General features: G+C 64.8%; 63 protein-coding genes (1 of these 63 cut by a window edge). 48 read left to right on the plus strand and 15 right to left on the minus strand.

Translation table 11 applies throughout. The annotated features are described in order from the left end of the window. From QTI66_RS25805 to QTI66_RS25875, 15 genes are all read left to right on the plus strand, one after another. Nucleotides 1-238 (plus strand): EF-Tu C-terminal domain-related protein (locus QTI66_RS25805; RefSeq protein ID WP_506555398.1); only part of this gene is annotated, 238 nt, incomplete at its 5' end. Between the two features lie 20 nt (nucleotides 239-258). Then, nucleotides 259-573, plus strand: coding sequence for a 30S ribosomal protein S10 (rpsJ, locus tag QTI66_RS25810; protein ID WP_028250951.1), 315 nt, complete (start codon nucleotides 259-261; stop codon nucleotides 571-573). Between the two features lie 261 nt (nucleotides 574-834). Then, complete coding sequence (locus tag QTI66_RS25815; RefSeq protein ID WP_286562960.1) at nucleotides 835-2,277, plus strand: hypothetical protein; 1,443 nt, start codon at nucleotides 835-837, stop codon at nucleotides 2,275-2,277. Nucleotides 2,278-2,288: 11 nt separating this feature from the next. After that, nucleotides 2,289-2,813 carry a hypothetical protein gene (locus tag QTI66_RS25820; protein ID WP_286562962.1) on the plus strand — a complete coding sequence of 175 codons (525 nt, stop codon included), beginning with the start codon at nucleotides 2,289-2,291 and terminating at the stop codon, nucleotides 2,811-2,813. Nucleotides 2,814-3,005: 192 nt separating this feature from the next. Beyond that, nucleotides 3,006-3,683 carry a 50S ribosomal protein L3 gene (gene rplC, locus QTI66_RS25825; RefSeq protein ID WP_286562964.1) on the plus strand — a complete coding sequence of 226 codons (678 nt, stop codon included), beginning with the start codon at nucleotides 3,006-3,008 and terminating at the stop codon, nucleotides 3,681-3,683. Further along, a complete protein-coding gene (gene rplD, locus QTI66_RS25830; protein ID WP_286562965.1) occupies nucleotides 3,683-4,303 on the plus strand; it encodes a 50S ribosomal protein L4 in 621 nt (206 codons plus the stop codon). The genes rplC and rplD overlap by 1 nt, the downstream gene beginning before the upstream one ends. Next, entirely contained in the window at nucleotides 4,300-4,635 is a 336-nt protein-coding gene (rplW, locus tag QTI66_RS25835; protein ID WP_286562966.1) for a 50S ribosomal protein L23, read from the plus strand. Before rplD ends, rplW begins: the two co-directional genes overlap by 4 nt. A gap of 2 nt (nucleotides 4,636-4,637) precedes the next feature. After that, nucleotides 4,638-5,462: a 50S ribosomal protein L2 gene (gene rplB, locus QTI66_RS25840; protein WP_286562967.1), complete on the plus strand. Its 825-nt coding sequence runs from the start codon at nucleotides 4,638-4,640 to the stop codon at nucleotides 5,460-5,462. Between the two features lie 11 nt (nucleotides 5,463-5,473). Continuing rightward, nucleotides 5,474-5,752 (plus strand): 30S ribosomal protein S19, encoded by a 279-nt coding sequence (gene rpsS / locus QTI66_RS25845; RefSeq protein WP_007838132.1) that lies wholly within the window; start codon nucleotides 5,474-5,476, stop codon nucleotides 5,750-5,752. A gap of 9 nt (nucleotides 5,753-5,761) precedes the next feature. Next, nucleotides 5,762-6,094, plus strand: a complete 333-nt coding sequence (rplV, locus tag QTI66_RS25850) for a 50S ribosomal protein L22 (RefSeq protein WP_019657678.1) — start codon at nucleotides 5,762-5,764, stop codon at nucleotides 6,092-6,094. 16 nt (nucleotides 6,095-6,110) lie between these two features. Further along, entirely contained in the window at nucleotides 6,111-7,010 is a 900-nt protein-coding gene (gene rpsC / locus QTI66_RS25855) for a 30S ribosomal protein S3 (RefSeq protein WP_286562968.1), read from the plus strand. Between the two features lie 28 nt (nucleotides 7,011-7,038). After that, a complete protein-coding gene (rplP, locus tag QTI66_RS25860; RefSeq protein WP_028250943.1) occupies nucleotides 7,039-7,455 on the plus strand; it encodes a 50S ribosomal protein L16 in 417 nt (138 codons plus the stop codon). 65 nt (nucleotides 7,456-7,520) lie between these two features. Continuing rightward, nucleotides 7,521-7,724 carry a 50S ribosomal protein L29 gene (gene rpmC, locus QTI66_RS25865; RefSeq protein WP_286563210.1) on the plus strand — a complete coding sequence of 68 codons (204 nt, stop codon included), beginning with the start codon at nucleotides 7,521-7,523 and terminating at the stop codon, nucleotides 7,722-7,724. 9 nt (nucleotides 7,725-7,733) lie between these two features. After that, on the plus strand, nucleotides 7,734-8,003 hold the full coding sequence (gene rpsQ, locus QTI66_RS25870; protein ID WP_286562969.1) for a 30S ribosomal protein S17: 270 nt from the start codon (nucleotides 7,734-7,736) through the stop codon (nucleotides 8,001-8,003). Between the two features lie 83 nt (nucleotides 8,004-8,086). After that, nucleotides 8,087-8,593, plus strand: coding sequence for a peroxiredoxin (locus QTI66_RS25875; RefSeq protein ID WP_286562970.1), 507 nt, complete (start codon nucleotides 8,087-8,089; stop codon nucleotides 8,591-8,593). A gap of 11 nt (nucleotides 8,594-8,604) precedes the next feature. Here QTI66_RS25875 and QTI66_RS25880 read toward each other — a convergent pair whose 3' ends face one another. Beyond that, nucleotides 8,605-9,195 (minus strand): GNAT family N-acetyltransferase, encoded by a 591-nt coding sequence (locus tag QTI66_RS25880; protein WP_286562971.1) that lies wholly within the window; start codon nucleotides 9,193-9,195, stop codon nucleotides 8,605-8,607. Further along, nucleotides 9,192-9,902, minus strand: a complete 711-nt coding sequence (locus tag QTI66_RS25885; protein WP_286562972.1) for a cytochrome b/b6 domain-containing protein — start codon at nucleotides 9,900-9,902, stop codon at nucleotides 9,192-9,194. The genes QTI66_RS25880 and QTI66_RS25885 overlap by 4 nt, the downstream gene beginning before the upstream one ends. A gap of 166 nt (nucleotides 9,903-10,068) precedes the next feature. Between QTI66_RS25885 and QTI66_RS25890 the strand changes: the two genes are divergently transcribed. After that, nucleotides 10,069-10,515, plus strand: a complete 447-nt coding sequence (locus QTI66_RS25890) for a c-type cytochrome (RefSeq protein WP_286562973.1) — start codon at nucleotides 10,069-10,071, stop codon at nucleotides 10,513-10,515. A gap of 66 nt (nucleotides 10,516-10,581) precedes the next feature. On the opposite strand, the gene QTI66_RS25895 is transcribed toward QTI66_RS25890, so the two are convergent. Beyond that, entirely contained in the window at nucleotides 10,582-11,079 is a 498-nt protein-coding gene (locus QTI66_RS25895) for a TlpA disulfide reductase family protein (RefSeq protein ID WP_286562974.1), read from the minus strand. 97 nt (nucleotides 11,080-11,176) lie between these two features. On the opposite strand from QTI66_RS25895, the gene QTI66_RS25900 reads away from it, so the two are divergent. The 9 genes from QTI66_RS25900 (at nucleotide 11,177) to QTI66_RS25940 (ending at nucleotide 18,560) form a co-directional block, all read left to right on the plus strand. Next, nucleotides 11,177-11,725 carry a hypothetical protein gene (locus QTI66_RS25900; protein WP_286562976.1) on the plus strand — a complete coding sequence of 183 codons (549 nt, stop codon included), beginning with the start codon at nucleotides 11,177-11,179 and terminating at the stop codon, nucleotides 11,723-11,725. A gap of 88 nt (nucleotides 11,726-11,813) precedes the next feature. Continuing rightward, a complete protein-coding gene (locus tag QTI66_RS25905) occupies nucleotides 11,814-12,272 on the plus strand; it encodes a PTS sugar transporter subunit IIA (RefSeq protein WP_286562977.1) in 459 nt (152 codons plus the stop codon). Next, complete coding sequence (locus QTI66_RS25910; protein ID WP_286562978.1) at nucleotides 12,241-12,510, plus strand: HPr family phosphocarrier protein; 270 nt, start codon at nucleotides 12,241-12,243, stop codon at nucleotides 12,508-12,510. Before QTI66_RS25905 ends, QTI66_RS25910 begins: the two co-directional genes overlap by 32 nt. A gap of 13 nt (nucleotides 12,511-12,523) precedes the next feature. Further along, nucleotides 12,524-14,320: a phosphoenolpyruvate--protein phosphotransferase gene (gene ptsP / locus QTI66_RS25915; protein WP_286562980.1), complete on the plus strand. Its 1,797-nt coding sequence runs from the start codon at nucleotides 12,524-12,526 to the stop codon at nucleotides 14,318-14,320. Nucleotides 14,321-14,489: 169 nt separating this feature from the next. Continuing rightward, entirely contained in the window at nucleotides 14,490-14,945 is a 456-nt protein-coding gene (locus tag QTI66_RS25920; RefSeq protein ID WP_286562981.1) for a Spy/CpxP family protein refolding chaperone, read from the plus strand. Then, entirely contained in the window at nucleotides 14,938-15,411 is a 474-nt protein-coding gene (locus QTI66_RS25925; protein ID WP_286562982.1) for a DUF4260 domain-containing protein, read from the plus strand. Before QTI66_RS25920 ends, QTI66_RS25925 begins: the two co-directional genes overlap by 8 nt. A 49-nt stretch (nucleotides 15,412-15,460) precedes the next feature. Further along, nucleotides 15,461-16,153 carry a response regulator transcription factor gene (locus QTI66_RS25930; protein ID WP_286562983.1) on the plus strand — a complete coding sequence of 231 codons (693 nt, stop codon included), beginning with the start codon at nucleotides 15,461-15,463 and terminating at the stop codon, nucleotides 16,151-16,153. Further along, the gene (locus QTI66_RS25935) at nucleotides 16,150-17,523 is read left to right on the plus strand and encodes a HAMP domain-containing sensor histidine kinase (protein ID WP_286562984.1); all 1,374 of its coding nucleotides are present in this window, start codon (nucleotides 16,150-16,152) and stop codon (nucleotides 17,521-17,523) included. Before QTI66_RS25930 ends, QTI66_RS25935 begins: the two co-directional genes overlap by 4 nt. Continuing rightward, complete coding sequence (locus tag QTI66_RS25940; protein ID WP_286562985.1) at nucleotides 17,520-18,560, plus strand: NADP-dependent oxidoreductase; 1,041 nt, start codon at nucleotides 17,520-17,522, stop codon at nucleotides 18,558-18,560. The genes QTI66_RS25935 and QTI66_RS25940 overlap by 4 nt, the downstream gene beginning before the upstream one ends. Before the next feature lie 9 nt (nucleotides 18,561-18,569). Here QTI66_RS25940 and QTI66_RS25945 read toward each other — a convergent pair whose 3' ends face one another. Genes QTI66_RS25945 through QTI66_RS25970 form a run of 6 tightly spaced genes read right to left on the minus strand, consistent with a single transcriptional unit; the run spans nucleotide 18,570 to nucleotide 24,178 of the window. After that, on the minus strand, nucleotides 18,570-19,430 hold the full coding sequence (locus tag QTI66_RS25945) for a DMT family transporter (RefSeq protein ID WP_286562986.1): 861 nt from the start codon (nucleotides 19,428-19,430) through the stop codon (nucleotides 18,570-18,572). A 49-nt stretch (nucleotides 19,431-19,479) separates the two neighbouring features. Further along, nucleotides 19,480-20,586, minus strand: a complete 1,107-nt coding sequence (locus QTI66_RS25950; protein ID WP_286562987.1) for an SLC13 family permease — start codon at nucleotides 20,584-20,586, stop codon at nucleotides 19,480-19,482. Between the two features lie 41 nt (nucleotides 20,587-20,627). After that, the gene (locus tag QTI66_RS25955; RefSeq protein WP_286562989.1) at nucleotides 20,628-22,181 is read right to left on the minus strand and encodes a class I adenylate-forming enzyme family protein; all 1,554 of its coding nucleotides are present in this window, start codon (nucleotides 22,179-22,181) and stop codon (nucleotides 20,628-20,630) included. A gap of 13 nt (nucleotides 22,182-22,194) precedes the next feature. After that, nucleotides 22,195-23,175, minus strand: a complete 981-nt coding sequence (lipA, locus tag QTI66_RS25960) for a lipoyl synthase (RefSeq protein ID WP_286562990.1) — start codon at nucleotides 23,173-23,175, stop codon at nucleotides 22,195-22,197. Nucleotides 23,176-23,183: 8 nt separating this feature from the next. Then, nucleotides 23,184-23,852, minus strand: coding sequence for a lipoyl(octanoyl) transferase LipB (lipB, locus tag QTI66_RS25965; protein WP_286562991.1), 669 nt, complete (start codon nucleotides 23,850-23,852; stop codon nucleotides 23,184-23,186). A gap of 17 nt (nucleotides 23,853-23,869) precedes the next feature. Beyond that, entirely contained in the window at nucleotides 23,870-24,178 is a 309-nt protein-coding gene (locus QTI66_RS25970; protein WP_286562992.1) for a YbeD family protein, read from the minus strand. Between the two features lie 196 nt (nucleotides 24,179-24,374). Between QTI66_RS25970 and QTI66_RS25975 the strand changes: the two genes are divergently transcribed. From QTI66_RS25975 to pdeM, 19 genes are all read left to right on the plus strand, one after another. Further along, nucleotides 24,375-24,839: an ATP synthase subunit I gene (locus QTI66_RS25975; RefSeq protein WP_286562993.1), complete on the plus strand. Its 465-nt coding sequence runs from the start codon at nucleotides 24,375-24,377 to the stop codon at nucleotides 24,837-24,839. Between the two features lie 19 nt (nucleotides 24,840-24,858). Beyond that, nucleotides 24,859-25,716: a F0F1 ATP synthase subunit A gene (gene atpB / locus QTI66_RS25980; RefSeq protein ID WP_286562994.1), complete on the plus strand. Its 858-nt coding sequence runs from the start codon at nucleotides 24,859-24,861 to the stop codon at nucleotides 25,714-25,716. Between the two features lie 63 nt (nucleotides 25,717-25,779). Beyond that, nucleotides 25,780-26,043, plus strand: a complete 264-nt coding sequence (atpE, locus tag QTI66_RS25985) for a F0F1 ATP synthase subunit C (RefSeq protein WP_165908898.1) — start codon at nucleotides 25,780-25,782, stop codon at nucleotides 26,041-26,043. Nucleotides 26,044-26,119: 76 nt separating this feature from the next. After that, nucleotides 26,120-26,590 carry a F0F1 ATP synthase subunit B gene (locus QTI66_RS25990; RefSeq protein WP_286562995.1) on the plus strand — a complete coding sequence of 157 codons (471 nt, stop codon included), beginning with the start codon at nucleotides 26,120-26,122 and terminating at the stop codon, nucleotides 26,588-26,590. Between the two features lie 23 nt (nucleotides 26,591-26,613). After that, the gene (locus tag QTI66_RS25995) at nucleotides 26,614-27,144 is read left to right on the plus strand and encodes a F0F1 ATP synthase subunit delta (protein ID WP_286562996.1); all 531 of its coding nucleotides are present in this window, start codon (nucleotides 26,614-26,616) and stop codon (nucleotides 27,142-27,144) included. Between the two features lie 37 nt (nucleotides 27,145-27,181). Further along, complete coding sequence (atpA, locus tag QTI66_RS26000) at nucleotides 27,182-28,735, plus strand: F0F1 ATP synthase subunit alpha (RefSeq protein WP_286562998.1); 1,554 nt, start codon at nucleotides 27,182-27,184, stop codon at nucleotides 28,733-28,735. 21 nt (nucleotides 28,736-28,756) lie between these two features. Further along, a complete protein-coding gene (atpG, locus tag QTI66_RS26005; RefSeq protein ID WP_286562999.1) occupies nucleotides 28,757-29,632 on the plus strand; it encodes a F0F1 ATP synthase subunit gamma in 876 nt (291 codons plus the stop codon). Nucleotides 29,633-29,679: 47 nt separating this feature from the next. Next, nucleotides 29,680-30,120, plus strand: a complete 441-nt coding sequence (locus tag QTI66_RS26010; protein ID WP_286563000.1) for a hypothetical protein — start codon at nucleotides 29,680-29,682, stop codon at nucleotides 30,118-30,120. Then, nucleotides 30,113-31,519: a F0F1 ATP synthase subunit beta gene (gene atpD, locus QTI66_RS26015; protein ID WP_286563001.1), complete on the plus strand. Its 1,407-nt coding sequence runs from the start codon at nucleotides 30,113-30,115 to the stop codon at nucleotides 31,517-31,519. Before QTI66_RS26010 ends, atpD begins: the two co-directional genes overlap by 8 nt. A 132-nt stretch (nucleotides 31,520-31,651) precedes the next feature. Next, entirely contained in the window at nucleotides 31,652-32,071 is a 420-nt protein-coding gene (locus QTI66_RS26020; protein ID WP_286563002.1) for a F0F1 ATP synthase subunit epsilon, read from the plus strand. A 352-nt stretch (nucleotides 32,072-32,423) separates the two neighbouring features. After that, a complete protein-coding gene (locus tag QTI66_RS26025) occupies nucleotides 32,424-33,593 on the plus strand; it encodes an ROK family protein (RefSeq protein ID WP_286563212.1) in 1,170 nt (389 codons plus the stop codon). Then, on the plus strand, nucleotides 33,590-35,083 hold the full coding sequence (locus tag QTI66_RS26030) for a sugar ABC transporter ATP-binding protein (protein ID WP_286563003.1): 1,494 nt from the start codon (nucleotides 33,590-33,592) through the stop codon (nucleotides 35,081-35,083). Before QTI66_RS26025 ends, QTI66_RS26030 begins: the two co-directional genes overlap by 4 nt. A 160-nt stretch (nucleotides 35,084-35,243) precedes the next feature. Beyond that, nucleotides 35,244-36,254 carry an ABC transporter permease gene (locus QTI66_RS26035; protein ID WP_286563004.1) on the plus strand — a complete coding sequence of 337 codons (1,011 nt, stop codon included), beginning with the start codon at nucleotides 35,244-35,246 and terminating at the stop codon, nucleotides 36,252-36,254. Between the two features lie 158 nt (nucleotides 36,255-36,412). Next, on the plus strand, nucleotides 36,413-37,375 hold the full coding sequence (locus tag QTI66_RS26040; protein ID WP_286563005.1) for a substrate-binding domain-containing protein: 963 nt from the start codon (nucleotides 36,413-36,415) through the stop codon (nucleotides 37,373-37,375). Nucleotides 37,376-37,522: 147 nt separating this feature from the next. Next, nucleotides 37,523-38,695, plus strand: coding sequence for a Gfo/Idh/MocA family protein (locus QTI66_RS26045; RefSeq protein WP_286563006.1), 1,173 nt, complete (start codon nucleotides 37,523-37,525; stop codon nucleotides 38,693-38,695). 218 nt (nucleotides 38,696-38,913) lie between these two features. Beyond that, nucleotides 38,914-39,978, plus strand: a complete 1,065-nt coding sequence (locus QTI66_RS26050; protein WP_286563007.1) for a ligase-associated DNA damage response exonuclease — start codon at nucleotides 38,914-38,916, stop codon at nucleotides 39,976-39,978. Then, nucleotides 39,978-41,663, plus strand: a complete 1,686-nt coding sequence (locus tag QTI66_RS26055) for an ATP-dependent DNA ligase (RefSeq protein ID WP_286563008.1) — start codon at nucleotides 39,978-39,980, stop codon at nucleotides 41,661-41,663. The genes QTI66_RS26050 and QTI66_RS26055 overlap by 1 nt, the downstream gene beginning before the upstream one ends. Next, entirely contained in the window at nucleotides 41,635-44,295 is a 2,661-nt protein-coding gene (locus tag QTI66_RS26060; protein WP_444815050.1) for a ligase-associated DNA damage response DEXH box helicase, read from the plus strand. Before QTI66_RS26055 ends, QTI66_RS26060 begins: the two co-directional genes overlap by 29 nt. Before the next feature lie 27 nt (nucleotides 44,296-44,322). Further along, nucleotides 44,323-45,012, plus strand: a complete 690-nt coding sequence (pdeM, locus tag QTI66_RS26065; protein WP_286563010.1) for a ligase-associated DNA damage response endonuclease PdeM — start codon at nucleotides 44,323-44,325, stop codon at nucleotides 45,010-45,012. Nucleotide 45,013: 1 nt separating this feature from the next. Here the strand turns inward: pdeM and QTI66_RS26070 are convergent, their stop codons facing one another. Genes QTI66_RS26070 through QTI66_RS26080 form a run of 3 tightly spaced genes read right to left on the minus strand, consistent with a single transcriptional unit; the run spans nucleotide 45,014 to nucleotide 47,131 of the window. Next, nucleotides 45,014-45,532: a TPM domain-containing protein gene (locus QTI66_RS26070; RefSeq protein WP_286563011.1), complete on the minus strand. Its 519-nt coding sequence runs from the start codon at nucleotides 45,530-45,532 to the stop codon at nucleotides 45,014-45,016. Nucleotides 45,533-45,540: 8 nt separating this feature from the next. Then, complete coding sequence (locus QTI66_RS26075; protein WP_286563013.1) at nucleotides 45,541-46,518, minus strand: TPM domain-containing protein; 978 nt, start codon at nucleotides 46,516-46,518, stop codon at nucleotides 45,541-45,543. A 16-nt stretch (nucleotides 46,519-46,534) separates the two neighbouring features. Continuing rightward, a complete protein-coding gene (locus QTI66_RS26080; RefSeq protein ID WP_286563016.1) occupies nucleotides 46,535-47,131 on the minus strand; it encodes a LemA family protein in 597 nt (198 codons plus the stop codon). Between the two features lie 49 nt (nucleotides 47,132-47,180). On the opposite strand from QTI66_RS26080, the gene QTI66_RS26085 reads away from it, so the two are divergent. The 4 genes from QTI66_RS26085 to QTI66_RS26100 are packed head-to-tail and all read left to right on the plus strand — an operon-like array spanning nucleotide 47,181 to nucleotide 49,980. Continuing rightward, entirely contained in the window at nucleotides 47,181-47,924 is a 744-nt protein-coding gene (locus QTI66_RS26085) for a hypothetical protein (protein ID WP_286563017.1), read from the plus strand. A 45-nt stretch (nucleotides 47,925-47,969) separates the two neighbouring features. Next, complete coding sequence (locus tag QTI66_RS26090; protein ID WP_286563018.1) at nucleotides 47,970-48,419, plus strand: YybH family protein; 450 nt, start codon at nucleotides 47,970-47,972, stop codon at nucleotides 48,417-48,419. A gap of 11 nt (nucleotides 48,420-48,430) precedes the next feature. Continuing rightward, nucleotides 48,431-49,411 carry a YheT family hydrolase gene (locus tag QTI66_RS26095; RefSeq protein WP_286563020.1) on the plus strand — a complete coding sequence of 327 codons (981 nt, stop codon included), beginning with the start codon at nucleotides 48,431-48,433 and terminating at the stop codon, nucleotides 49,409-49,411. Nucleotides 49,412-49,437: 26 nt separating this feature from the next. Continuing rightward, a complete protein-coding gene (locus QTI66_RS26100; protein ID WP_286563021.1) occupies nucleotides 49,438-49,980 on the plus strand; it encodes a DUF2946 family protein in 543 nt (180 codons plus the stop codon). A gap of 77 nt (nucleotides 49,981-50,057) precedes the next feature. Here the strand turns inward: QTI66_RS26100 and QTI66_RS26105 are convergent, their stop codons facing one another. The 3 genes from QTI66_RS26105 to QTI66_RS26115 form a co-directional block, all read right to left on the minus strand. Then, complete coding sequence (locus tag QTI66_RS26105) at nucleotides 50,058-50,702, minus strand: c-type cytochrome (RefSeq protein WP_286563022.1); 645 nt, start codon at nucleotides 50,700-50,702, stop codon at nucleotides 50,058-50,060. 112 nt (nucleotides 50,703-50,814) lie between these two features. Further along, nucleotides 50,815-52,233: an efflux transporter outer membrane subunit gene (locus tag QTI66_RS26110; RefSeq protein WP_286563024.1), complete on the minus strand. Its 1,419-nt coding sequence runs from the start codon at nucleotides 52,231-52,233 to the stop codon at nucleotides 50,815-50,817. A gap of 1 nt (nucleotide 52,234) precedes the next feature. Further along, nucleotides 52,235-54,847, minus strand: the 3' portion of a protein-coding gene (locus QTI66_RS26115; RefSeq protein WP_286563025.1) for an efflux RND transporter permease subunit. The gene runs 552 nt beyond the window's last position; only the last 2,613 of its 3,165 coding nucleotides appear in the window; the start codon falls outside the window, past its right edge; the stop codon is at nucleotides 52,235-52,237.

Here is a 54,847-nt window from a genome sequence, read left to right on the forward strand (position 1 = left end):
AGGCGGCCGTCACACGCCGTTCTTCAACAACTACCGTCCGCAGTTCTACTTCCGCACGACGGACGTGACCGGCGCGATCGAGTTGCCCAAGGACAAGGAAATGGTCATGCCTGGCGACAACGTCAGCATCACCGTGAAGCTGATCAACCCGATCGCCATGGAAGAAGGCCTGCGTTTCGCCATCCGCGAAGGCGGCCGTACCGTGGGTTCGGGCGTCGTGGCCAAGGTCCTCGAATAAGCAGACAGGAAACAAGAGTCATGGCTACCAAGCAAAAGATCCGCATCCGCCTGAAGGCATTTGACTACAAGCTCATCGACCAGTCGGCCGCTGAAATCGTGGACACCGCCAAGCGCACCGGCGCCATCGTCAAGGGTCCCGTGCCCCTGCCGACGCGCATGAAGCGTTTCGACATCCTGCGTTCGCCCCACGTCAACAAGACGAGCCGCGACCAGTTCGAAATCCGCACGCACCAACGCCTGATGGACATCGTCGACCCGACGGACAAGACGGTGGACGCACTGATGAAGCTCGACCTGCCGGCTGGCGTCGACGTTGAAATCAAGCTGCAGTAATAAGTTCTAACGTTTTGATTCAAGCTCGACCACAGAAATGTGGTCGAGCTTTTTTTATTGCTATACGAATGTGGCATCCTTCCGTGAGCACTTCGGTGAAAGACGCTATCAAACTAAAAAAGGGAAATTGAGTTGATGAGCATGCGACTCGTAGTTCGGGCCCTGGTCCTGTGCGCCTTTCTCGCGGGCCTGGCTGGATGCGGGGGAGGGGGGGGTGGTTCAAGCGGGCATGGGGCGCCGACAACTCCGCTCAGCGGGGTCGTGACTTTCGACTACGTGCCCAATACGGATGGCGCCCTGAACTACGCGGCCACTTCAAAGAGGCCGGTTCGTGGCGCGTCGATTGAAGTGGTGGACGATGCCACGCACGAGGTGCTGGTCAACACAACGTCCGATGAAGCCGGTCGCTATGCGGCGACGGTACCCTCCAATGCGGTTGTCAGCATCCGCGTCAAGGCGCAAATGCTGCGAAAGGACGCTGGGGCGACCTGGGATGTCACTGTTCGTGACAACACGCGGGGCAACGCCATTTATGCCATGGAATCAGCCGCCTTCCGGACGCAGGGCACCGCGACTGCTCGCGACGTGCACGCGCCTTCGGGCTGGGGCGGAAGTCACTACACATCGCAGCGTGTCGCAGCGCCATTTGCCATTCTTGACACCATCTACACCACGATGAACAAGGTGACATCGGTGGCATCGGGGCTCGACTTTCCCAAGCTTCGCGTGCTCTGGAGCGAGCGCAACGTCGCCGGCGACGGCTCGGTGGAACTGGGGCAGATCGGCACCACATCGTTTTCGGACGACCCGACCGGACCGGTGATCTATGTGCTGGGAAAAGAGGATGTCGATACGGATGAGTACGACGCCTCCGTCATCGCGCACGAGTGGGGCCATTACTACCAGAAAGCTTTCAGCCGTGACGATTCGCCGGGCGGATCGCATGGCGCCGACGATCGACTGGATCGCCGCGTGGCCTTCTCGGAGGGTTGGGGCAATGCCTGGTCCGGCATTGCGCTCGGACGCAGCACTTACGCCGATTCCGCGGGCATTGGCCAAAGTCAGGATCGTGGCACCGTGGTGGACCTGTCTGCAGGCCCGTCCTCTGCCCCCGGTTGGTTCAAGGAGGCGTCGAGCCAGTCCATTCTTTGGGCCCTGAACGCCCAATGGGGCTTTCAGGCGATTCACAACGCCATGGCGGGTCCGCTGCGCACAACGCCGGGCGTGACCTCCATCCACGCATTCGCGACTGCTTACGCGGCGGCATTTCCATCAGGCACGGGAACCCTGATGTCGGCCCTTGGTGGCCAGTCCATCAGTGCGATGGTCGGGGATCCCTGGGGAATGCAGGAAACGAACGACGGTGGCATTCCCGAGGTGCTGCCGCTTTATCGGCCCGCTGCAGTTGGCGTTCCAACGTCCGCATGCGTTACCCAAGCGGCCGGGACGGGAAACAGGCTGGGCAACTTCACCTACTTGCGCTTCACGGTGCCGGCCAGCGGCATCTATCAGGTCACCGCAACAGGGCCCGCGGGCTCCGATCCTGACTTCTCGATCTATGCAGGCAGCAGGATGGCCGCCAGCGAGGGGTCGGGCGCCAGCGAGAGCGCCCAGGTCAGCCTTCCACAAGGGGAGGCCGTTCTTGTATTGAATGATGCGGCGGGCACGTCGGCCAACACCTGCTTCACCGTGACCATCAATTGAGGAACCAGGATATGCGCGCGCACCGGATGTGCCTTGTTTCGATGGTCCTGACGGCAGGAGTCATCGCCCAGAATGCCTCGGCGCGACCGGACGGCGCTTCCCTTGGCGTCGCCGATCCCGGCCAGCAGGCCGCATTCAAGCGCGCGCCCCAAAAAAGCAACGGGTCAGGCATCGACGTTCGATACCGCGTGGAGGGCACTCCGTCGGTCGGCAAGCCGACCATGGTCGTGATCGTGCTTTCCGGCGTCACGGATCCGGGCGGCGGATCGGTCTGGTTCACCGCCGATGCGAGCCTTGGACTGGACAGCAGCGCGGCGGCGACCACCCTGGAGGCCGGCCGAAGCATCACGCTGAACGTCACGGTGACTCCAAAAACCGATGGCGTCGCCTATCTGAACGTCTTCACGCGGCAGCGCGGCGCCCTCAGCGCGACCTCCATTGCCGTTCAGGCCGGCAGCACGCCACTGTCGCGCGCCTCCGGCGCGGTGAAGGACGACGTCGACGGCGAGAAGATCCTGCCCATGCAGGTGAAGTAGGCCGTTTCGGCACGACCCTTGCGTAAACCCTGACAGGCGGGCTATAATCCTTGGCTCTGCCTTTTTTGCGCCCACACGGGCGGCTGGCCATTTTGGGAAATCTGGTCAGCGCAGGGATTTATCAACCTTCTTTCGCATACCAAACGCTGTCGCCAATTGAAGTGGCAGCGGCGGAAGTTTTGGAGAAAACCAATGAGTCTGAGCAACTCCCTCGGGTTGCTGGGCCGCAAGGTGGGGATGATGCGTCTCTTCACCGATGACGGGGACGCAGTTCCTGTCACGGTGGTGGATGTGTCCAACAACCGCGTGACCCAGATCAAAACCCAAGAGACCGATGGCTACGTCGCACTGCAAGTGACGTTCGGCTCGCGCAAAGCATCGCGCGTCTCTAAGCCGCAAGCTGGCCACCTCGCCAAGGCAGGTGTCGAAGCTGGCGAAATCACCCAGGAATTCCGCGTCACCGCCGATGCGGCTGCCCAGCACAAGGCTGGCGGCTCGATCGCCGTGACCAGCGTGTTCTCCGTGGGCCAGAAGGTCGACGTGCAAGGCACCTCGATCGGCAAGGGCTTCGCAGGCACCATCAAGCGTCACAACTTCAAGTCGCAACGCGCGTCGCACGGTAACAGCCGTTCGCACAACGTTCCCGGCTCGATCTCGATGGCGCAGGATCCCGGCCGCGTGTTCCCTGGCAAGAAGATGTCGGGCCACCTCGGCGACGTCACCTGCACGACCCAGAACCTGGACGTGATCCGCATCGATGAAGCACGCCAACTGCTGCTCATCAAGGGCGCGATCCCCGGCTCCAAGGGCGGCTTCGTGACGGTTCGTCCGGCCATCAAGGCCAAGCCCGCTGCAGAAGGAGCGAAGTGATGCAACTCGAACTCCTGAACGAACAGGGTCAAGCCGCGTCGAAGTTCGACGCACCCGAAACCGTATTCGGTCGTGATTACAACGAAGACCTGGTCCACCAGATCGTCGTTGCCTATCAAGCCAATGCCCGCCAAGGCACGCGCGCCCAGAAGGACCGCGAGCAGGTCAAGCATTCGACCAAGAAGCCTTTCAAGCAAAAGGGAACGGGCCGCGCCCGTGCCGGTATGACGTCCTCGCCGCTGTGGCGCGGAGGCGGTCGTACCTTCCCGAACAGCCCGGAAGAAAACTTCACGCAAAAGATCAACAAGAAGATGTACCGCGCCGGCATGGCGTCCATCTTCTCGCAGCTCGCCCGTGAAGGCCGTCTGGCCGTGGTCGATTCGATCAAGGTCGACTCGCCCAAGACCAAGCCCCTCGCCGCCAAGTTCAAGGCCATGAATCTCGAGTCCGTGCTCGTGATCGCCGAAGAAGTCGACGAGAACCTGTACCTGGCTTCGCGCAACCTCGTCAACGTGCTCGTCGTCGAGCCGCGTTACGCGGATCCGGTGTCGCTGGTGCACTTCAAGAAGGTGCTGGTCACCAAGGGTGCCGTCGACAAGCTCAAGGAGATGTTCGCATGAGCCGCGTGAACCCCACCCCCGCACAACGTACGTTCGACGAAGGCCGGCTGATGTCGGTGCTGGTCGCCCCGATCGTGTCTGAAAAGGCAACGATGGTCGGCGAGAAGTCGAATTCCGTCACTTTCAAGGTGTTGCAAGACGCCACGAAGCCCGAGATCAAGGCCGCCGTCGAACTGATGTTCAAGGTCGAAGTCAAGGGTGTGTCCGTGCTCAACACCAAGGGCAAGACCAAGCGCTTTGGCAAGTCCATCGGCCGCCGCGACAATGTTCGCAAGGCCTATGTCACGCTCAAGCAGGGTCAAGAGCTCAACCTCGTCGGAGAGGGCGCTTAATCATGGCCGTCATCAAGATGAAACCCACTTCGCCGGGCCAACGCGGCGCGGTGAAGATCTCGCGTGATCACCTGTTCAAGGGTGCTCCGCACGCAGCCCTGCTGGAACCGCAATTCCAGAAGGCTGGCCGCAACAACAACGGCCACATCACCACCCGTCACAAGGGCGGTGGTCACAAGCACCACTACCGCGTTGTCGACTTCGTTCGCAACAAGGACGGCATCCCGGCCAAGGTCGAACGCATCGAGTACGACCCGAACCGTACGGCGCACATCGCGCTGGTGTGCTACGCCGACGGCGAGCGCCGCTACATCATCGCCCCGCGCGGTCTTGAGGCTGGTGCAACGCTGCTGAGCGGTTCGGAAGCCCCGATCCGCGCCGGCAACACGCTGCCGATCCGCAACATCCCGGTGGGTTCGACCATTCACTGCATCGAGCTGCAGCCTGGCAAGGGTGCGCAAATCGCGCGTTCGGCCGGCACGTCCGCAACCCTGCTGGCACGCGAAGGCGTGTACGCACAGGTTCGCATGCGCTCGGGTGAAGTTCGCAAGATCCACATCGAATGCCGCGCAACCATTGGTGAAGTGGCCAACGAAGAACACAGCCTGCGCCAGCTCGGCAAGGCCGGTGTGAAGCGTCACATGGGTATCCGCCCGACCGTTCGCGGCGTGGTGATGAACCCGGTCGACCACCCGCACGGTGGTGGCGAAGGCAAGACTGGCGAAGGCCGCCACCCGGTGGATCCGTGGGGCAACCTCACCAAGGGCTATCGCACCCGCAACAACAAGCGCACGCAAGTCTTCATCGTGTCGCGTCGCAAGAAGTAAGGGGATAGCACATGACTCGCTCTCTCAAAAAGGGTCCTTTCGTCGATCATCACCTCGTGGCCAAGGCCGACAAGGCGGTGACCACCAAGGACAAGAAACCGATCAAGACCTGGTCGCGTCGTTCGATGGTCCTGCCCGAGTTCATCGGCCTGACCATTGCCGTCCACAACGGCAAGCAACACGTGCCTGTGTACATCACCGATCAAATGGTCGGCCACAAGCTCGGCGAATTTGCGCTCACGCGTACGTTCAAGGGGCACCCCGCGGACAAGAAAGTCCAGAAGAAGTAAGGAACGACCATGTCTGAAACACGTGCAGTCCTCCGCGGAGTCCGCCTTTCGGTCGACAAGGGCCGTCTGGTCGCTGACCTGATCCGCGGCAAGAAGGTCGATCAAGCGCTCAACATCCTGCAATTCACGCAGAAGAAGGCCGCTGTGATCGTCAAGAAGGTGCTCGAGTCGGCGATTGCCAACGCCGAGCACAACGACGGTGCCGATATCGACGAACTGAAGGTCAAGACCATCTACGTCGAACAAGGCGCCACGCTCAAGCGCTTCACGGCCCGTGCAAAGGGTCGCGGCAATCGCATCAGCAAGCCCACGTGCCATGTGTACGTGACGGTTGGCAACTAAGTAGGCCTGGAAGACTATGGGACAAAAAATCCACCCGACCGGCTTCCGCCTTGCGGTCAGCCGCAACTGGTCCAGCCGCTGGTACGCCAATGACCGCGATTTCGCGGGCATGCTGGCCGAAGACATCAAGGTGCGCGAGTACCTGAAGAAGAAGCTCAAGAACGCGTCGGTATCGCGCGTCCTGATCGAGCGTCCCGCCAAGAACGCACGCATCACGATCTACTCGGCACGTCCGGGCGTCGTGATCGGCAAGAAGGGCGAAGACATCGAAAACCTCAAGCGCGACCTGGGCAAGCAGCTCGGCGTGCCGGTTGCGGTCAACATCGAAGAAGTGCGCAAGCCCGAAATCGATGCGCAACTGATCGCCGACAGCATCACGCAACAGCTCGAGAAGCGGATCATGTTCCGCCGCGCGATGAAGCGTGCCATGCAAAACGCCATGCGTCTGGGTGCCCAAGGCATCAAGATCATGTCGTCGGGTCGTCTGAACGGCATTGAAATCGCTCGTTGCGAGTGGTACCGCGAAGGTCGCGTGCCGCTTCACACGCTGCGCGCCGACATCGACTACGGCACCTCGGAAGCCAAGACCACGTACGGCGTCATCGGCGTCAAGGTCTGGGTCTACAAGGGCGACACGCTGGGTCGCAACGACCTGCCCGCCGTCGAAACGCCGCGTCCTGAAGAAGAGCGTCGCCCGCGTGGCCCGCGCCGTGATGGCCGCCCGGGTGGCGACCGTCCCGGTTCGGACCGTCGTGGTCCGCGCCCCGGTGCCCGTGGCCCGATCGGTGGCAACACCGCTCCGGCCGATGGCAGCGACAAGCCCGCCGAAGCAGGTGGTGCAGACTCGAAACCCGCCGTTAAGCGCGTCCGCAAAGCCGCGCCAGCTGCAGCAGCTGACGGTGCCAAGAGCGAGTGATCGCTCTTAGAACTACGGAGTAAACAACATGCTGCAACCTGCACGCAGAAAGTTCCGCAAGGAACAAAAGGGCCGCAACACCGGCATCGCGACACGCGGCAACGCCGTGTCGTTCGGTGACTTCGGCCTGAAGTCGATCGACCGCGGCCGCCTGACGGCCCGCCAGATCGAAGCCGCTCGTCGCGCGATTTCGCGTCACGTCAAGCGCGGTGGCCGCATCTGGATTCGTGTGTTCCCCGACAAGCCGATCTCCCACAAGCCCGCAGAAGTGCGGATGGGTAACGGCAAGGGCAACCCCGAGTACTACGTGGCTGAAATCCAGCCCGGCAAGGTGATTTACGAGATCGTCGGCGTGCCCGAAGAACTCGCTCGCGAAGCGTTCCGCCTGGCTGCCGCCAAGCTGCCGCTGCGCACCACCTTCGTTGCTCGCCAGCTCGGCGCTTGATCCAGGAGAACATGAACATGGCAACCGGATCCCGCAAGAAGACCGCCAAGGCCGCTCCGGCCAAGGTGTCGAAAGCCGCCGCACTGCGCGAAAAAGACGTCGCTGGCCTGCAAACCGAAATCAAGGACCTGCAAAAGGCCCATTTCGGCCTGCGCATGCAAAAGGCGACGCAGCAACTGACGAACCTGTCGACGTTGCGCGTCACGCGCCGCGACATCGCTCGCGCCAAAACCATTCTTGCCCAAAAGCAAGACCAAGCCGCCAAGTAAGGAGTGAACATGACGGAACCTAAAAAATCCCTCAAGCGCACCTTGATCGGCAAGGTGGTCAGCGACAAGCGTGAAAAGACCGTGACCGTGCTGGTCGAGCGTCGTGTGAAGCACGAGCTCTACGGCAAGATCGTGGCCAAGACGAGCAAGTACCACGCCCATGACGAAAAGGGCGAGTTCCACCTCGGCGACATCATCGAAATCACGGAAAGCCGTCCGATCTCGAAGTCGAAGAACTGGGTGGTGACGCGTCTGGTCGAGAAGGCTGCAGTCGTCTGACCGCACCCTGATCTCGCGCCTTCAACGGCACAAGCAAAAACGGCCCACAATGTGGGCCGTTTTTCTTTTTTGGAGCACCACACATGATCAAGGTTGGCGACACCCTTCCCCAAGCCACATTGCAGGAATACTCGGAAGTCGAGGGCGAAGGCTGCAGCATCGGTCCGAACCCGGTCGACACGACCAAGGCGGCGGCCGGCAAGACGATTGCCCTGTTCGCGCTGCCCGGTGCCTTCACGCCAACATGCTCCGTCAAGCACGTGCCGGGCTACGTCGAGCAATACGACGACCTGAAGGCCGCCGGCGTTGATGAAATCTGGTGCGTGAGCGTCAACGACGCTTTCGTGATGGGCGCTTGGGCGCGCGAGCAGAAGACCGGCACCAAGGTCCGCATGCTGGCCGACGGAAGCGCTGACTTCGCCAAGGCGACCGGCCTGACGCTGGACCTCACCAGCCGCGGCATGGGCCTGCGCAGCAACCGCTACTCGATGCTCGTCAAGGACGGCAAGGTTGCGGCGCTCAATGTGGAAGGCCCCGGCAAGTTTGAAGTGAGCGACGCTGCGACGTTGCTGGCACAAGCCCGCGGCTAGTCCAGTTCGGGCTAAAGCTCGACCTTGAGGTAGTGCGACCCGGCAATCGGGTTGTGATAGTAGGGCGGCACTTCCTCGAAGCCCAGTTCCTCGTAGAGGGTCCGGGCGGCTTCCATGTCGTCGAGCGTGTCGAGCAGGACGCAGGCGTAGCCTGCGCTGCGCGCCGCGTCCAGGACTGCTTCGACAAGCTGGCGTCCGAGGCCCATGCTGCGGTAGGCGGGTCGCACGTACAGCCGCTTCATCTCCGCTGCGTTGGGATAATCTGCCGAATCCAGCGGCCTCAGCGCGCAGCAGCCCATGACATGCGAAGTCCGGCCGCCGCCGCGCTGGAGCAACACGCGCGGATCGTCGGGAATCCCGGCGGGCACCTGCGACGAATCCATCAAGGCGAGCACCAACGCGCCCCGGGGCTCCGCATAGTCGCCCGGAAGGCTGGCAAGCTCTTCTTCGAAATGCTGGAAGCACAGGTCCACGTTGAGCGAATGGGCATAGTCTTCGAAGATGGCGCGCGTCGCCCTCAACTCGTGCGCCTCATCGGGCGTGACGATGGCAACGTTGGGTGCTTCCGCCAGTGGCAGCGGACGGGAAACCGAGAAGCTCATACGCGAAGCGAAGCAATCCAGTAAGAGAAGCCTGCGCAAACGGCGAAGACCATCAGCGCAACCATGCGCGATGCCGTGTCATCCCGGCTGGGCATGGCGCGGTGTGACACGAGCTTGTCGCCCAAGACCATCGGCCGCACCAGGCGATGGCGCCGCACGAGCACGTAAAACAGGACGGCGGCCACATGCATGCACACAAGCGCCAGGATGATCCACTTGCCCACCTGACTGTGCCATCCACTCGCCAGGCTCACAGTGGCGTTGGAGACGAAACGGGTCAGCGGCCCGGACGACGCAATCTCGTCATCGGACACCAGGCCCGTTGCCACCTGCAGGATCAACAGGCCCAGCAGTGCAAAAACGGAGAGCGCCCCCAGCGGCGTATGCCCCACCAGATGATCCGGGTGCGACTGCCCCCGCAGGTAGGCCGACAGGGATGACGGTGCATAGATGAATGCGGCAAAACGAGACCAGCGTCCGCCGATGAAGCCCCAGATCACGCGAAACACCAGCAACGCCAGGACAAGATGGCCCACGCGGAAGTGCCACTCCATGATGCCGGCCGAGCCCGTGACGACCTGCGAAATCACGGCCGCCGCCAACGTCCAGTGAAACAGGCGCGTCGGCAGGTCCCAGACCCGTATCCGGAGCGTCGGCGCCGCTTCAAGGTCGGCAAAGCCCGTCGGTAGGGCGGAGGGGTCGGACATGTCGTCGAAAACGCGAGCGACGCGGCAGTGGACAGACACGCAGATTAGCAAAAGCACAGCCGCGCGGAGACCGGGATTGTTTCTATGCGCTTCTGCCGGGCGCCGCCTACACTTGATGCGCCCCGTGCACCGTGCGGGTGCGAACCAGAAAAAGGGGACAACCACGATGATCCGCTTCGCTTCGCTCCTGCTGGCTGGTGCCGGCGCGCTTCTGGCGATTCCGGCCTCGGCCCAGTTTGCCAAGACGGAAGACGCCATCCACTATCGCCAGTCCGCAATGACCATCCAGGGAACACACTTCGGGCGCATTGGCGCCATGGTGAACGGTCGCGTTCCCTACGACGCCGCCGCGGCGGTGGCCAATGCGGAAATCATGGCCGTTGTCGTCAAGCTTCCGTGGCAGGGATTCGGCCCGGGAACGGAGGGCGGCAAGGCCAAGCCGGAGATCTGGAAGGAACAGGCGAAATTCAAGGAAATCAGCGACAAGCTGGTGGTGGAGGTCGACAAGCTCCTGGTGGCCGCCAAAGGGGGCAACCTCGACGCGCTCAAGGCCCAGTTCGCCCAGACGGGCGACACCTGCAAGTCCTGCCACGACGCGTTCCGCAACAAGTAAAAAAGGCGCCGAAGTCGGCGCCTTGTCTATCTGGGCCGCATTGGGCCCGGTGGATGTGCCGAAGCCTCACGCCTCGGCCAACAGCTTTTCGATCAGCTTGTGCAGTTCGGCAAAGTCGGGCTCGCCCACATAGCGCTTGACGATTTCGCCGCGCTTGTTCACCAGATAGCTCGTGGGCGTGAGTTGAACTTCGCCCCAGGCTTGTGCCACCGCACCCGTGTTGTCGATGGCCACCTTGAACGGCAGCTTGCGCGTCTCAGTGAAGTTCACCACGTAGCTCGGCGGGTCGTAGCTCATGGCCACCGCCACCGTGTCGTAGCCCTTGGCCTTGTACTTGTCGTAGGTGGCGATGACCTTGGGCATCTCGGCCACGCAGGTGACGCAACTGGTCGCCCAGAAATTGACCAGCGTGACCTTGCCCTTGAGGTCTTCGGTGCTCTTCTTGCTGCCATCGAGCAGCACAAAAGTCGATGCCGGTGCCGCCGAAACGCCCGTGTTCAGGTAGACGCCCACGCCGACGGCCAGTGCGATGGCGGTAGCGGCGGCAATGACGACTTTTTTCATGGTGCTCGTATCGAGGGGTGAAGCCGATTTTAGTTCCCTTCCACGTCAAGCGTCCCGCGCAGGGCCTTGCGTTGCGGCAGCACATAATCGCTCCCCCATGTCCCTCTTTGCCCGCTGGTACGCACTCCTTGTCTTGACGGTTCCGGGTTTTGCAATGGTCGCGTGCAGCCCGGTGTTCAACTGGCGCGAAACATCGCTCGAAGGCGCGGACCTCGTCGCGCTGCTGCCCTGCAAGCCGGACCGGGCCAGCCGCGACCTGCCGCTCGGCAGCGAAGCAGTTCACGTCACCATGGCCGGCTGCGAAGCGGGTGATGCGACCTTCGCCGTGGCGCATGCCAGCGCCAGCGATGCAACGCAAGCGCAAAACTGGCTTGCGGCATGGCACGCACAGGCCCTCTCGCAATGGCAAGGCGCGCAGATCGATGAAGCACCGGCCACCGTCCTGCGGGCCGCAACGGCGCCGCCGCCGGTTCAATTCGCCGCGAGCCGACAGGCGCCCGATGGCCGCACCGCACAGGTGCGCACCGTCTGGTTCGCGCAGACGGGCCGCAATGGCCGCGTGTCGGTCTATCAGGCCACCGTGCTGGGAACCCCGTCAGCCAAAGATGCTGCCACGACGTTCTTTGAAGGTCTGCGACTGCCATAAGTCTCATCCTGCGACACCCGGCACGCCAGCGGGCCCTACCATCCGCCAACTGCCGCCTCATAATCGAAGCGACCGCGTCCCGCACTGCATGAACAGCATCCTCGTCATCGCTCACGCTCCATTGGCGCATGCACTGCGCCAGTGCGCCTTGCATGTCTTTCCGGACTGCGAGCAGGACATTGCTGCCATCGACGTGCAACCCAACGTGTCGCCCGAAGAAACATTGGCTGCCGCGCGCATCACGCTGGCGCAGTTGCTCGGCCGTTCGCCACGCTCCAGGGTGCTGGTGCTGGCCGACGTGTTCGGTGCAACGCCTTGCAACGTGGCACAAAAGCTGGTCGACGGCGTGCATTCCAAGCTGGTGGCAGGCGTCAACCTGCCCATGCTGCTTCGCGCCGTCACGTATCGGCACGAACCGCTGGATGCCCAGGTCCAGCGCGCCATCGCGGGCGGCACATCGGGTGTCATGCAGGTTGCGGTCGCGGCACCCCAGAATCAGGCGAGAAGAAAACACAGTGATCAAGACATCCGTGACCATCAGCAATAAGCTCGGCTTGCATGCACGCGCATCGGCCAAGCTCACCAAGATTGCAGGGAGCTTCCCGTGCGAAGTGTGGATTTCCCGAGGCGACCGACGTGTCAATGCCAAGAGCATCATGGGTGTCATGATGCTGGCGGCCGGCATGGGCGTGACGGTCGACATCGAGACCAACGGCGATCAGGAGCAACAGGCGATGGATGCCCTCGTGACCCTGATGAACGACAAGTTCGGCGAAGGCGAATGACGACGGAGGCTGCATGACGCTGTCGGTCCACGGTCTACCGGTCGCTCGGGGCATTGCCATCGGGCGAGCGGTGATGGTGGTGTCCAGCCGCATCGATGTCGCCCACTATTTCATCAAGCCCACGGAGGTCGATACCGAAATCGACCGGGTGCGCGTCGCACGCGACGCTGTTGCCGAAGAGCTGCATCGCTTGCAGGTCAGCGTCGGCCAGATGGGTCCCAACGATGCCCCGCACGAACTGGCAGCCCTGCTCGACGTGCACCTGATGCTCTTGCAGGACGAAGCCCTCACCGGCGGCGTCAAGCACTGGATCACCGAACGCCTCTACAACGCGGAGTGGGCGCTAACCACCCAGCTCGAAATCATCGCGCGCCAGTTCGACGAGATGGAGGACGAGTACCTGCGTGAGCGCAAGGCCGACCTCGAGCAGGTGGTTGAGCGCATGCTCCATCGCATGAAGGGCACCGCCGCGGTGCTTGCGCCCTCGCCCCCGCGGCGCAAGCAAAAGCACCACGATGACGACGGCAGCGACCCGATGTCAGGCGATGCCATTGACGCGCCGCTCGTGCTCATTGCGCACGACCTGTCGCCGGCCGACATGCTGCAGTTCAAGAAGAGCGTGTTTGCCGGCTTCGTGACGGACGCCGGCGGGCGCACGTCGCACACCGCCATCGTGGCGCGCAGCATGGACATACCGGCCGTCGTGGGTGCGCGCACCGCGAGCCAGCTGGTGCGGCAGGACGACTGGGTCATCATCGATGGCGATTCGGGTGTCGTCATCGTCGATCCTTCCCCGATCATCCTGGCGGAGTACGGCTTCAAGCAGCGGCAGGGCGAACTGGAGCGCAGCCGCCTGTCGCGCCTTCGCCATAAGCCGGCCGTCACGCTCGACGGACAGCGCATCGACCTGCTGGCCAACATCGAAATGCCGGAAGACACCATTGGCGCCGTCAAGGCTGGCGCGGTGGGCGTGGGGCTGTTTCGCAGCGAGTTTCTTTTCATGGGGCGCGAGGCGCAGCAACTCACGCGCTTGCCCAACGAGGAAGAGCAATACCAGGCGTACAAGCGGGCGGTGGAAGGCATGCAGGGCATGCCGGTGACCATCCGCACCATTGACGTGGGCGCAGACAAGCAGCTCGACGGCAAGTCGTCGCGCGAAGAGTCCCACCTCAATCCGGCGCTGGGCCTGCGCGCCATTCGCTGGAGCCTGGCCGATCCGTCGATGTTTTTGACGCAGCTGCGCGCCATCCTGCGCGCGTCTTCGCATGGCGAGATCAACCTGCTGATTCCCATGCTGGCGCATGCGAGCGAGATTCGCCAGACGCTCAGCTTGCTCGACTTCGCGCGGGCCGAACTGGACAACCGCGGTGCCGTCTACGGCAACCTCAAGGTCGGCGCGATGATCGAGATTCCCGCGGCGGCGCTCACGCTGCGCACCTTCCTGAAGCACTTCGACTTTCTCTCGATCGGCACCAACGACCTGATCCAGTACACGCTGGCCATCGACCGTTCCGACGAGGCGGTGGCGCACCTTTACGACCCCGCGCATCCGGCCGTGTTGCGACTGGTCGCCGACACCATTGCCGAGTGCCGGCGCCAAGGCAAGCCTGTGAGCGTCTGCGGCGAAATGGCCGGCGACGTCATGTTTACTCGCCTGCTGCTGGGCTTGGGCTTGCGCAGCTTTTCCATGCACCCGTCGCAAATCCTGGCAGTCAAGCAGGAAGTGCTGCGTGCGGACATCAGCAAGCTGGAAGCGTGGGCGCAGGAAGTGATCGAGTCCGAAGACCCCGCCGCCGCCATCGCGCGTTGAATGACGCTCACCCCGAGGGGGCGAGGTTTCGCGAGACGCGGTGAAGCTCTGTTGAGGCGACATGAGCCTTCGCCGCAATAAAACGAAATAAACCGAAACCGCGGCGAAAGGACTTCAGGCCGCGCCGCCAGCACCATCGAGTCTTCCAAACCCAACGAGGAAGACTCTCATGAAACCCTGGATCAAACGCTCCCTTTTCGGCTTTGCCGGCGCCGCGCTCATCGCGGGCAGCATCGGCGGCTGCGCGGCACACCGCTATGGGTGGAACGGCAATTCGGCCGAGTTCCGCGCCAAGGTGGTCGAGCGCGTGGGCAGCAAGCTCGACCTCGACGCGTCGCAAAAGCAGAAGCTCTCGGTGCTGACCGAGAAACTGCAGGCCCAGCGCGAAGCCGTTCGCGGCGGCGGCGACCCGCGCGTGCAGTTTCGCCAACTCTTTGCAGGCGACAAGCTCGACCAGGCAGGCGCCGCCAAGCTGATCGACGAGAAGACCACCGCCGTTCGCAACGGAAGCGCCGAGGTCATTGCCGCCGCGGCGGACTTCTTCGACAACCTGAACCCGACACAGCAGGCGAAGATCCGCGAGTTCATGGAACGCGGTCGCGGACATTGGGGCCATCGTGGCTGATGCTCTCAAGGCAGGCCCACGCGCGTGGGCGACGTCAGGCGCGCGCAGCGTGGCCGCGCGCTCGCACGCCGTGCAAGGCGAAGCGGGCGCGGTCACGGGTGGGCCGCGCAGCTTGCTGCGACTCGAAGGCGCCGTCATCCTGCTCGCCGCGGCCGTTGCGTACACGCAATTCGGCGCAGGCTGGGGCCTGTTTGCCGCGCTGTTCCTCGTGCCGGACCTTGCGCTGCTGGCCTACTTCGCCGGCCCGCGCCAGGGCGCCGCGACGTATAACGCCATGCACTCGACCATCGGACCTGCCGCGCTGATCGCCTTGGGCGCGATGGGAGACACGCCGCTGGCGCTCGCCATCGGCCTCATCTGGCTGGCGCACGTCGGACTGGACCGTGCGCTCGGCTTCGGACTCAAGTACGACAAGGGATTTAGCTACACGCACCTGGGCCCGGTCGGCCCGGTCGATCCGTGGTGATCCGCGCAAAAAGCCGCGTGCGCTGCAAGCCGTGACAGAGAATCGCGCCATGCCACGCATCCTGCTGATCGACGACGACGAGCATCTGGCCGCCCCCCTGGCCAGCTACTTCGCGCGCTTCGACTACGCACTCGACAGCGCGACCCGGCCCAGCGAAGGCCTGGCAAAACTGCGCGCCGGAAACTACGACGCTGCCATCCTCGATGTCATGTTGCCCGAGATGGATGGCTTCGCACTGTGCCGCGAGATCCGCAAGGTAAGCGACATTCCCATCGTCATGCTCACCGCCCGCGGCGAGGTGATGGACCGCGTCGTCGGGCTCGAACTGGGCGCGGACGACTACCTGCCCAAGCCCTTCGAGCCGCGCGAACTGGTGGCGCGCGTGCAGACCATCCTGCGTCGCCAGCGCGTGGCGCCGCCCGCCGACGCTGTCACTTCGCGCCGCGTGTTTGACGGACTGGCCATCGACCTCGACAAGCGGGAGGTCTTGCGCCAAGGCGAGCGCATCGAGCTGACCGGCACCGAATTCGAACTGCTCGCCTTGCTGGCCGGCGAGCCCGGCAAGGTCTTCAGCCGGGACGACATCCTGAACCGCCTGCGCGGCCACGAGGCCGAGCTCTACACCCGCGCGGTCGACATCGTCGTGAGCCGTCTGCGCAAGAAACTCGAGCCGCTCGATTGCATCAAGACCCTGCGCAACGCCGGCTACACGCTTGCCGTGGGAAAGAGCGGCCCGGCGTGAGGCATCGGGGGCAGCACGCGGACAAGCGTCACTGGCGCCGTCGCTGGCGCCACTCGCTGCGCCTGCGGCTGGTCACGATGTTTGTCCTGCTGGCGCTGGCGATGACCGCCGTGTTCGTCGTGGGCATGCAGAGCACGATCGCCAGCGGATGGCGCGATGCCGGACGGCCGTTGATTGCCGACTATGTCGACCGCCTGGTCGCGGAAATCGGCACACCGCCCGACGTCGCACGCGCGCAGGCCTTGGTCGACCGGCTGCCCATCTCCATACGCATCCAGGGTCCGACGGTGAACTGGGATTCCCATCCGGGACGCATGCAAAGGCGCGGCTTCGAATCACGCGCCAGCGAGACCTTCAGCCGCACCACCGCGGACGGCCATCGCATCAGCTTTGGCCTCGGCACGCTGCCGTGGCAACGTGGCCCGCATGGGGTGGGCTGGCTCACGCTGGGCGCGCTGCTGTTGCTCATCGTGGTCGCCTATGCCTACGTGCGACGGCTGCTGCGGCCGCTCGATGACATCGGTGCGGGTGCGCAACGCTTTGGCCGCGGCGAGTTCGACCAGTCCATCCCCATCCGCCGGCACGACGAGCTGGGCGACCTTGCGATGCGCATCAACACGATGGCGCGCGACATCGAAGGCATGCTCGATGCCAAACGCGCGCTGTTGCTGGCACTGAGCCATGAATTGCGGTCACCCCTCACGCGCGCCCGTCTCAACGCCGAGCTGCTGCCCAACACGCCGGAGGGCCAGACCGAGCGCGAAGCCCTGTTGCGCGACCTGGCCGAGATGCGCGACCTGATCAGCGACCTGCTCGAAAGCGAGCGGCTCGCCAGTCCGCACGCGGCCTTGCACCGTGAAGACGTGGACCTCGCTGCGCTGGCACGAGACGTGGTCGCGGACCTCCCGCAGGCCGCCAGCACGACCCTGGACCTGGCCCCCGACGTGCCGCTACTTGCACTGGACCGCACCCGCATGCGACTGCTGCTGCGCAACCTGCTGGACAACGCATGGCGCCACGGCGCGGGCGCCACGCAGCCGCCGTGTCTTTCGCTGCGCCGCGTCGACAATGCGGCCGTCGAGATCGAGGTTCGCGATTTCGGCCCCGGCGTCAGCGAAGCGCAGCTCGAACGCCTCGCCGAGCCCTTCTTTCGCGCCGACAGTGCCCGCCAGCGCGCGACGGGTGGCGTGGGGCTGGGCATGTACCTGTGCAGGCTGGTCGCCCAGGCACACGGTGGCACCTTCACGCTGAGAAACGCGCAGCCGGGCTTGTCGGTGCTGGTGCGGCTGTCGCTTGCGCAACCGTCGCCAGGCCAAGGTGCCGATACGATGCGTTCCCGAGCTTTCCGTGCACAAGGAGACACCGCATGAGCACCGCCACCGACACCACCAACCACCAGATCCGCCTTGCCAAGCGCCCCGAGGGCACGCCCACCCGCGACAACTGGTCCTACACCACCGAACCGGTGGGCGAGCCGGCCGACGGTGGCGTGCTGGTCAAGACACTGTCGCTGTCGCTCGACCCCGCCATGCGCGGCTGGATGAATGAAGGCAAGAGCTACATCCCGCCCGTCGAGATCGGCGCCGTGATGCGCGCAGGCGGCGTCGGCCGCGTGGTGGCGTCGCGCAATCCCGACTTCGCCGTCGGCGACACGGTGTACGGCACGCTCGGCGTGCAGGCATACATGCTGGTGGCCAAGGAAGAGATCAAGCGCAACGGCCTGGTGAAGATCGACCTGCGCGCCGGCTCCATCGGCCAGTGGCTCAACGTGCTGGGCATGCCGGGCATGACCGGCTATTTCGGCCTCATGGACGTCGGCCAACCCAAAGAGGGCGACACCGTGGTGGTGTCCGGCGCGGCTGGTGCCGTCGGCCAGACCGTGGGCCAACTGGCCAAAATCAAGGGCTGCCGCGTGGTCGGCATTGCCGGTGGCCAAGCCAAGTGCGACTGGGTGGTCAAGGAGTTGGGCTTTGACGCCTGCATCGACTACAAGGCCGGTGCCGCCGCCGTGCGCGAAGGACTGAAGGCGCACTGCCCCAAGGGTGTCGACATCTATTTCGACAACGTGGGCGGCGACATCCTGGACATTGTGCTCGCCAAACTGGCGCGGGGCGCACGCATCATCATCTGCGGCGCGATCAGCCAGTACAACAACACGACGCCGGTGCAGGGACCCAAGAACTACCTCAGCCTGCTGGTCAATCGTGCGCGCATGCAGGGCATCGTCGTGTTCGACTACGCCGACCGCTATCACCTGGCGGTGGCCGAACTCGCCGGCTACCTCAAGGACGGCCGCATGAAGAGCCGCGAAGACACGGTCGAAGGCCTCGATACTTTTCCCGAAGCGCTGCTGCGCCTGTTCACGGGCGAGAACTTCGGCAAGCTGGTGCTGAAGGTCGCGGACTGAGTCGCCCAGTCAACGCGCGCGCGTGCCCATCACGGCGGCGGAGATGATCATCGCCGCCGCCAGCGCGATGGTCCAGCTCAGCGGGCGATGCGTGACGAGCAGCAGCAGCGCCGTGGACGCCAGCGGCGTGATGTAGCTCAGGATGCCGATCTGGCGCGCATCGCCGCGCTTGAGCGCCATGTCCCAAAAGAAGAAGGCGGCCCCCAGCGGGCCCAGGCCGCAGAGCACGACCAGCAGCCAGTCGCGCCCGGACATCGCAGCGGACGGCTCCAGCAGCGCATGGCAGGCCAGCGAGAGCGCGCCAGACACCAATCCGAAAAGGCCGATCGCCGCCGTTGGAAAGGCGCGCACCCGCTGGGTCCACAGCGAGTAACTCGCCCAGATGAAAGCCGAGCCCAGTGCAGGCAGGAAGCCCCAGTACTGCGTGGCCGCGCCCGTCGCGTCTGCTGCACCTGAGCCGCCGCGTGCGCCAAGAATGGCGATGGCCGCGCCCGCAAAACCCAAAAGCGCCGCCACGACGTGCACCGCCCGCAGCGACACGCCCCGCAACAGCAGCGGCGCGAAGACCACCATGAACAACGGCCACAGGTAGTTCACCAGGTTGGCTTCCACGGGCGGCGCATGCCGCAACGCGATGAAGAGCAGGAAGTGAAAACCGAAGAGGCCGTAGATGCCGAGCGCCAGCGTGGACGCAGGCACGGCCCACGCCTTGCGGTCCTTCAGCACCAGCGGCCAGCTCATGACGCTCCCGATGACCAGGGCCAAGCCTGTCAGCAGGAAGGGAGGCAAATGAGAGAGCGCGGTGCCGAGCGAGGCGAGAGTGGCCCACAGCGCGATGGCAGCAAGGGCGAAGAGGGTGGATGAAGACATGAGCGCGCGAGCTTAATCCGTGCGCTCCGCGGCACACCGCGTCAACGGATCAGCCGAGCCGCAACCAGACCGCCGATGCCGCGCACACCAGCAGGAAGGGAATGCTGATGCGATGAAACTCGCGCAATCCGTGAGGCAACTTCGCCAGTCGCAAGGCAATGAGATTCGCCAGCGAGCCGATCACGCAACCGAATCCCCCCACGCTCACGCCCGCCGCCAGCGCAGGCAGGTCGTGCACATAGCGCTCCAGCAGGATCGTCGCCGGCACATTGCTGATGAATTGCGAGGTGACGATGGCCGCCAGGTACGCGCGCCAGCCACCTTCAATGGGCCAATGCCCCGCCAGCGCCGCCACGGCGGGAAGCTCGGCCAGTTGACGCAGGTCGACGAACATCAGCGCGATGATCGCCAGCAAGGCCCAATCGATGCCCAGCAGCACGCGCGGGCGCAGCAAGGCGAAGGCGCCGAACACCAGCGCGAGGCCGGCCAGCAGCCAACCGCGGTCGAGCGCGATCACGAAGGCGATGAAGAGCCCGCAGGACAAGGCCAGCAGCCGGGGGTGGTCCGGCGTGTCGTCCACTTGCGGTTTCAACTCGATCGGAGTGCGCGGAACAAGCAGCCACACCGCCACGAACAGCCAGAACAACATCACCGCCACCGTGGGCGCCATCATGGCCATGAAGCCCACGAAGCTTTCGCCGCTGCGGTGCCACAGGAAGAGGTTCTGCGGATTGCCGATGGGCGTGAGCGCCGATCCCGCATTCACGGCCAGCGCCTCCAGCACCACGAGGCGCGCCAGCGGCAGATGGGCCTGCGTTGCCAGCACGCGCGTGAGCGGCACCAGCAGAAAGAGGCTCACGTCATTGGTGACCAGCGCCGACAGCAAGGCTGCGCTGGCCGTCAGCGTGAATGCCAGCCCGTGCAGATGGGTGGTTCGGGCCAGCAGGCGTTGCGCGGCGTGTTGCAGCATGCCGCTGCGCTCCACGCCCTGCGTGATGGCCAGCAGGCCCGCCAGCGCGCCGATGGTTTGCCAGTCGATGAGCCGCACGTAATCCATCGGTGCGCGCGGATGCCACAGCGCGAAGGCGATGGCCGCCGCCACGAGGATCCACAACAGGCCGTTGCCGCCGCCGTCCTCGTCGCCGTGTGCAGACAAGGAATGGCTTTTGTTGGCCCCGGCGCCTTGCATTCGCCCGATCAGAGCGAGCTGGTGCCCGACGAAGGCAGACGCTCGCGCAACTCACGCTTGAGCACCTTGCCGATCGCGCTGCGAGGCAGTTCTTCGACGACGACGAGCTGCGCCAGGCGTTGCGTCTTTCCGAGCCGGCCATTGGCCCATTGGAGCAATTCATCCGCGCTGGTCGCGCTGGAAGCAGCCATCACCACGAAGGCCACGGGCGTTTCGCCCCATGCCTCGGAGGGCACGCCGACGACCGCCGCTTCCGCCACGTCCGCGTGCTCGCGCAACACCGCTTCGAGGTCGCTCGGATAGATGTTGAAGCCGCCGCTGATGATCATGTCCTTCTTGCGATCGAACAGCGTGAGGAAGCCTTCGTCGTCGAAGCGCCCCACGTCGCCCGTGCGGATGAAGCGCTTGCCGCTGGCATCGAACCACTCGGCCTCGCGGGTTTTGTCCGGTTGGCGGTGGTAGCCGACCATCATGCCGGCGGAATGGCCGACGACTTCACCCGCTTCGCCCGGCGCGACTTCATGGCCTTCGTCGTCGATCAGGCGGATGTCGCTGCCTTCGGCCGGCCGTCCGACGGTGTGCAGCTTGTGCGGCGTCAGGTGCGCTTCGAGGATGCAAGTGCCGCCGCCTTCGGTCATGCCGTAGAACTCGATCAGGCCACCCGGCCATCGTGCGAGCACGTCGGCCTTGAGCGCGGCGTTGAAGGGTGCACTGGTGCTGAACTTGTACTTGAACGAAGACAGGTCGTGCGCGCCGAAGTCCGCACGCGCCATCAGGCGCTGGTATTGCACCGGCACCAGCATGGTGTGCGTCACGCGATGCTGCGCGGCGAGTTGCAGATAGCGTGCGGCATCGAACTTGGCCATGAGCACGACGCAGCCGCCATAGGCGATGGTCGGAAAGAACACGACCAGCGTCGTGTTGGAGTAGAGCGGCGTCGACAGCAGGGTGACCGTCTGCGGCCCGTACTCGTACTTCGCGCCGCGGCGCACGTGGGCCCATCGCATGCCGTGACCTTGCACGATGCCCTTGGGCTCGCCCGTGGTGCCGGACGAATAGATGATGTTGAAAGGCGCAGCGGGTTCGACCTCCACCGGTGCAGGCCGCGCGCCAACGGGTGCGAGCCAGCCCTGCAGGTCATCGGCGGCGCTGCCATCGAGCGTGATGCGGCGGACCTTGTCTACGCCTGCCACCAGTTCGCTGGTCGAAGCGTCGATGAAGAACAACCTGGCCTCGGCGTCTTCCACCATTCGCGCAAGGCTGGCCGGCGTCGAACTGGGCGCGAGCGGCGCGACCGCCACGCCCGCGCGCAACGCGCCGAGAAAAACAGCGGCATAGGCCACCGACGATGCTGCGCAGACAGCAATCGCGTCACCCGCACGGAGCCCGTCGCGCTGCAGTCCCGCGGCCACGCGATCCATCAGCGCGTCGAGCGCGCCGTAGCTCATCGATTGTTGGGAGTCGACCAGCGCCAGCCGATCGGGCGCGCTCTGCGCATGTTCATGGATGAGATCGGCAATGGCGCCGAATTCCTGCTCCAGCACCTTCTGCATTGCACTCATGGCGCGCGGCGCCTCAAACGCCGGCCGCGTGCGCTTGCTGGTCGGCGTGGTAGCTCGAGCGAACCATGGCGCCCACGGCAGCGTGGGAGAAGCCCATCTTGTAGGCCTCTTCCTCGAACATCTTGAAGGTGTCGGGGTGCACGTAGCGGCGCACCGGCAAGTGACTGGTGCTGGGCGCGAGGTACTGACCGATGGTCAGCATGTCGATGTCGTGCGCGCGCATGTCGCGCATGACCTGCAGGATCTCTTCGTCGGTTTCGCCCAGGCCCACCATGATGCCGCTCTTGGTCGGCACGTCGGGATGCAGCGCCTTGAACTTCTTCAGCAGGTTCAGGCTGAACTGGTAGTCGCTGCCGGGGCGTGCTTCCTTGTACAGGCGCGGCGCGGTTTCCAGGTTGTGGTTCATCACGTCGGGCGGCGCGGCCTTCAGGATTTCCAGCGCGCGGTCATCGCGGCCGCGGAAGTCGGGCACCAGGATCTCGATCTGCGTCATCGGCGACAGCTCGCGGATGTTCTTGATGCAATCGACGAAATGCTGGCTGCCGCCATCGCGCAGGTCATCGCGGTCCACGCTGGTGATCACGACATATTTCAGCCGAAGCTTGGCAATGGTCTTGGCAAGGTTGAGCGGTTCGTCCTTGTCCAGCGGATCGGGCCGGCCGTGGCCCACGTCGCAGAAGGGGCAACGCCGCGTGCACTTGTCGCCCATGATCATGAAGGTGGCCGTGCCATTGCCGAAGCACTCGCCGATGTTGGGGCACGAAGCCTCTTCGCACACCGTGTGCAGGTTGCTCTCGCGCAGGATCTGCTTGATTTCGTAGAAGCGCGTGGTGGGGCTGCCGGCCTTCACGCGAATCCACTCGGGCTTCTTGAGCACTTCGCCCCGCTCGACCTTGATCGGGATCCGCGACAGCTTGGCCGCGGCCTTCTGCTTGGCCAGCGGGTTGTAGTTTTCGGCGCTCTGGGCGTCGCGAACGACTTCGGTGGTGCTCATGGGTCGGGTCAGGGTTCCAGGAAGGCAACGAGCTTACGGCCCAGCACCTGCGCGGCTTCATCCCAAGTGGTTTGGACCCCGATTGTAGAAAGATCGACCGTTTTCAGCCCGCTGTAACCACATGGGTTGATGCGGTTGAAGGGTTCCAGGTCCATCGACACGTTCAAGGCCACACCGTGGTATGTGCAATGCCGGCTCACCTTGATGCCCAACGCGGCGATCTTGCCGAGGCCGCGAAATGCGTCGTCGGGGTGTGCCGGGCCGCTCAGCGCGGCGTGCGAAAAGGGGTCATCCAGGCGGACATAGATACCCGGCGCACCCGTCACGCGATGCCCGGTGACGCCGAAATGGCTCAGCGTGCGGATCACCGATTCCTCGATGCGGTAGACGTATTCCTTGACGTAGTAGCCCGCACGCCGCAGGTCCAGCATCGGATAGGCCACGACCTGGCCGGGTCCGTGATAGGTCACCTGGCCGCCACGGTCGGTTTGCACGACGGGGATGTCGCCTGGCGCCAACACATGGTCGGCCTTGCCGGCCAGCCCTTGCGTGTAGACGGGCGGGTGCTCGCAGATCCAGAGCGTGTCACGCGTGGCGTCGTCGCGTGCCTGGGTGAACGCGCGCATGGCTGCATAGGTCGCGTCGTAGTCTGCGCGTCCGCGCAACTCGATTTGCATCGCGGACGCCAGCGTGCTCAGAGCACCACCTTGACCATCGGGTGGGTCGACAGCGCGCGGTAGAGATCGTCGAGTTGCTCGCGGCTGGTGGCGGTCACGGTGATGGTCACGCCAAGATAATTGCCGCTCTTGCTGTCGCGCAACTCCACGGTGCTCGCGTCAAAGTCCGGATCGAACTGCTTGGCCGTGTGCGTGACCGCGGTGACGAAGCCGTCCACGTTGGCGCCCATCACCTTGATCGGAAACTGCGACGGATACTCGATGAGCGACTCCTTGCGCGCATCAACGGGAGCGGTGTCGCTCGCGGGGGTGGGTGGGGTGGTCATGGGCACGGGCTCCTCGAAAAAATGACAGCGTGATGACCTTCGCCTTCGGAGGCCGTCGCTTGAAAAGAAGCATTAGACATGGGGTCGATCCATGAGGTTTCCAGCCACGCCGCTCAGACATTGGTCAGACGGCATGGGTTTTTACTTATAATCAATGGCTTTGTGAAATTTACGGGTTGCATTCGGGCGTTATTCCATGAACAAGTTTGCCCAGGATGCCGAGTTGGAAGACCCGGACGTTGAATACAAGCGGTTGACCGCCGAAGAGGCGCAACAACTGCGTGAGCGCAGTCCTCAGATTTCGCCTTGGCGGGTCGTCGTGGGGCAAATCATTGGGGGACTTCTCGCGGCGTTGGTCGCCTGGGGTCTGACGGGAAAGCAAAATTTGGGTTGGTCGGCCTTGTATGGCGCACTGTCGGTGGCAATTCCCGCCGCGGTGTTTGCGCGCGGGCTGACCGGTCGACTCTCATCCTTGAGCCCGAGCACTGCGGTGGTCGGGTTCTTCGTGTGGGAAATGGTCAAGATGGCCTTGACGGTGGCGATGCTGATGGCTGCCCCAAGGTTGATTACGGCGCTGAGCTGGCCAGCAATGCTGGCGGGTTTGGTGGTGGCAATGCAGGCGTATTGGGTGGTGGTGGTGATCGCCCCCAAGCGCAAGTAACTTTAGAGACGAGTAACAGATGGCTGCTGAAAACGCTGCGGAACACGGGCAAACCGCTGGTGAATACATCATTCACCACTTGACGCATTTCCAGAGCGCCAAGCCGGGAAGCATTGCCGACTTCACCGTTTTCAACTTCGACTCCATGTTCTTCTCGATCGCGCTGGGCGTGGTCGGTTGCTGGCTGCTCTGGCTGGGTGCCCGCAAGGCAACTTCCGGCGTGCCGGGCCGTTTCCAGGCTGCAGTTGAAGTCCTGGTCGAAATGGTCGACCAGCAAGCCAAGGGCATCGTCCACAACGCCAAGAGCCGCAAGTTCGTCGCGCCCCTGGCACTCACGGTTTTCGTCTGGATCTTCCTGCTGAACGCCATGGACTTGCTGCCGGTCGACCTGCTGCCTTTCATCTGGGGCAAGCTCTCGGGTGACCCGCACCACGCCTTCCTGCGCGTCGTGCCGACCGCCGACTTGTCGGTCACCATGGGCCTGTCGGTCGCGGTGCTGCTGATCTGCCTGTTCTACAACATCAAGATCAAGGGCATCGGCGGCTGGGTGCACGAGCTCTTCACCGCTCCCTTTGGCAACCATTGGGCGCTGTACCCCTTCAACTTCGCCATGCAAATGATCGAGTTCGTCGCCAAGACGGTCTCGCACGGCATGCGGTTGTTCGGCAACATGTACGCTGGCGAACTGATCTTCTTGCTCATCGCGCTGATGGGTGGTGCGTGGACCCTGTCCACGACCGGTGTGCTGCTTGCATTCGGTCACATCATTGCGGGCACCGTGTGGTCCATCTTCCACATCCTGATCATTACGCTTCAGGCCTTCGTGTTCATGATGCTGACCCTGGTCTATGTCGGCCAAGCGCACGATCACCACTGATCACTGTTTTCCCAAGTTTCGTTTTTTCTTTTTCTCGTCAACCAAAGTCCCTTAGGAGTCATCATGGAAGTTATCAGCTTTGTTGCCCTGGCCGCCGGCCTCATCATCGGTCTCGGCGCGTTCGGTGCCTGCGTCGGCATCGGCATCATGGGTAGCAAGTACCTCGAGTCGGCTGCTCGTCAACCTGAGCTCATGGGCGAACTGCAAACCAAGATGTTCTTGTTGGTCGGTCTGATCGACGCTTCCTTCATTATCGGTACCGGTGTGGCCCTGTGGTTCGCAACCGCCAACCCGTTCCTGGCGCAAATCGCCACCCTGGCCAAGTAATCCAAGCCTTTCTCGTCGAACCAACGTCATTCCTTCGGGAACGTCTACGGATTCATTCCCAAAGAGAGGTTGAAAAGTGAGCATTACCGGTACCCTCATCGTCCAGATGATCGTGTTCCTGATCCTGGTCGGGTTCACGATGAAATTCGTGTGGCCGCCGATCGCGAAGGCGTTGGACGAACGTGCGCAAAAGATCGCCGAAGGCCTCGCCGCCGCTGACAAGGCCAAGACGGAACTGTCGGCCGCCAACAAGCGCGTCGAAGCCGAACTGGGCAAGGCCCGCAACGAGTCCGCACAGCGCCTTGCTGATGCAGAGCGTCGCGCGCAAGCCATCATCGAAGAGGCCAAGGGCCGCGCCACGGAAGAAGGCAACAAGATCATTGCTGCCGCCAAGGCCGAAGCCGACCAGCAGGCCGTCAAGGCCCGCGAAGCCCTGCGCGAGCAGGTGGCTGCGTTGGCCGTCAAGGGTGCAGAGCAGATCCTGCGCAAGGAAGTCAATGCCGGCGTTCACGCCGACTTGCTCTCCCGCCTGCAGACTGAACTCTAAAAGCCCGAGGCACGAGGACCAACATGGCAGAAATCGCCACCATTGCACGCCCCTACGCTGAAGCGCTCTTCAAGGCGACTTCGTCGGACCTGAGCGGCACCGGCGCCTGGCTCGACCAGGTCGCGGCGGTCGCTGCCAATGCGCAGCTCAAGCAGTTTGCCGACAGCCCCAAGGCCACCGTCGAACAGGTGCTGGGCGTGATCTCCGGCGTTGCTGGAACAGCGTTGCCGCCCGCAGCGACCAACTTCCTCACCACGGTGCTGGAAAACGGACGCTTTGCAGCTTTGCCTGAAATCGCCAGGCAATTCCGTACCCTGGCCAACGCACAAAGCGGTTCGTCCGACGCGTTGGTGCAAAGCGCCTTCCCGATCGACGACGCCGAGCTCGCAAAGCTGGGTGAAACGCTCGAAAGGCGCTTCGGCCGCAAGCTGACGTTGACGGTCCAACTCGACCCGTCGCTCATTGGCGGCATCCGTGTGGTGGTGGGTGACGAGGTGCTCGACACCTCCGTCAAGGCGCGCCTCGAACAAATGAAAGTTGCGCTGTCGGCTTGATGCCGCCAGCCCCTTGAAAAGAAAGAAGGAAAGAGTCATGCAACTCAATCCCGCAGAAATTTCCGAACTCATCAAGAGCCGTATCGAGGGTCTTGGTGTCAGCGCCAACATCCGTAACGAAGGCACCGTAGTCTCCGTGACCGACGGTATCGTTCGCGTGCACGGCCTGTCCGACGCGATGCAGGGCGAAATGCTCGAGTTCCCCGCCAGCCCCGACGGCCAGCCCTCGTTCGGCCTCGCGCTGAACCTCGAGCGCGACTCGGTCGGCGCCGTGATCCTGGGCGAGTACGAGCACATCTCCGAAGGCGACACGGTCAAGTGCACCGGCCGCATCCTGGAAGTGCCCGTCGGCCCCGAACTGATCGGCCGCGTGGTGAACGCACTGGGCCAGCCGATCGACGGCAAGGGTCCGGTCAACGCCAAGATGACCGACGTGATCGAAAAGGTTGCGCCGGGCGTGATCGCACGTAAATCCGTCGACCAGCCGATGCAAACCGGCCTGAAGTCGATCGACTCGATGGTGCCGATCGGCCGTGGCCAGCGCGAGCTGATCATCGGCGACCGCCAGACCGGCAAGACGGCCGTGGCGATCGATGCGATCATCAACCAGAAGGGTCAGAACATGACCTGCGTCTACGTTGCGATCGGCCAGAAGGCTTCGTCGATCAAGAACGTGGTGCGCGCACTGGAACAAGCCGGCGCGATGGAATACACCATCGTCGTGGCTGCTTCGGCATCTGAATCGGCTGCCATGCAGTACGTGTCGGCCTACTCGGGCTGCACGATGGGCGAATACTTCCGCGACCGCGGCCAGGACGCGCTGATCGTTTATGACGACCTGTCCAAGCAAGCCGTTGCGTACCGCCAGGTGTCGCTGCTGCTGCGCCGCCCGCCAGGCCGCGAAGCCTATCCCGGCGACGTGTTCTATCTCCACAGCCGTCTGCTCGAGCGCGCAGCCCGCGTGAACGCCGACTACGTCGAAGCCTTCACCAAGGGTGAAGTCAAGGGCAAGACCGGTTCGCTGACCGCACTGCCGATCATCGAAACGCAAGCCGGCGACGTGTCCGCTTTCGTTCCGACCAACGTGATCTCGATCACCGACGGCCAGATCTTCCTCGAAACGAACCTGTTCAACGCCGGTATCCGCCCCGCCATCAACGCCGGTATCTCGGTGTCGCGCGTGGGTTCGTCGGCACAGACCAAGGTCATCAAGAGCCTGTCCGGCGGTATTCGTACCGACCTGGCGCAGTACCGTGAACTGGCTGCGTTCGCGCAGTTCGCTTCCGACCTGGACGAAGCCACCCGCAAGCAGCTCGACCGCGGTGCCCGCGTGACCGAACTGCTGAAGCAGGCGCAATACAGCCCGCTGCCCATCTCGCTGATGGGTGCCACGCTGTTCGCGGTGAACAAGGGTTTCATGGACAGCCTGGAAATCAAGCAAGTGCTGCCTTTCGAGCACGGCCTGCACCAGTTCCTGAAGTCCAGCCACGCTGCGCTGCTCGACAAGATCGAACAGGCCAAGGCCATCGACAAGGATGCGGAAGCCGAACTGACGGCCGCCGTCACCGCGTTCAAGAAGTCGTTCGCGTAAGCGTCGACGCAAGGAGTCTCTATGGCAGCTGGTAAGGAAATCCGCGGCAAGATCAAATCGGTGGAGAACACCAAGAAGATCACCAAGGCCATGGAAATGGTCTCGGTTTCCAAGATGCGCAAGGCGCAGGAACGCATGCGCGCCGCTCGCCCCTACAGCGAAAAGATCCGCAACATCGCGGCCAACCTCGCGAAGGCGAACCCCGAGTACACGCATGCGTTCATGAAAGTGAACGACGCCAAGGCCGTGGGCTTCATCGTCGTGACCAGCGACAAGGGCTTGTGCGGCGGGTTGAACACCAACCTGCTGCGCGCCGTGACCGCCAAGCTGCGCGAGGCGCAAGCGGCCGGCAAGACCATCGAGTCGGTCGCGATCGGTAACAAGGGCCTGGGCTTCCTGAACCGCATCGGCGCCCGCGTGGTGTCGCATGTCACCCACCTGGGCGACACGCCGCACCTCGACAAGCTGATCGGTCCGGTCAAGACGCTGCTCGACGCCTACGCCGAGGGCAAGCTCTCGGCGGTGTACCTGTGCTACACGAAGTTCATCAACACCATCAAGCAGGAGCCGCTCGTCGAGCAGCTGTTGCCGCTGGCCAGCGAGTCGCTTCAAACCGAGCCGGGCAAGCATTCGTGGGATTACATCTATGAGCCGGATGCTCAAAGCGTGATCGACGAACTGCTGGTGCGCTATGTCGAGTCGCTGGTGTACCAGGGCGTTGCCGAGAACATGGCGTCCGAGCACTCTGCCCGGATGGTGGCCATGAAGGCCGCGACCGACAACGCAGGCAACGTGATCAACGAGCTGAAGCTGGTCTACAACAAGACCCGCCAGGCGGGCATCACGAAGGAACTGTCGGAAATCGTGTCGGGTGCCGCGGCCGCCGCGGGCGTCTAAATCGAACTTGCAATGGGGGGCCGCATTGCGGTCGCGACGAAGGCAGTTTGCTGAAGGCGCGTCAACACAGGCCTGCAGTACAGGGATGGATAAAAAATGAAGAAGGTTCTGGCATTGATCGTGATGGCCGCCGCCATCACGGCTTGTTCGAAGAAGGAAGAAGCACCGGCAGCGAAGCCCGCAGAGGCAAGCGCACCGGCGGCGGCACCCGCGGCAGCTGCATCGGCACCCGCCGCAGCGCCTGCTGCATCGGCGCCGGCCGCGGCGGCCAGTGCGCCGAAGGCACCGTAAGGGGTCGCCGGCCTGAAGAAGCGGGAATGCCGGTCATGCCGGCGTTCTTGCAAAAGCGTCTGACAACAGGGTCCGGGCGCTTCTGCAAGAAGAGTTTTGAGAAGTTTGAAGTAGTCGAGTGCCCGGTGGGCCCTGGAACACGGTTTGGCGAAAGCCAGTGCAAGTTTGAGATCTTGAAGGAATCGAAAAATGGCTGAAGTGCAAGGCAAGATTGTTCAATGTATCGGCGCGGTGGTCGACGTGGAGTTTCCGCGCGACCAGATGCCGAAGATCTATGACGCCCTGAAGTTCGCAGGCAGCGCGCTCACGCTCGAAGTGCAGCAGCAGCTCGGCGACGGCGTGGTGCGTACCATTGCGCTCGGTTCGTCCGATGGCTTGCGCCGCGGCCTGATCGTGACCAACACGCAGGCCCCCATCACCGTGCCCGTGGGCAAGGCCACCCTCGGCCGCATCATGGACGTGCTCGGCGCGCCCATCGACGAACGCGGCCCGGTCGACCAGACACTGACCGCATCGATCCACCGCAAGGCGCCGGCCTATGACGAGCTCTCGCCGTCGCAAGACCTGCTCGAAACCGGCATCAAGGTGATCGACCTGGTGTGCCCGTTCGCCAAGGGCGGCAAGGTGGGCCTGTTCGGTGGCGCCGGCGTCGGCAAGACCGTGAACATGATGGAACTCATCAACAACATCGCCAAGGCTCACTCGGGTCTGTCGGTGTTCGCCGGTGTGGGTGAACGTACCCGTGAAGGCAACGACTTCTATCACGAGATGGCCGATTCCGGCGTCGTGAACCTGGAGAACCTGGCCGAGTCGAAGGTGGCCATGGTCTACGGCCAGATGAACGAACCCCCGGGCAACCGTCTGCGCGTGGCGCTGACCGGCCTGACCATCGCCGAGTCCTTCCGCGACGAAGGCCGTGACGTTCTGTTCTTCGTGGACAACATCTACCGCTACACGCTGGCCGGTACCGAAGTGTCCGCCCTGCTGGGTCGTATGCCTTCCGCCGTGGGCTACCAGCCGACGCTGGCCGAAGAAATGGGCCGCCTGCAAGAGCGCATCACCTCGACCAAGGTCGGCTCGATCACCTCGATCCAGGCCGTGTACGTGCCTGCCGACGACTTGACCGACCCGTCGCCTGCCACGACCTTCGCCCACTTGGACTCGACGGTTGTGTTGTCGCGTGACATCGCTTCGCTGGGTATCTACCCCGCTGTGGACCCGCTCGACTCGACCTCGCGCCAGCTCGACCCGAACGTGGTCGGCGAAGAGCACTACAACGTGGCCCGCGCCGTGCAGGGCACGCTGCAGCGCTACAAGGAACTGCGCGACATCATCGCGATTCTGGGCATGGACGAACTGGCACCGGAAGACAAGCTGGCCGTGGCCCGCGCCCGCAAGATCCAGCGCTTCCTGTCGCAGCCCTTCCACGTCGCTGAAGTGTTCACCGGCTCGCCTGGCAAGTACGTGCCGCTGGCCGAAACCATCCGCGGCTTCAAGATGATCGTGAACGGCGAAGCCGACCACCTGCCGGAACAAGCGTTCTACATGGTCGGTGGCATCGACGAAGCCTTCGAAAAGGCGAAGAAGGTCGCGTAAAGCGGCGTATCCGGGCGTCCGGTGTCGTTACCGTGCTCGCCGTACTGGTGTACGGCTCCGCGCGGCGCCTAACCGGCCATCCCGGCTACTTGCTTTCCGCACCCTTCTTCCAAAGAGGCAAAGGACAAAAAAATGGCAAACACCATTCATGTGGACGTGGTCAGCGCGGAAGAATCGATCTTCTCGGGCGAGGCCAAGTTCGTCGCGCTGCCCGGTGAAGCCGGCGAACTCGGCATTTATCCGCGCCACACCCCGCTGATCACGCGCATCCGCCCCGGCGCGGTGCGCATCGAGACGGCCGATGGCGGCGAAGAGTTCGTGTTCGTCGCTGGCGGCATTCTCGAAGTGCAGCCGAACACCGTCACCGTGCTGTCCGACACCGCGATCCGCGGCAAGGACCTCGATGAGGAAAAGGCGAACAGCGCCAAGGCCGCAGCCGAGGAAGCCCTGAAGACCGCGAAGAGCGACATCGACATGGCCCTGGCACAGTCGGAACTCGTCGTGATGGCCGCCCAGCTCGCGGCACTGCGCAAGTACCGCCAGAGCAAGTGAGCTGAATTCAGCGCACCGAACAAAGCCGCCTCCGGGCGGCTTTTCTTTTTCTCTTTCGCTTCTCCATGGCATCGCGCTCTTCTTCCGGGAAGACGGGAAAAGTGTCACCCATGTCCTCGCACACGTGTCACCCATGTCTTCGCACAGGTGTCACCCATGTCTTCGCACACCCGACGGACATTGCCTGATCCCAAATCAACTTCGGCTTGAAAATAACCATAGTTGAGTCTTGTTTGGCTGAAGGACTGTCTCTAGTATTCGTGGCCGCCAGGTTCCGACGGAACTTGGCCTTCCAACAAGAATGACCGGAGACAAGCGCTTGGACCGTTGGGGCCGCCTCACCGCCGATGAGATGCAGTTGCTCGAGACCACTTTCTGGTCCGCTGGCGGCTCGCGGCATGGCATGGCGCAGCAGCTTGGTTTTTCCAAGAGCAAGGCGAACATGCTGATTGCCGGCTTGGTCGAGCAGGGATTGCTCGCCGAGTCGGGATTGCAGGCTTCCTCCGGCGGTCGCCGTCCGGAAAATCTCCAGCTCCATGAAGCCCTCGGCGTCCTCGTTGGCGTCGACATTGGCGCCACGAGCCTCGACGTGGCCGTTCTCAAGCCGGACCTGAGCGTGATCGCACAGCACGGCGAACCGGCCGACGTGCGCCAGGGCCCCGGCGTGGTGCTGGCGCGCGTGCGGGTGCTCATGCGCGAACTGCTGGCGCAAGGCGGCTTCGCGGCCCGCGACGTGATGGGCATTGGCATCGGCGTTCCCGGTCCCGTCAACTTCGCGATCGGGCAACTCGTCAATCCACCGCTCATGCCGGCATGGGACAGCTTCTCGATCCGCGACTACCTGCGCGAGGAATACGCCGCGCCGGTGTTCGTCGACAACGACGTGAACCTCATGGCGCTGGGTGAACTGTGGCGCTTGCGCCGCTCGCTCAGCAACTTCCTCGTCATCAAGGTGGGCACGGGCATCGGCTGCGGCATAGTGTGCCACGGGGAGGTGTACCGCGGCGCTGCAGGCTCGGCCGGCGACGTGGGCCACATCTGCGTCGACCAGGAAGGCCCGCGCTGCCATTGCGGCAACCTGGGCTGCGTCGAGGCGATGGCGGCGGGTCCGGCCATCACGCGCATGGCCGTGGAAGCCGCCAATGCGGGCGAGAGCGCGGCGCTGGCCGAATGCCTGCGCCGCAAGGGCCGCATCGACGCCATGGACGTCGGCGAGGCGAGCCGTGCCGGCGACGCTGCGGCCAACGGCATCATCCAGCGCGCCGGCAACCTCATCGGGCAGATGCTCGCGTCGGTCGTCAATTTCTTCAATCCGTCGCACGTGTTCATCGGCGGCGGCATCACGCGCATCGGGCCGCTCTTTCTTGCTGCGGTGCGCCAGAGCGTCTACCAGCGCTCGCTGGCGCTGTCGACGCGGCACCTGGAGATCCAGTACACGCCACTGGGCACGCAGGGCGGGGTCATCGGGGCTGGCGTGCTGGCGCTGCATGAAACGCTCAAGGTCCGGGGAGTTGCGCCATGACCAAAAAGCAGGTGGCGGTCGAGTTCGTCGACGTCTACAAATCCTTCGGCCCCGTCGAGGTGCTCCATGGCGTGAGCTTCTCGCTGGAGCCGGGCCGCGTATACGGCCTGCTCGGCGAGAACGGCGCGGGCAAGTCCACGATGATGAAGATCCTCGCGGGCTACGAGCAAGCCACCGCCGGCAGCGTGCGCGTCAATGGCGAGGCGCAACACTTCGCGAACTCGCGTGCGGCCGAGGCGCTGGGCATCGTGCTGATCCACCAGGAGTTCAACCTGGCGGAAGACTTGAGCGTGGCGCAGAACATCTTCCTGGGCCACGAGAAGAAAAAAGGCCTTTGGCTGGACGACACGGCAATGGAGCGCGAATCGGCCGCCGCGTTGGCCCAGGTCGGCCTTCAAGTCGATCCGCGCACCAAGGTGCGCCGCCTCATCGTCGCCGAGAAGCAGTTGGTGGAAATTGCCAAGGCCATCGCACGCCACGCGCGCTTGCTGATCATGGACGAGCCCACCGCGACGCTCACGCCCGGCGAGACCGAGCGCCTGTTCAAGCTCATTGCGCAACTGCGCGAAGACGGCGTGACCATCGTCTACATCTCGCACAAGCTCGACGAGGTGGAGCGCATCACCGACGACGTGATCGTGATGCGCGACGGCCGCTTCGTGACGCGCGCGCCGACCTCCGAACTCACGCGCCACCAGATGGCGAACCTGATGGTGGGCCGCGAACTGTCCGACCTGTATCCGCCGCGCGACCCCGTCGTGTCGGGCGGTGCGTCGGCGATGCAGGTCCGCAATTTCAATGTTCCCGGCTGGGCGCAAGATGCGAGCTTCGAAGTGCATCCCGGCGAGATCCTCGGCTTTGCCGGGCTGGTGGGCGCAGGGCGCACCGAGTTGTTCGAGGGGCTGATGGGTCTGCGGCCGGCCAGCGGCGACGTCGAGATGCTGGGCGAGCGCGTGCACCTGCGCAATCCGCGCGATGCGGCGAAGCACGGCTTCACCTACCTGAGCGAAGACCGCAAGGGCAAGGGCCTGCACGTCAACTTCGGCCTGCGCGAGAACCTCACGCTGATGGCGCTGGAGCGCTACGCGCAACCGTGGCTCAAGCCCGACGCCGAGCGCGCCGCGCTGGGCGAGGCGGTGAAGGACTACGGCATCCGCACCGGCTCGCTCGACGTGAAGGCCTCGTCGCTCTCGGGCGGCAACCAGCAAAAACTGGCGCTGGCCAAGGTGCTGCAGCCCAAGCCGAAGATCGTGGTGCTCGACGAGCCCACGCGCGGCGTCGACGTGGGCGCCAAGCGCGACATCTATTTTTTGATCCAGCGACTGGCCCGCGAAGGCCTCGCCGTGATCGTCGTCTCGTCGGAGTTGATGGAACTGATTGGCCTGTGCCACCGCGTCGCGGTGATGCGTGCAGGACGGATCGTTGCAACGCTCGATGCGACGCATTTGACAGAAGAGGAGCTCATCGCTCATGCCACCGGAACGCACTAGGCCCACCCCCGTTGCTTGCTCACTTCGTGTAGCCTCCTCCCCCCTTCAGGGGGCAACACCAGCGGCCCGGCGAAGCCGGTTCCGCGGTGTTCCGCGAACGGGCACCGCTTCGCTTGCCGGCTTGCGTTGGCCACTTTCTGCAGACTGAGGCACGGGACGTATGGCAACCCAACAAGAATCCGAAGGCGCGGCGCACCGCGCCGAAGCCAAGCCCCGCTGGACCGAGCATCTGCGCGGCATCGGGCCGGTCATCGGCCTGGTGCTGCTGTGCATCGCCGGCACGGCGCTCAACAGCGATTTCGCCACGCCCGACAACGTGATGAACGTGCTCACGCGCACGGCCTTCATCGGCATCATCGCGGTGGGCATGTGCTTCGTGATCATCTCGGGTGGCATCGACTTGTCGGTGGGCTCGATGGCGGCGCTCATCGCGGGCAGCGTGATCATGTTCATCAACTGGGCCGGGCCGGCGACGGGCTCGCCGTTGATGGCGGTGGTGCTGGGGGCGGGGCTCGCCGTCGTGCTGGGCGCGATGTTCGGGTTGGCGCACGGGTTGCTCATCACCAAGGGGCGCATCGAGCCCTTCATCGTGACGCTGGGCACGCTGGGGATCTTCCGCGCGTACCTCACGTACTTCGCGGACGGTGGCGCGCTCACGCTCGACAACGACTTGTCGGACCTGTACGCGCCGGTGTACTACGCGAGCCTCGCGGGCATCCCGATTCCGGTGTGGGTGTTCGTGATCGTCGCGGTGATCGGCGGGCTGATCCTGAATCGCACCGCGTATGGACGCTACGTGCAGGCGATCGGCTCCAATGAACAGGTCGCGCGCTATGCGGCCGTCGACGTCGACCGCGTGAAGATCCTGACTTACGTGCTGCTCGGCGTGTGCGTCGGCATTGCGACCTTGCTGTACGTGCCGCGCCTCGGCTCCGCATCGCCCACGACGGGCCTGCTGTGGGAGCTCGAAGCCATCGCCGCCGTGATCGTCGGCGGCACCGCATTGAAGGGCGGCGCGGGCAGCATCACTGGCACGGTGATCGGCGCAATCCTGCTCTCGGTCATCAGCAACATCCTGAACCTCACCAGCATCATCAGCGTGTACCTCAACGCAGCGGTGCAGGGTTTCGTGATCATCATCGTCGCGTTCTTGCAGCGTGGAAGGAGATGACTCGCCCCCAGGCTCCGCGCACTTCGTGTCGCTCCTCCAACCCCCTGCCGGGGGCAACGCCAGCGGCCCGGCAAAGCCGGTTCCGCGGCGTTTCACGAAGGAATCAGTTCAGTGTTTCGTTCCCGTCGTTTTCATCCACCCATAGGAGACATCTCGCAATGACAACTTTCACTCGTCGAATCGCACTCACGGCCGTGGCGGCCGCAGCGCTGGCCAGCGTGCCCGCACTGGCCCAGGAAAAGGTCAACCTTGGCGTGTCGATTCCCGCTGCTACGCACTCCTTCATGGGTGGCATCAACTACTGGGCCAACCAGGCGAAGAAGGACCTGGAAAAGCAGCACAAGGACCTGAAGATCACGATCAAGACAGCAGCCAATGCGCCCGAGCAGGCGAACCAGCTGCAAGACTTGTCGACGGTCACCAAGATCAACGCACTCGTCGTGTTCCCGTTTGAATCGGCCGCGCTGACCAAGCCGGTCGCACAAGTGAAAGCCAAGGGCGCCTACGTGACCGTGGTCGACCGCGGCCTGACCGACACCAGCGCGCAAGACGCTTACGTCGCTGGCGACAACACGGCCTTCGGCAAGATCCCGGCCGAATACATCGTCAAGCAACTGGGCGGCAAGGGCAACGTCGTCGCGCTGCGCGGCATCGCGACCACGCTGGACAACGAGCGCATGGACGCCTTCAACGCAGTCCTCAAGGGCAGCCCCGACGTGAAGCTGCTCGACGCCAAGTACGCCAACTGGAACCGCGACGACGCCTTCAAGGTCACGCAGGACTACCTGACCCGCTTCAAGAACATCGACGCGATCTGGGCCGCTGACGACGACATGGCCGTGGGCGTGCTTAAGGCCATCGAGCAGGCCAAGCGCGACGACATCAAGATCATCTTCGGTGGCGCCGGTGCCAAGGGCATGGTCAAGACGATCATGGACGGCAAGGACAAGCGCATCACCGCCGACGTGAGCTACTCGCCCAAGTTCATCTACGACGCGATCAAGCTGACGGCGGAAGCGCGTTTGAAGGGCGAGAAGCTGCCAGCAACGACGATCATCCCGTCGGTGCTGATCACGAAGGACAACGCCAAGGACTTCTACCACCCGGACAGCCCGTTCTGAGGATTCTTCGGACATTACTCCCTCTCCCTCCGGGAGAGGGCTGGGGTGAGGGCTCCGGACCTTTGAAAACGTGGGGCGATGGATACGCCCGTGCCCTCACCCTGACCCTTTCCCGGAGGGAGAGGGAATAAACCAATGGGCCACTCCATGAGCACTTCAACTTCCCGGCGCAAGCTGCGCTACGCCATGGTCGGCGGCGGGCGCGATGCCTTCATCGGCGCCGTGCACCGCCATGCCATCGCGCTGGACGGCCAAGCCGAACTGGTGGCCGGCGCGCTGTCCTCCACGCCCGACAAGGCACGCGCCTCGGGCCGTGATCTCTTCCTGGCCGACGACCGCAACCATGGCGACTGGCAATCATTGCTCGCCAACGAGCTGAAACGCCCGGCCGACCAGCGCATCGACTTCGTCTCGATCGTCACACCCAACCACGTGCACCACCCCGTGGCGCAGGCCTTCGTCGACGCCGGCTTCCACGTCGTGTGCGACAAGCCGCTCGTTCACACCTCGGCCCAAGCCGATGCGCTCGTGGCCGCCGTGCAAAAGCGTGGCACCGTCTTCGGCGTCACCTACAACTACACCGGCTACCCGATGGTGCGGCAAGCCCGCGCCATGGTCGCTGCCGGTGAACTCGGCGAGATCCGCAAGGTCGTCGTCGAATACAACCAGGGCTGGCTTTCGACGCACCTCGAAGGCAGCGGCAACAAGCAGGCCGACTGGCGCACCGACCCCGCGCGCAGCGGCGCAGCCGGCGCAATCGGCGACATCGGCTCGCACGCCGAGAATCTCGTGGCGACGGTGACGGGCCTCGACATCGAGAGCCTGTGCGCCGACCTCAGCAGCCTCGTGCCGGGCCGCGCGCTCGACGACGACGGCAGCCTGCTCTTGCGCTTCAAGGGCGGCGCACGCGGCGTGCTGATCGCCTCGCAGATCAACACCGGACTGGAGAACGACCTGCGCCTGCGCGCGTCGGGCACGCTCGGCACGCTCGAATGGCGCCAGGAGCAACCGAGCCAGCTCGTGCACCTGCCGCATGACGGGCCCAAGCGCATCCTCACGCGCGGTTCGCCCTGGCTGCATCCCTCGGCGCAGCGCGCGAGCCGCATTCCGGCCGGGCATCCTGAAGGTTTCATCGAGGCCTTTGCGAATGTGTACGGCGGTGTGATGGCGGACATCCGCGCCCGCATCGACGGCGTCGAAGCCGATCCGCTGGCGGCTGACTACCCGCGTGTTGAAGACGGCGCGCGCGGTGTGCGCTTCATCGAGCGCACCGTCGCATCGTCTTCCAGCGATGCCAAGTGGACGCGCTTCCAGGACTGACATAAGCGCAGGCGCGCCCTCGCGAGGATTGATTCGCAGGCCTGGCCCGCGCACATCAACAGCGAACCCTGTGTGAAGGTGACGCAGAAGCAGAAGCAGAAGCAGAAGCAGAAGCAGAAGCAGAAGCAGAAGCAGAAGCAGAAGTAGGCGCGAGCCGACAGCCCCACGCGGCGGCGCGGCCGGGCACGGATCCCAAGGCTGGCCTAGGATGACCCTTCATGGCCGCCCTCCCGTCCCCCGTCAGCTACGCCTCGCGCCCCGACGATCTGGTGGTCGCGAGGCCGGAGGGCCTGTACTGCCCGCCGGGCGATTTCTTCATCGACGCCTGGCGCCCGGTCGAACGCTCCGTCATCACCCACGCCCATTCCGACCACGCGCGCATCGGCCACGCCCACTACCTCGCGCACGATGACAGCGCCGGCATCCTTCGCGCCCGCCTCGCCGCCGACATCCCATTGCAAACCCAGCCCTACGGTGAAGTCACCGAACACAAGGGCGTGAAGATCTCATTGCACCCGGCAGGCCACGTGCTCGGCTCTTCGCAAGTCCGACTGGAGCACGACGGCCGCGTGTGGGTCGCGTCGGGCGACTACAAGACCGAGGCCGACGGCACCTGCACGCCCTTCGAGCCTGTGCCGTGCGATGTCTTCATCACCGAATCGACCTTTGGCCTGCCGATCTACCGCTGGCCCACGCAGCCGGTGCTGTTCTCCGAGATCAACGACTGGTGGCGGCAGAACGCGGAAGAAGGGCGCGCCTCGGTGCTGCTGTGCTATGCCTTCGGCAAGGCCCAGCGCATCCTGCACGGCGTGGACCCCGGCATCGGGCCGATCGTCGTGCACGGTGCGGTCGAGCCACTCAACGCGGTGTATCGCGAAGCCGGCGTGGCACTGCCACCGACGCTGCGCGTGACCGACAACGGTGTCGACGCCGCCCTGTTGCGCCGCGCACTGGTGCTCGCGCCGCCCTCAGCCCACGGCACGCCGTGGATGCGCCGATTCGGCAACTACTCCGACGCCTTCGCCAGCGGCTGGATGCAACTGCGTGGTGCACGTCGGCGCCGCGGTGTCGATCGCGGCTTCGTCATGTCCGACCATGCGGACTGGCCGGGCTTGCTCAGCGCCATCTCGGGCACGGGCGCGCAGCGCGTGTTCGTCACCCATGGCAGCGTCGCGGTGCTCGTTCGCTGGCTCACCGAAAACGGCCTAGATGCGCAAGGCTTCAAGACGGAATACGGCGCGCAGGACGACGATCCGCCACCGGCCGAATCAGCGACCGCCTGATGAAGGACTTCGCCGCGCTCTACCGCATGCTGGACGCGACCACGTCCAGCCTCGCCAAGCAGGCAGCCTTGCAGCGATACCTGAAAGACGCGCCGCCCCAAGACGCCGCATGGGCGGTCTACTTCCTCGCCGGCGGCAAGCCGCGCCAGATCGTGCCGGTGAAGCTGCTGCGCCTATTGGCCCAGGAAGCCGCGGGCCTGCCCGAATGGCTCTTCGACGAAAGCTACGAAGCCGTCGGCGACCTGGCGGAGACCATCGCACTGCTCCTGCCGCCGCCCACGGACGCGCATGACCTCGGGCTTGCCCACTGGGTCGAGCAACACCTGCTGCCGCTGCGCAAGGTACCGCCCACCGAACTCGCGGACCGGCTGCGTGCGCAGTGGCGCCAACTTGCACCCGATGAGCGGCTCGTGTACTTCAAGCTCATCACCGGTGCCTTTCGCGTGGGCGTGTCGAAGCTGCAGGTGACGCAGGCGCTGGCGGCCGTGAGCGGTGTCGATGCCAAGCGCATTGCGCAGCGATTGATGGGGTATACGCACATCAGTGCCTTGCCCTCCATCGAGGCCTATCACGCGCTCATCGTGCCGCCGACCGAAGGCGTTCATGAAATCGGCACCGGTGGCCAACCGTACCCGTTCTTCTTGGCGCATCCCTTCAACCTGCCGCTGGAGTCCTTCAACGCCACGCTGGGCGCGCCCCGCGACTGGATTGTCGAATGGAAGTGGGACGGCATCCGCGCGCAACTGGTGAAGCGCGGTGGGCAAGCCTGGCTGTGGTCGCGCGGCGAAGAACTGGTGACCGAGCGCTTTCCGGAGTTGGCGCAGATGGGCGATGCGCTGCCCGACGGCACCGTGCTCGATGGCGAGATCGTGGTGTGGCGCGACGACCGGGTGCAACCCTTCGCGGACTTGCAAAAGCGCATCGGCCGCAAGACCATTGGCGCCAAGCTATTGCGCGAGATTCCCGTGGTGCTCCTTGTCTACGACATCCTCGAATGGGAAGGGCGCGACCTGCGCGCCACGCCGCAGCACGAACGGCGCGTGCTGCTCGACGACGTGGTGACGCAGCTTCAACACCCTGCACTCATCGCCAGCCTCATGCTCGCCGGTGAGGATTGGGCCGACCTGGCGCGCCAGCGCGAAGCCGCACGCGCGATGGGCGTGGAAGGTTTCATGCTCAAGCGCCGCGACGCGCACTACGGCGTGGGCCGCACCAAGGATGTGGGCGTGTGGTGGAAGTGGAAGATCGATCCGCTCAGCGTCGACGCGGTGCTCATCTACGCGCAGCGCGGACACGGGCGCCGTGCGAGCCTTTACAGCGACTACACGTTCGCGGTGTGGGACGCTGCGCCTGGCACGCCCGAGCGCAAGCTGGTGCCATTCGCCAAGGCCTATTCCGGATTGACGGATGCGGAGATGGCGCGTGTCGATGCGTTGATCCGCAAGACCACGATCGAGAGCTTCGGGCCGGTGCGCAGTGTGCAGCCGACCATGGTGTTTGAACTCGGCTTCGAAGGCATTGCGCGCAGCACACGCCACAAGAGCGGCATCGCCGTGCGCTTTCCGCGCATGCTGCGCTGGCGCGAGGACAAGCCGGTGGAAGAGGCGGATACCCTCGATACGCTGGCTGCCCTGCTCCCTCCCCTTCCGGGGGAGGGTGGGGGTGGGGGCACTGGGCGTGTCTAGCGTCGCGGTGCCCCCATCCCAACCTTCCCCCGAAAGGGGAAGGAGCAACACCGTTCAGCGGCGGGATCTTGTCGAGTGGTTTGCCAAGCGCGGCTGGAAGCCCTTCAAGTTTCAGCGCGAGGTTTGGAAATCCATCTCGTTAGGCCGATCGGGATTGCTCCATGCCACCACAGGCGCCGGCAAGACTTATGCGGTCTGGCTTGGCGCACTCCTGGCATTCACCCAGACCGAGAGAAGCAGACGCCCATCCAACGCCACAGAAAAAGACACCGCACCCGCACTCACCGTCCTCTGGCTCACCCCCATGCGCGCACTCGCCGCCGACACACTGCGCGCCTTGCAGCAACCCCTGGAAGACCTCTCGCCCACATGGAGCGCAGGTGCACGCAGCGGCGACACCAGCGCGGCCGAGCGCAGCGCGCAATCAAAGCGCCTTCCCACTGCACTCGTGACCACGCCCGAAAGCCTCTCGCTGATGCTCGCGCGCGCCGATGCGAAGGACGTACTGGGCAAGGTGCGCATGGTCGTCGTGGACGAATGGCACGAACTGCTGGGCAACAAGCGCGGTGTGCAGATCCAGTTGGCGCTCGCGAGGCTCAAGCGCTGGAACCCCGATCTCATCGTGTGGGGCATGTCGGCCACGCTCGGCAATCTGAACGAGGCCATGCGCGCGCTGCTCGGCCACGACGAAGGCACGCTGGTGCAAGGAGAAGTGCCCAAGGCGCTCATCGTCGATTCGCTCCTGCCCGGCCGCGCGGAACGCTTCCCGTGGGGCGGCCATCTGGGGCTCACGATGCTGCCGCAGGTCATCGACGAAATCGCGGCGAGCACGACCACGCTCGTCTTCACCAACACGCGCTCGCAGGCCGAGATCTGGTACCAGGCCATGTTGCAGGCGCGCCCCGATTGGGCCGGCGAGATCGCGCTGCACCACGGCTCGCTCGATCGCGAAGTGCGTGAATGGGTCGAACTGGCGCTCAAGAACGGCACGTTGCGCGCGGTCGTGTGCACGTCGAGCCTGGACCTGGGCGTGGACTTCTTGCCCGTGGAGCGCGTGCTGCAGATCGGCTCGGCCAAGGGCATCGCGCGCCTGCTCCAGCGCGCGGGTCGTTCGGGCCACGCGCCGGGACGGCCCTCGCGCATCACGCTGGTGCCCACGCACAGCATCGAGATCGTCGAAGGCGCAGCCGCCCGTGCTGCCATCGCGGCCGGGCGGATCGAGGCGCGGCAGTCGCCCCACGAGCCGCTCGATGTGCTGGTGCAGCACCTGGTCACCATCGCGCTGGGCGGCGGCTTCGTGCCCGACGATCTGTACGACGAAGTGCGCACCACCACCGCTTATGCGGACTTGGCGCGCGAGACATGGCAATGGTGCCTGTCCTTCGTGACGCAGGGTGGGCCTTCGCTGGCGGCCTATCCGGACTACCGGCGTGCCGTGCCCGATGCGGAGGGTGTCTGGCGCGTGCCGGACGCGCGGCTGGCGCGGCGCCATCGCATGAACATCGGCACCATCGTGAGCGACGCGAGCATGTCGGTGCAATACGTGAGCGGCTCGCGCATCGGCAGCGTGGAAGAAAGCTTCGTCGCGCGGCTCAAGCCGGGCGACTGCTTCCTGTTCGGCGGACGCCTGCTGGAACTGGTGCGCATCCACGACATGACGGCGTGGGTTCGACGCGCGAGCGGCAAGCGGCCGGCGGTGCCGCGTTGGGGTGGCGGACGCATGCCCTTCACCAGCACGCTGGCCGATGCCGTCGTGCAGCAGTTTGCGCTCGCCGCCCAGGGGCGCTACGACACGCCCGAACTGCAATGCGTGCGCCCGCTGCTTGAAATCCAGCAGCAATGGTCGGCATTGCCGACCCCGCAAAAGCTGCTGGCCGAAGTGCTCAAGACGCGCGAAGGCTCGCACCTCTTCGTCTATCCCTTTGCCGGCCGTCCCGTGCATCTGGGCATCGCGAACCTGCTCGCGTGGCGTATCGCGCAGCATGAACCGCGCACCTTCTCGATTGCCTTCAACGACTATGGATTCGAACTGCTCAGCGCCATCGACGTGGACTGGTCAGAGCTTCTGCCCAGGGTGCTGAAGGCCGGGCACGACAGCGAAGCGCAAGCGGCGATGGCCGGTGCCGATGCGCAAGAGGGCGAGCGCGTGGCCCTGTTGCACGAAGTGCTCGCCAGCCTCAACGCCAGCGAACTCACACGCCGGCGCTTTCGGGAGATCGCGCGTGTGTCGGGCCTCATCTTCCAGGGCTATCCGGGCGAGAAGCGCAGCAACAAGCAATTGCAGGCGTCGTCCTCGCTGTTCTACGAAGTGTTCCGGAAGTACGACCCGGCAAATCGTCTGCTCGCGCAGGCCGAACAGGAACTGCTCGCGCAGGAACTGGAAATCGGACGCCTGCGCGCGAGCCTTGCGCGCATGAACACGCAAGAACTGGTCATCCAGCCCATCGCGCGGCCGACGCCTTTTTCCTTTCCGCTCATGGTCGAGCTCTTCCGCGAGAAGCTGTCCAACGAAAGCGTGGCCGACCGCATCGCGCGCATGGTGGCGCAACTGGAGAAAGCGGCCGGTGGCAGCGTGGCCGTCGGCGATGTGAGTCAGGTGAGGGCGGCGCTGACATTCGGTGCGCAGAACTGAACGTTGGCTTGAAAGTAGACTGCCATCGTGTCCACGACGACGTCTTCACGCGCCCCCGTCTGCGAAGTGGATTGGGCGGGCGAGCGCCTGCATCTGCTGCCCCAGCGCGCCCTCTGGTGGCCGGCTGCGCGCACGCTGTTCATCGCCGATCTGCATCTTGGCAAGGCCGCGACCTTTCGCGCGCTGGGCCAGCCGGTGCCCGGCGGCACGACGCTCGAAAACCTGGCGCGGCTCGACGGCCTGATCCTGGGTCAAGGTGCCGAGGCGGTGGTCTTTCTCGGCGACTTCCTGCATGCCGCGCAAGCCCGCACGCCGAGCTTGCTCGCAGCGCTCGATGCGTGGCGCGCCCGCCATGCCGCGATGGCTTTCACGCTCGTGCGCGGCAACCACGACAGCCGCGCAGGCGATCCACCGGCATCGTTGCGCATCGCGATCGTCGATGAGCCGCATCTCATGGGCCCCTTTGCGTGTTGCCATCACCCCCAGCAGCATCCCACGCACTTCGTGCTGGCCGGTCACATGCACCCGGCGTGCTCACTGCATGGCAAGGGGCGCGACAGTGTTCGCCTGCCGTGCTTCGTGCACGAAGGCCAGCAGGCGATCCTGCCCGCCTTCGGCGAGTTCACGGGAGGCTGGCATGTGCAGGCGGCGCCGGGGCGGCGCTTCTACGGCGTGGGTGGCGATGCGGTGTGGGCCTTGCCGCCGCGTCCCGACTGATTCAGATGACGACCGGCGCGTCGGGCAACTCGTTGCTGTCCGACTTGCCTTCCACCAGCGGAAAGTGCTCGACCAGCAACGCGGACACTTCTTCGAGCGCTTGCGTCAATCCGTCTTCGAAGCGCCCTTCGCGAAAGGCCGCGCTCATGCGTTGCGCCATGGCGGCCCATTGCGCGTCGCTCACCTTCGAGTCGATGCCGCGGTCGGCCACGATCTCGATGGCATGCTCGGCCAGCAGCAGGTAGATGAGCACGCCGTTGTTGTCTTCGGTGTCCCACACGCGGAGCTTGCCGAACATCGCGATGGCACGTTCGCGCGGCCTGGCGTCGCGCCACAGGTAGGAGGAGGGCATGCCCGCCTCCACGCAGATGCGGATCTCGCCGGTGTGACGCCGCTCGCTGGCGCTCACCCGCCGCGTGAGTCGTTCGAGCAGGTCCGCGGGCAGCGCGCGCTTCACCTGCACCTCATCGATCCAGCGATGCCGCCAGACGCGCCCGAGCTTGGCCCAAAGCGTGGTCATGGCGTCACCTACCAGTCCCCGGAGGCGCCGCCGCCACCGAAGTCACCACCGCCGCCGGAACTGAAGCCACCGCCGCCCCCACCGCCAAAGCCTCCACCAAACCCACCGCCGCCACGACCACCGCCCAAGCCGCCGAGACCGCCCAATCCACCGCCGAGGGCACCCCCCAATCCACCGCCGCGGCGACCCAGCGACGGCCCCCCGCCAAACGCGCTCGACAACACGGTGAACAGCAAGGCCACGACGGCCGCCACGACCGCCAGCACCACGCTCGTCGTCACCACGAAGGCGATCAGCCCCGCGCCCGCGCCCGTCACCACAGGCCCGAGCTTGTTGCCAAAGATCCCGCGCGCGATGCGGCCCACCACCAGCACACCGAAGAACATGAAGATGCCGAGCGTGGTCCAGTCGAATCCCTCATCCGCAGCCTGGCGGCCGCCGCCCTTGTCGCGCTCCACCTCGGGCAACGCCTCGCCGGTGATGCGCGCGATGAGCTGGTCTGCCGCGGCGTTCAGGCCACCCGCAAAGTCGTTCTGCTGAAAGCGCGGCTTCATCGCGGTGTCGATGATGCGTCCGGCCGCGATGTCGGGAATGGCGCCTTCCAGCGTCTTGGCGACCTCGATGCGCATCTTGCGGTCGTCCTTGGCCACGATGACGACCACGCCGTCGCCCACGTCCTTGCGGCCGATCTTCCAGGCGTTGGCCACGCGATTGGCGTAGCTCGCGATGTCCTCGGGTTGCGTGGTCTTGACCATCAGCACCACGAGCTGCGAGCCCTTCATCATCTCCAGCCCGGCCAGCTTGTTTTCAAGCGCCTGCCGTTGCTGGATGTCGAGCGTGTTGGTCTGGTCGATCACATGGCCGGTGAGCGGCGGCACCGGCAGCAGGTCTTGCGCCTGTGCCAACCCCAGGCCGAGCGCCAGCGCAAGCAGCGCGGCCATCTGCACGATGGCCGCGAGCGCATGCCGGATGCGAGCCAGGGCCATGTTGCCGCGCGCGCCGCTACGGCTTCTTCGGTGCGCCGAAATCAACGGTGGGCGGCGTGGAGATCTGCGCTTCGTTCTGCACGCTGAAGTTGGGCTTCGGCGGGTACTTGAAGATCATGGCCGTCAGGTTGGTCGGAAAGCTGCGCGACAGCACGTTGTAGTCCTGCACGGTCTTGATGTAGCGGTTGCGTGCCACGGTGATGCGGTTCTCGGTGCCTTCCAGCGTCACGCGCAGGTCGCGAAAGGCCTGGTTGGCCTGCAGTTCGGGATACTTTTCCGCGACCACCATCAGGCGCGACAACGCACCCGACAACTCGCCCTGTGCCTGCTGGAATTTGTTGAATGCCTCGGGGTTGTTCAGCGTCTCGGGCGTCACCTGGATGGACGTGGCCTTGGCGCGCGCCTCGATCACCTTGGTGAGCGTCTCCTGCTCGAAGTTCGCCTGGCCCTTGACCGTGGCCACGATGTTGGGCACGAGGTCGGCACGCCGCTGGTACTGGTTCAACACCTCGCTCCATGCCGATTTGCTCGCCTCGTCCAGGCTCTGGAATTCGTTGTAGCCGCAGCCCGTCAAAGACAGGGCCAGCATCAGGGTCAAGAGCCAGCGTTTCATGTTCGTGTTCCTCCGAGCGAAAGAAGGGCGGACGGTAGCATAGAACCCCATGGCGATCGACCCTCTTCAGGCTTTGCAGGCTGCGCATCGTCCAGTGCAGCGACCCGCTGCGCTCGGCACACTTCTGATCGCCGGGGCCACCGGTGCACTGGGCAACGAGTTGGTGCGGCGCCTTGCCGGCACGCACCGCCATGCCCACACCCGCGTGCTGGCGCGTGAGCCCGTCAAGGATGGGCTGCGCGGCGTCGAGACCTTGCTGGTGCAAGGCCCCATGCACGGCTGGCCGCGCGTGCAGGCCGACGTGGCGCTGGTGAGCTTCGATCCGCCGCGGCTGTACCACGACCGCGAGCGCGCGCTGTGGACACCGCAACCCGAAGAGCTTCCTGCGCTGGCGCAATGGTTGCACGCCTGCGGCGTGCGCACGCTGGCCATCGTGCAGCCACATGAACAAGGCCGCATGCCCGAGGCACTCAAGCGAGGCTTGGCGAGCATGGACGAACACGCGGTCGCGGCGCTGGGCTTCGATCGGCTGCTGTTCGTGCGTTCAGCCCGCAAGCCAGCCGCGGCCCGCTTCGCCAATCCCGCGGAGCGCCTCGCGGCGTGGATGCTGTCGATTTCCCGCTACATGGTTCCCAGCAGCGAGCAGCCCGTGCGCGCCAGCAAGGTCGCCGAATTCGTCGACGTGGCGCTGCGGCTGGCCCCGCCCGGCGTTCACGTCGCGGCGCCGGAAGTGGTGTGGCAGGCGGCGCAGGGCGAATTGGATCGGGTCGTTCGTGGCTGGCTGGGCGCATGAAAGTGACGCCGGGGACAAGCGTCCACAGTCAGGCAAAATCAGCCCATGCCCAAGACCCGACTTCACGCCGCCGCTTCCGGCGGTACTGCCGATGACGTGGAGGCCGCGTTCTACGAAGCCCTCCAGCAGGGCGACATCGAGGCCCTGATGGCTTGCTGGGGCGACGACGACGACGTGTTTTGCGTGCACCCCGGCGGTCCGCGCCTGGTGGGCACCGGCGCCATTCGCGCGGCCTTCGAGCAGATGTTCGGCAACGGCGTGATCCACGCCACGCCCGCGCGCGTGCGCAAGATCGAGGCGCTGGGCAGCTCCGTGCACAACGTGCTCGAGCGCATCGAAGTCCTCACGGCCGAAGGCCCCAAGCACGCCTTCGTGCTGGCGACCAACGTGTATCACAAGACGGCCCAGGGTTGGCGCATGGTGGCGCACCACGCCAGCCCCGGCACCGTACAGGAACCCGACGACGGCCACGTCGTGCCGCAAGTCCTGCACTGAGCAGATTGAAGATGGATTACGTTGCACCGCACTGGTTGCCAGGCGGCAACCTGCAGACCATTTGGCCGGCGCTCTATTCGCGGCGGCGCGAAGGCCCCGTGCCCCAATACCGGCGTGAACGCTGGAACACGCCCGACGGTGATTTCATCGACGTCGATTTTCTCGATGCGCCCGGTGCGCAGCGCAAGCCGGTGCTGGTGCTGTTCCACGGCCTCGAAGGCTCGTCGCGCAGCCACTATGCCGAGGCCTTTGCCGACTTCGCCGCATCGCGCGGCATGGACTTCGCGGTGCCCCACTTCCGGGGCTGCAGCGGCGAGTTGAACCTGGCGCCGCGCGCCTACCACTCGGGCGATTTCGAGGAAATCGGCTGGATCCTGTCGCAGATGCGCACGCGCCGCGATGCGGCCGGTGGCGGCCCCATGCTGGTGGTGGGCGTCTCGCTCGGCGGCAACGCCTTGATGCGCTGGGCGGAGGAAGCGGGCAGCGAAGCGTCGCGCATCGCCAGCGCGGTCGCCTCGGTGTGTGCACCGCTCGATCTGGCGGCGGGTGGCGCAGCCATCGGCAAGGGATTCAACCGGCTGGTCTACACGCGCATGTTCCTTCAGAGCATGAAGCCCAAAGCGCTGAAGAAGCTCGAGCAGCACCCGGGCCTGTTCGACCGCGGGGCGCTGCTGGCTTCGCGCGACCTCTACACCTTCGACAACATCTTCACCGCGCCGTTGCACGGTTTTCGCGATACGGAAGACTACTGGCGCCGCGGCTCTGCCAAGCCGCAACTGGGCGACATCCAGATTCCCGCGCTCGTGGTCAACGCCTTGAACGACCCCTTCGTGCCAGCCGCGAGCCTTCCGCGGCCCGGTGAGGTCGGCCGTCACGTCACGCTCTGGCAACCCGCGCACGGCGGCCATGTCGGCTTTCCGCGCGGCGCGCCGCCCGGCCACGTGCGTGAAATGCCGGAACGCGTCGGTGGGTGGCTGGCGCAGCACCTCTGAAGCGCCGGGGCGCGCACAATGCTTCTATGGATGACATCGTCAAGCAGGCACTTGCCAAATGGCCCAACGTGCCGCACTGCTACGGCTGGCTCGGCCTCGATGCGCGCGGCAACTGGTACCTGCGCGACGATCCCACGCAGGCTGCGGGGTCCTTTGCCGTGGCCAGGGGCTCGATGCTGCAGCACGAGAAGCTGATCGACTTCATCCACCGAAACTACGAGCACGACGCCCAAGGGCAATGGTTCTTCCAGAACGGGCCGCAGCGCGTGTATGTAGAGCTCGAATCCACGCCGTGGATCTGGCGCATTGCCGAAGACTTCAGCGTCAACGCGCACACCGGGGCGGTGGTCGAGCCTTCGGCCTGCCTGGTGGATGAGTCAGGTCGCGTGTACCTCGTCACGCAACTGGGCGTCGGCCTGGTGCACACGCTGGATGTGGCGTCTGCGGCAGACGCCATCGAGCAGGGGCGGTGGACGCCGGAAAGCGTCCGCGCCGATGACTTGCCGAAGCGCTTTGACTTCGTTGCCAGCCCGGCGGCCCTGCATTCGTCGGGTCACGCCGCAAGCTGAGCGGGCAAAAAAAAGCCGGCACTGGCGGCCGGCGATTTTCGGGGAGAAGACGCCTTCGCGCCCTCTCTTGCTGGTAGTTACTTGCTCGCGCTCTGCGGGGCCGCAGCCGCAGCTGGCGCCGCCGCAGCAGCAGGGGCAGCAGCCGCAGGCGCTGCCGCATCCGCAGCAGGCGCCGCACCCGGACGTTCAGGCACCGGGAACTTGCCCCCCGCCGCATTCGCCATGTAGACCACCGCGCGACCGATTTCCAGGTCGTCGAAATCACCGCCGCCTTGCGGAGGCATGGCGTTGTGACCCTTCAGCGCGTGCTGCAGCAAGGTGTCATAGCCTTGTCCGATACGCGGACCCCACGCGGCGGCATCGCCGAGGTGCGGGGCGCCGGGGATGCCGGGCGGGTTGTGGCAGGTGGCGCATTGCGCCTTGAACACGGCGTCGCCAGCGGTGAGCGGACGATTGGCGTCACGGATTTCGATCGTGCCGACGCGCTTGAGGCGCTCGGCCATTTCACGGTCGCGCGCTTCTTGCGAGACGCCGTAAAGGCTCATGCTGTCCCCCGTTGCCGCGCCCGACGGCTGGTAGGCCGAGACCACGAATGCGACGAGCCCGAAGATGATCAGGATGGGGACGACAAAAGAGAAAAATACCGCCAGCAGCAATTGCTTTGGGTTCTTGATGGGCCCGGTGTGGGCGTCTTCTGTTTCCTGGTGCTGCGCGTCGCTCATGGAGTCCTCAGTTATCGGGGGCTTCTTCGGGGGGACCTGAAATCAACCGGAGATTATAGGAGAGGGTATTTGCGCCTCCGGCGCGCAACCCGCCCCCCATCGCACAAGAAAATCAGCGGCTCGCCCAGCCACCGCCCAGCGTCTTGTAGAGCACCACCTGGTTTTGCAGCTGGGCCAGGCGGGTTTGCGTGGCCGCCAGTTGCGCCGCGAAGAGCGAGCGTTGCGCGTCCTGCAGGTCCAGCGCGTTGGCCACGCCGTTGCGATAGCGCAGCAAAGACAGCTTGAATCGCACCTCTTCCGCGTTGGCTTGCGCCCGCAACGCACGCAACTGCTCACCCAGCGTCGCACGGCCGGCCAAGGCGTCCGCCACCTCGCGAAACGCCGACTGGATCGACCTTTCGTACTGCGCCACGGCGATGTCGCGCCCGGCCGTGACCGAGTCGAGAGTCGCCTGGTTGCGGCCGGCATCGAAGATCGGCAGCACCAGCGAGGGCGCAAAAGACCAGGCCTTGGTGCCGCTGTCGAACAGGTTCGACAGCTCGTTGCTCGCCGTGCCGATCGACGCCGTGAGCGTGATGCGCGGGAAGAAGTTTGCCCGCGCCGCACCAATGTTGGCATTGGCCGCGATGAGCTGCTGTTCTGCCGCGCGGATGTCCGGGCGCTGGTTGAGCAGGTCGGCCGGCAGACCTGCCGGCACGTCCGCCATCGCCCCCACGGCATCGAGTGCACCGATGCCGCCCTTGACGGAGTCGGGCGGCACCGGCGCGCCGAGCAGCAGCGCGAGCGCGTTTTCGTCCTGCGCACGGTTGCGCAGTTGCTGCGCCAGCGTGGCGCGGGCGCCCTCGGTGAGCGATTCGGCCAGCCGCAGGTCGATTTCAGAGATCACGCCGCTGTCAAAGCGCATGTGGCTCAGGCGCAGGCCTTCTTCGCGCGTGGCGAGGGTCTGGCGCGTGATCTCGGTCTGTTCGTCGTCGGCGATGACAGTGAGCCACCCCGTCGCGACCGCGCCGATCAGGCTGACCTGCACCGCCTTGCGCGACTCTTCGCTGGCCAGGTATTGCGCCAGCGCCGCATCCTTCAGGCTCGCGATGCGGCCGAAGAAGTCCAGCTCCCACGCGGTGACGCCCAGGTTGACGGAATACTGCTCCAGCACGCTGCCGCCCAGGCCCAGCGCCTGGTACGGATTGGGGCTCGAACGCGAACCGTTGGCGTTGAGGTTGACGGCCGGAAACTGCGCCGACCGCGTGATGCGGAACTGCGCGCGCGCCTGCTCGATGTTGAGCACCGACACGCGCAGGTCGCGGTTGTTCGCCAGCGCCGTCTGGATCAGGCCCGTCAGTCGCGGGTCGGTGAAGTAGTCCTGCCAGGCGATGTCAGCCGTCAGTGGCTGGCCGACGATCTGCGCCGGGTTGTCCGGAAAGAACTGCGGCACCGGCGCCACTGGGCGCTCGTAGGTCGGCGCGAGCGAGCAGCCGGCAAGGACCAGCGCCGCGGCAGCCGCCGCCAGGGTTTTGATTGCGCGCGTCTTCATCTCAGCTGCGACCTTCTTCAACAGTCTCGATACCGGCAGCCTGCGCGTGACGCAGATCCGCCTCGTGCTGGCGCTTGCTGCCCTTGAACAGCGAACGCACGACCACGAAGAACACCGGAACAAAAAACACCGCAAGCGTCGTACCGGTCACCATGCCGCCCAGCACGCCCGTGCCGATGGCGCGTTGGCTCGCCGAGCCCGCGCCCGTGGCCAGCACCAGCGGCAACACACCCAGCCCGAAGGCCAGCGAGGTCATCACGATGGGCCGGAACCGCAAGTGCGCCGCGGCCAGCGCCGACTCGACCACGCCCTTGCCGGACGCCTGCAAGTCCTTCGCGAACTCGATGATCAGGATCGCGTTCTTCGCCGACAAGCCGATGATGGTGATCAGCCCCACCTGGAAGTACACGTCGTTCGAGTAAGACCGCAGCAGCGTCGCCAGCAACACGCCCAGCACGCCGAGCGGCACCACCAGGATCACCGACAGCGGAATGGTCCAGCTCTCATACAGCGCGGCCAGGCACAGGAACACCGCCAGGATCGAGAAGCCGTACAGGATGATGGCCTGCGCGCCCGCGAGCTTTTCTTCGCGCGACTGGCCGGTCCATTCGTAGCCGAAGCCGGCCGGCAGTTGCGCCGCGAGCTTTTCCATCTCGGCCATCGCCGCGCCCGAGCTGTAGCCCGGTGCGGCCGAGCCCGAGATGCGCACGGCCGGATAGCCGTTGTAGCGCACCGTCTGCTGCGCACCCGTGATCCAGCGCGTCGTCGCGAAGGTCGAGAGCGGCACCGGCTGGCCCTGCGCATTGCTCGCGTTGAGCTTGAGCAGATCTTCCGGCTGCATCCGCGCCGGCGCGTCGGCCTGCACCACCACGCGCTGCAAGCGGCCGCGGTTCGGGAAGTCGTTGATGTAGCTCGAACCCAGCGCGGTCGACAGCGCCGTGTTGATCGACTCGAAGCTCACGCCCAGCGCATTCGCCTTGTCGCGGTCGATGTCGATCTGAAGCTGCGGCGCGTCTTCAAGCCCGTCGGGTCGAACCTGCGTCAGCAGCTTGCTCTGGCTCGCCATGCCCAGCAACTGGTTGCGTGCGTTCATGAGCGCGTCGTGGCCTGCGCCGCCGCGGTCTTGCAGGCGGAAGGTGAAGCCGCTGGCCGTGCCCAGTTCGGGAATGGGCGGCGGCGACAGCGGGTAGATGAACGCATCGCGCACACCCAGCAGCGCGCCGAAGGCCCGGCCAGCGAGCGCCTCTGCCGAATGCTGCGGGTCGTGGCGTTCCTTCCAGTCCTTCAGCGTCACGAAGGCCAGGCCCGCGTTCTGCCCCTGGCCCGAAAAGCTGAAGCCCATCACGCCCACCATGCTCTGCACTTCGGGCTGCTTCAGGATGAAGTCTTCCACCTGCTTCATCACCGTGACGGTGCGTTCCTGCGTCGCACCCGGCGGCAGCTGTACGTTGACGATGATGTTGCCCTGGTCTTCCTGCGGCAGGAACGAGGTCGGCAGGCTGCGGAACACGAACACCACCGCGCCAATGATGGCCACGTAGATGATCAGGTAGCGCGCCGCCCGCTTGAGCATGCGCGCAACCCAGCCTTCATAGCCCTTGGCGGTGCGCGCGAAGCTGCGGTTGAACCAGCCGAAAAAGCCGCGCTTTTCGTGATGCTCGGGGTCCACGGGCTTGAGCAGCGTGGCGCACAGCGCCGGCGTGAGCGACAGCGCCATGAAGGCCGAGAAGGCAATCGATGCCACCATCACCGCCGAGAACTGCCGGTAGATGTTGCCGGTCGAGCCCGCAAAGAAGGCCAGCGGCACGAACACCGAAATGAGCACCACCGTCACGCCGATGATGGCGCCGGAGATCTGCTTCATCGCCTTGCGCGTGGCTTCGAGCGGCGGCAGGTGTTCCTCCGCCATGATGCGCTCGACGTTCTCCACCACCACGATGGCGTCGTCCACCACGATGCCGATCACCAGCACCATGCCGAACATGGTCAGCACGTTGATCGAGAAGCCCAGCGCCAGCAACACCGCAAAGGTGCCCAGCAGCGCGATCGGCACCACGATGGTCGGGATGATCGTGTAGCGCCAGTTCTGCAGGAAAAGGAACATCACCACGAACACCAGCGCCACGGCTTCCAGCAGCGTCTTGACCACTTCGGTGATCGAGATGCTGACGAAGCGCGAGCTGTCGTACGGAATGGTCCACTTCACGCCTTCGGGGAAGAACTTGGCCAGCTCCGTCATCTTGTCGCGGATGGCCTTGGCCGAAGCCAGTGCGTTGCCGCTCGGTGCGAGCTGAACGCCGATGCCGACGGCAGGCTGGCCGTTCAGGCGCGCCGACGTCGAGTAGGCCTGGCCGCCCAGTTCGATGCGCGCCACGTCCTTGAGCCGCACCGACGAACCGTCGGTGTTCGCGCGCAACACGATGTTGCCGAACTGCTCCACATTGGACAGCTGCCCGTTGACCACCACCGTGGCCGCGATGCTCTGGCCGGTGATGTTGGGCAGGTCGCCGATCGAGCCCGAGGACACCTGCGCGTTCTGCGCGCGGATGGCCGCGTTCACGTCGCCGGTCGAGAGGTTGTAGCCGTGCAGTCGGGCCGGGTCGATCCACACGCG

Origin of the sequence: Variovorax brevis, from assembly GCF_030317105.1 — a bacterium.
Classification (GTDB): Bacteria; Pseudomonadota; Gammaproteobacteria; order Burkholderiales; family Burkholderiaceae_C; genus Variovorax; species Variovorax brevis.

Coding starts and splice junctions, on each gene's coding strand:
- rplD (WP_286562965.1), top strand. CDS start 3,683: ATGCAACTCGAACTCCTGAACGAACAGGGTCAAGCCGCGTCGAAGTTC.
- rplC (WP_286562964.1), top strand. CDS start 3,006: ATGAGTCTGAGCAACTCCCTCGGGTTGCTGGGCCGCAAGGTGGGGATG.
- atpB (WP_286562994.1), top strand. CDS start 24,859: ATGGCTGCTGAAAACGCTGCGGAACACGGGCAAACCGCTGGTGAATAC.
- QTI66_RS25875 (WP_286562970.1), top strand. CDS start 8,087: ATGATCAAGGTTGGCGACACCCTTCCCCAAGCCACATTGCAGGAATAC.
- QTI66_RS26075 (WP_286563013.1), bottom strand. CDS start 46,518: ATGGCCCTGGCTCGCATCCGGCATGCGCTCGCGGCCATCGTGCAGATG.
- QTI66_RS26090 (WP_286563018.1), top strand. CDS start 47,970: ATGCCCAAGACCCGACTTCACGCCGCCGCTTCCGGCGGTACTGCCGAT.
- QTI66_RS25940 (WP_286562985.1), top strand. CDS start 17,520: ATGAGCACCGCCACCGACACCACCAACCACCAGATCCGCCTTGCCAAG.
- QTI66_RS25955 (WP_286562989.1), bottom strand. CDS start 22,181: ATGAGTGCAATGCAGAAGGTGCTGGAGCAGGAATTCGGCGCCATTGCC.
- QTI66_RS25880 (WP_286562971.1), bottom strand. CDS start 9,195: ATGAGCTTCTCGGTTTCCCGTCCGCTGCCACTGGCGGAAGCACCCAAC.
- QTI66_RS25975 (WP_286562993.1), top strand. CDS start 24,375: ATGAACAAGTTTGCCCAGGATGCCGAGTTGGAAGACCCGGACGTTGAA.
- rplB (WP_286562967.1), top strand. CDS start 4,638: ATGGCCGTCATCAAGATGAAACCCACTTCGCCGGGCCAACGCGGCGCG.
- QTI66_RS26040 (WP_286563005.1), top strand. CDS start 36,413: ATGACAACTTTCACTCGTCGAATCGCACTCACGGCCGTGGCGGCCGCA.
- QTI66_RS26055 (WP_286563008.1), top strand. CDS start 39,978: ATGAAGGACTTCGCCGCGCTCTACCGCATGCTGGACGCGACCACGTCC.
- QTI66_RS25890 (WP_286562973.1), top strand. CDS start 10,069: ATGATCCGCTTCGCTTCGCTCCTGCTGGCTGGTGCCGGCGCGCTTCTG.
- atpE (WP_165908898.1), top strand. CDS start 25,780: ATGGAAGTTATCAGCTTTGTTGCCCTGGCCGCCGGCCTCATCATCGGT.
- QTI66_RS25970 (WP_286562992.1), bottom strand. CDS start 24,178: ATGACCACCCCACCCACCCCCGCGAGCGACACCGCTCCCGTTGATGCG.
- QTI66_RS26050 (WP_286563007.1), top strand. CDS start 38,914: ATGGCCGCCCTCCCGTCCCCCGTCAGCTACGCCTCGCGCCCCGACGAT.
- atpA (WP_286562998.1), top strand. CDS start 27,182: ATGCAACTCAATCCCGCAGAAATTTCCGAACTCATCAAGAGCCGTATC.
- QTI66_RS25905 (WP_286562977.1), top strand. CDS start 11,814: ATGAACAGCATCCTCGTCATCGCTCACGCTCCATTGGCGCATGCACTG.
- rpsQ (WP_286562969.1), top strand. CDS start 7,734: ATGACGGAACCTAAAAAATCCCTCAAGCGCACCTTGATCGGCAAGGTG.
- rpsC (WP_286562968.1), top strand. CDS start 6,111: ATGGGACAAAAAATCCACCCGACCGGCTTCCGCCTTGCGGTCAGCCGC.
- QTI66_RS25885 (WP_286562972.1), bottom strand. CDS start 9,902: ATGTCCGACCCCTCCGCCCTACCGACGGGCTTTGCCGACCTTGAAGCG.
- QTI66_RS26020 (WP_286563002.1), top strand. CDS start 31,652: ATGGCAAACACCATTCATGTGGACGTGGTCAGCGCGGAAGAATCGATC.
- QTI66_RS26070 (WP_286563011.1), bottom strand. CDS start 45,532: ATGACCACGCTTTGGGCCAAGCTCGGGCGCGTCTGGCGGCATCGCTGG.
- QTI66_RS26110 (WP_286563024.1), bottom strand. CDS start 52,233: ATGAAGACGCGCGCAATCAAAACCCTGGCGGCGGCTGCCGCGGCGCTG.
- QTI66_RS25995 (WP_286562996.1), top strand. CDS start 26,614: ATGGCAGAAATCGCCACCATTGCACGCCCCTACGCTGAAGCGCTCTTC.
- lipA (WP_286562990.1), bottom strand. CDS start 23,175: ATGAGCACCACCGAAGTCGTTCGCGACGCCCAGAGCGCCGAAAACTAC.
- rplV (WP_019657678.1), top strand. CDS start 5,762: ATGTCTGAAACACGTGCAGTCCTCCGCGGAGTCCGCCTTTCGGTCGAC.
- QTI66_RS26045 (WP_286563006.1), top strand. CDS start 37,523: ATGAGCACTTCAACTTCCCGGCGCAAGCTGCGCTACGCCATGGTCGGC.
- QTI66_RS26085 (WP_286563017.1), top strand. CDS start 47,181: ATGGCGATCGACCCTCTTCAGGCTTTGCAGGCTGCGCATCGTCCAGTG.
- lipB (WP_286562991.1), bottom strand. CDS start 23,852: ATGCAAATCGAGTTGCGCGGACGCGCAGACTACGACGCGACCTATGCA.
- QTI66_RS26080 (WP_286563016.1), bottom strand. CDS start 47,131: ATGAAACGCTGGCTCTTGACCCTGATGCTGGCCCTGTCTTTGACGGGC.
- QTI66_RS25900 (WP_286562976.1), top strand. CDS start 11,177: ATGTCCCTCTTTGCCCGCTGGTACGCACTCCTTGTCTTGACGGTTCCG.
- ptsP (WP_286562980.1), top strand. CDS start 12,524: ATGACGCTGTCGGTCCACGGTCTACCGGTCGCTCGGGGCATTGCCATC.
- rpsS (WP_007838132.1), top strand. CDS start 5,474: ATGACTCGCTCTCTCAAAAAGGGTCCTTTCGTCGATCATCACCTCGTG.
- QTI66_RS25930 (WP_286562983.1), top strand. CDS start 15,461: ATGCCACGCATCCTGCTGATCGACGACGACGAGCATCTGGCCGCCCCC.
- QTI66_RS25895 (WP_286562974.1), bottom strand. CDS start 11,079: ATGAAAAAAGTCGTCATTGCCGCCGCTACCGCCATCGCACTGGCCGTC.
- rplP (WP_028250943.1), top strand. CDS start 7,039: ATGCTGCAACCTGCACGCAGAAAGTTCCGCAAGGAACAAAAGGGCCGC.
- rplW (WP_286562966.1), top strand. CDS start 4,300: ATGAGCCGCGTGAACCCCACCCCCGCACAACGTACGTTCGACGAAGGC.
- atpG (WP_286562999.1), top strand. CDS start 28,757: ATGGCAGCTGGTAAGGAAATCCGCGGCAAGATCAAATCGGTGGAGAAC.
- QTI66_RS26025 (WP_286563212.1), top strand. CDS start 32,424: ATGCAGTTGCTCGAGACCACTTTCTGGTCCGCTGGCGGCTCGCGGCAT.
- QTI66_RS26030 (WP_286563003.1), top strand. CDS start 33,590: ATGACCAAAAAGCAGGTGGCGGTCGAGTTCGTCGACGTCTACAAATCC.
- rpsJ (WP_028250951.1), top strand. CDS start 259: ATGGCTACCAAGCAAAAGATCCGCATCCGCCTGAAGGCATTTGACTAC.
- atpD (WP_286563001.1), top strand. CDS start 30,113: ATGGCTGAAGTGCAAGGCAAGATTGTTCAATGTATCGGCGCGGTGGTC.
- QTI66_RS26100 (WP_286563021.1), top strand. CDS start 49,438: ATGGATGACATCGTCAAGCAGGCACTTGCCAAATGGCCCAACGTGCCG.
- QTI66_RS26105 (WP_286563022.1), bottom strand. CDS start 50,702: ATGAGCGACGCGCAGCACCAGGAAACAGAAGACGCCCACACCGGGCCC.
- QTI66_RS25920 (WP_286562981.1), top strand. CDS start 14,490: ATGAAACCCTGGATCAAACGCTCCCTTTTCGGCTTTGCCGGCGCCGCG.
- QTI66_RS25945 (WP_286562986.1), bottom strand. CDS start 19,430: ATGTCTTCATCCACCCTCTTCGCCCTTGCTGCCATCGCGCTGTGGGCC.
- QTI66_RS25820 (WP_286562962.1), top strand. CDS start 2,289: ATGCGCGCGCACCGGATGTGCCTTGTTTCGATGGTCCTGACGGCAGGA.
- QTI66_RS26095 (WP_286563020.1), top strand. CDS start 48,431: ATGGATTACGTTGCACCGCACTGGTTGCCAGGCGGCAACCTGCAGACC.
- QTI66_RS26035 (WP_286563004.1), top strand. CDS start 35,244: ATGGCAACCCAACAAGAATCCGAAGGCGCGGCGCACCGCGCCGAAGCC.